Here is a 57671-nt window from a genome sequence, read left to right on the forward strand (position 1 = left end):
AACATCACGAACAAACGAGAACACGTTCTCGTTCTTGATACGCTTGCCCAATGGCACGAATCGGCGGCTTCGCGGACGACGACATCGTCGGGTGGCTCGGCCTCTCACCGACGCTCGGGGGTGCTCTCGGCAACTACGCCGACGCCGTCTACACCAAGAGCCGCCTCGACCCCCGCACCCGCGAACTGGCCCGGATGGTGATCGCGGGTCACAACGAGTGTGCCGTCTGCCGCAACACGCGGGCGCAGGCGAGCGGCCTCGACGAAGAGTTCTACCTCCACGTCGACGACTGGGCCACCTGGCCCGGCTATTCCGACGGTGAACGCGTCGCCGCGGAGTTCGCCCATCGATTCGCCACCGATCACATCGGTTTGCGTGAGGACGACGAATACTGGGAGAGGTGTCGCGCCGCCCTGTCCGACGAACTCGTCGTCGACCTGGCGGTGTCGTGTGCGTTGTGGCTGGGTCAGGGCCGTGCCCTTCGCGTCCTCGACGTGGGTCAGGCCTGCCGCCTGTCGATCTGAACCGCCCCGCTGCCCGGGCGACCCGCCCGGTAGCCTCACCACCATGAGCGATCAACAGTGGAATGCGTTCGAGGTCTCGATCTCCGATTTCGTCGCCGAGGTGACCCTCACCGGCCCGGGCAAGGGCAACGCGATGGGACCCGACTTCTGGCGTGAACTCCCCGAGATCTGCGCACAACTCGACCGCGACGACGATGTGCGCGCGATCGTGTTGACCGGTTCGGGATCTCACTTCTCCTACGGGCTCGACCTGCCGGCAATGGCGGGCGACCTCGGGACGGTCCTGGCCGAAGGCGCCAAGGCGCGTCCGCGTACCGAATTCCACGACATGGTGCGTCGTATGCAGGGCGCCATCTCGGCGGTCGCCGACTGCCGCAAACCGGTTGTCGCGGCGGTGTCCGGTTGGTGCATCGGGGGCGGCGTCGACCTGATCAGCGCCGCCGACATCCGTTTTGCCGCCGCCGACGCCAAGTTCAGCGTGCGCGAAGTCAAGGTGGCGATGGTCGCCGACGTCGGTAGCTTTGCCCGCCTGCCCCAGATCATCGGCGACGGCCATCTGCGCGAACTCGCACTGACCGGCAAGGACATCGACGCCGATCACGCCCTGCGGATCGGTCTGGTCAACGATGTCCTGCCGGATCGTGACGGCGTGCTGGCCGCCGCCCGCGCCACGGCCGCGGAGATCGCCGCGAACCCGCCGTTGGTGGTACAGGGTGTCAAGTCGGTGCTCGATCACAGCCGCCGGGCGGCCGTCGACGACAGTCTGCGCTACGTCGCTGCGTGGAACTCCGCTTTCCTGCCGAGCGATGACCTCACCGAGGCCATCAGCGCCGTGTTCGAGAAGCGTGCGCCGGAGTTCCGCGGGGCCTGACCCGAAACGGCGTCCGCGCGGGTCTCTCCATCCGCGCGGACCATCCCGCGGTCGTTCTCAGACCAGTGCGTTCCTCAGATCAGGGCGATCGGCTCGAGTAGAAACACCGGGATCTGACGTTCGGTCCGGGAGACGTACAGGTCGAAGTTCGGCCATACCTCGACCATCCTCGCCCACGCCTCACCGCGTTCGTCACCGTCCAACTCCCGAAACGTCACGGTCTCGTACTCCCCATGGTGGCCGACCTCGGCGGTGTCGGCGGCACGGAGATTGAAGACCCACTGTGGCATGCGCGGACCGCCGAAATACGATCCGGCGATCAGCCAGCCCTTCTCCGTCGGTACCGCGAGAAGACGGGTCGATCGCACGACTCCACTGCGTCGTCCGGCAACCCGCAGGGTGATGTTCGGTAACCCACCGATGTCCAGCAGCCCGTACTTCTGGCCGGTGATCCGCTGTACCGCACTGTCGACGACGACGATCTGTGGCAGCAATCGTGGCATCCAGCTGATCGAACCGATCTTGATCGCCAGCGGAGTGAGGGCGCCCATGCCCCAAGTGTGACATCCCGTGGCCTCGGCTTCACTTCGGCGTGCGCGCCGACCGTCGTATCCACACGCCGCGCAGCCCTGTGGATGGCAGAACTCACATCCACGCGATCGAGGGAATGATCGCGGCATGACATACGACAGCTCTCCGAGACCGGATACGGGTACCGCCCACGATCCCATCCACTCGGCCGCCGACCTCCACCGACGATGGCGCCTGCTGATGGAGCCACTCGGGCTCTCCGAGATCCTCCTGTGGTTCACCTTCGTCGATGCCGACCACCTACAGACCCCCGCGCTCAACCAACTGGCGATTCCCGCGCGCCCTGACCGGTCCATCTCGGACATCCTGATGAGCCGTCTCGGCGAGGCCGTCGCACAGCTCCCGGATCTGTCCGTCGCGCTGCTGCTGACGCGACCCGGCAACGACGGTGTGACCGACGACGACATGGGCTGGGCTCGGTTCCTCACCGCGGATGCCGCCCGCCACGGCGTGATCCTGCATCCGATCCACCGCGCGAACGATGTGGAGCTGATCGCGCTCACGCTTCCCACCGACGCGGCCGCCTGACGCGGTTGCACACCGTTGGAATGGGGTGGGTGCCCGGGTAGCTTGGCCCATGAGCGTCGGCCACAGCATGCCGGCGGCAGGCACGGGAGATCGGACGATCATGGCGCAACGCATCCTGCTCGACGGCGGTCAGACCGGGACGCGGGTACGTATCGTCGGTCCGTCGTCGAGCAGCGACCACCGGGCCGGACCCATCCGTACCGATCGCCCCGTGGTTCCGCAGATCGCCCGCGCCGCAAGCGAAGTCCTCGCCGAAGCGGCCAGCACGGTCGGTGAACTCGCGGCCGGCGTCTCGGGGCTCACCCCGGATGCGACCCGCCCGGCGGAGCTTCGGGAAGCGGTTGCCCATCTGGGTATCCGTACGGTCGCGCTGACCCACGACTCGGTGTCGGCGTATCTCGCGGCCAATCGCCTCGCGCTCGGTGCCGTCACGGCGGTCGGTACGGGGGTCGTCACGCTGGGGGTCGGCACCGCGGGCACTGCGCGGGTGGACGGATGGGGGCATCTGGTCGGCGACGCAGGCAGCGCCTACTGGATCGGGCGGGCGGGACTCGAAGCCGCCCTGCGCTCGTTCGACGGCCGAGGTCCCGACACCGGACTCGAGTCGGCGGCGCGCGACCGGTTCGGACCGTTGCCCGAGCTCTACATGGTGTTGCAGGGCGATCCCGACCGCGTGAGTCGCACCGCCGGATTCGCGAGAGAGGTCGACGACGCAGCACGTGCGGGCGATCGGGTCGCGATCGAGATCAACGACCGGGCCGCCACCGAACTCGCCGCGTCGGTCGCCGCCGCACTGCGCCGCAGCGGACACCGGCCCGACGACACGGCCAGGGTCAGCTGGATGGGCGAGGTACTCAGCCACAACGAGCGGATCCGGGAACGGTTCGTCGGTGTGCTCGGCACCGCGGTGCCCGGCGCCATCGTCGAGGCCCCCCGCGGTGAGCCACTCGACGGCGTCGGGCTGTTGCTCGACCTACCGTCCGAACACCCGCTGGCCGACCAGGTTCACCGCGCTTGAGGGTGCGGGTCGTGCCGGCCGCTCCGCGCGCTCAGGACTCGGAGGCGAGGGAATCGGTGAGCGTGCCGGCCAGCAACTTGGCGAACTCGGCCGGATCGCCGAGCTCGCCGCCCTCTGCGATCACCGCCATCCCGTAGATCAACTTCGCCGTCGCCGCGAGGGACGTGTGGTCGTCGGAAGCCCGGAAGGCGTCGTTCAGACCGGCGATCAGCGGGTGGTCGGCGTTGATCTCCAGCGCACGCTTCGTCTTGGGCAGCTCCTGTCCCGACGCCCGATAGAGCTTCTCCAATTGCGGTGACATCGAGAAGGTGTCGCCGACCAGGCACGCCGCCGACTCGGTGAGCCGCGACGACAGGCGCGCCTCGTTGACGTCGTCGGTGAGGGTCTCGGCCAGCCAATCCAGCAGGCCGGTGAACTCCTCGGTCCGCTTCTCCTTGTCCGCCTTGGCCTTTTCCGTGTCGGTGTCGTCGTCGGCCGACGCCGCGTCGACACCGTCGAGGTCGACGGCTCCCTTGGCGATCGAGGTGAAGGACTTGCCCTCGAACTCCAGTCCGCTGCTCACCCACATCTCGTCCACCGGGTCGGTCAGGAGGAGGACCTCGACCCCCTTCGCACGGAATGCCTCGATATGGGGTGAGTTCTCGATCTGCTGACGGGTCTCGCCGGTCATGTAGTACACGGTGTCCTGGCCGCTACGCATCCGTCCGACGTAGTCGGCCAGGGTGGTGAGGTCGTCGGCGGAGTCGGTCGACTCGAACGACGATGCCTTGAGCAGGGCATCGCGATTGTCGATGTCGTTGACCAGGCCTTCTTTCCAGACCCGGCCGAAGTTCTGCCAGAACGTTTTGTAGTCGTCGGGCCGCGAGGCGCGCATGTCCCCGACCGTCGAGATCACCCGCTTGGTAAGGCGACGTCGGATGGCCCGGATCTGGCGGTCCTGCTGCAGGATCTCCCGCGAGACGTTCAGCGACAGGTCGGCGGCATCGACGACGCCCTTCACGAAACGCAGGTACTCCGGGATGAGCTCTTCGCAGTCATCCATGATGAAGACGCGCTTGACGTAGAGCTGGACGCCGGAAGTGCGTTCACGCATGAACAGATCGAACGGCGCCTGCGTCGGGATGAACAGCAGCGCCTGGTATTCGAAGGTGCCCTCGGCCTTGAGCGTGATCACCTCGAGCGGCTCGTCCCACGCATGACTGACGTGACGGTAGAACTCGTGGTACTCGTCCTCGGTCACCTCGTCGGAGGACTTGGCCCACAACGCCTTCTGTGAGTTGATCGTCTCGCTGACGATCTCGGTCGTCGGCTCGGCCACGGTGTCGGTATCGGTGTCGTCGGTCTCGGGTGCCGGAACCGTCTTCTCGACGTCCATCCGGATCGGCCACGCGATGAAGTCCGAGTAGCGCTTCACCAGCTGACGCAGCTTGGTTGGGTCGGTGTAGTCGTACAGGTGGTCGTCGGTGTCGACCGGCTTGAGGGCGAGCGTCACGGACGTCCCCTGCGGTGCGTCGCTCACCTCGTCGAGCGTGTAGGTGCCGTCACCGGTCGATTCCCATCGGGTGCCTGCCTCGTCGGCGGCATGGCGGGTGACGAGGGTGACCCGGTCGGCGACCATGAAGGTCGAATAGAAGCCGATACCGAACTGTCCGATCAACTCTTCGGACGCGGCCGCATCCTTGACCTCCGCGAGTTTGCGGCGGAGTTCTGCGGTTCCGGACCGTGCGAGCGTGCCGATCAGACCGACGACGTCGTCGCGGGACATGCCGATACCGTTGTCGCGAACCGTCAGGGTGCGCGCATCCCGATCGGTGTCCAGTTGGATGTGCAGGTCCGAGGTGTCCACCTCGAGGCTCTTGTCCTGGAGCGATTCGAGCCGCACCTTGTCCAGGGCATCGGATGCGTTGGAGATCAGCTCACGTAGGAAGCTGTCTTTGTTCGAGTAGACCGAATGGACCATGAGATCCAGCAACTGCCGGGTCTCGGCCTGGAACTCGCGAACCTCTGTTTGACCACTCACGATAACCTCCGCGTCAGAGTCATTGCCGGAGCCGCATATTACCGATCCGCCGATTGGCTACTCTGAAGTGGGTCGGCCGGTTCACCCGCCGTCCGCACACCGCCGGAAGTTCCGCCACAGGAAGACAGGTGCATGTCTCCTCCTCGTCTGTTGTTCGTGCACGCGCACCCCGACGACGAATCGCTGTGGACCGGTGGCGCCATCGCCCGCCACATCGCCCGTGGCGGTGACGCCGACCTGGTCGTGTGCACCTGGGCGGAGGGCACCGAACGACACGCGGAACTGGTGGAGGCGGCCGGCACGCTCGGACTGCCCAGGCCGCCGATCATGCTCGGCTATGCCGACGATCGCGTGCCCGAGTCGGCACCGGAGGCGATGCGCTTCTGCTCCGCACCCCTCGACGACCCGGTCCGCACGCTGGTGGCGCACATCAGGCGCCTGCGGCCGGACGCGATCGTCACCTACGACGCGGTCGGCATCTACGGCCACCCCGACCACGTCCACGCACATCGAGTGGCGACGGTCTCGGCCGACGCCGCCGCATCCGGCGGGTTGTACCGATCGACCGGCGAACCCTGGCAGGTCCGGTCGATGTACTTCGTGACGATCGCCCAATGGATGGTCGACGACGTGCAACACGATCTGTTCGCAGACCTCCCGCCGCAGTACCTGCCGGGGACCTCCGAGGACGATGTCGATCTGGTGCTCGACGTCGCGGAATGGCGCGACCGCAAGGCCGATGCGATCATCTGTCACCGAACCGAACTCGATCGCAGCCGGACCATGAAGGCCCTGATGGGCCTGCCGGCCGCGCGGCGCAGTCGCCTGCTCGGGACCGAGTGTTTCCTCCGTCGCGATCTCGTGCCCGGCGGCGTCGACCTCGGCTGATGGTTGCCGCAGCGATCAAGTCGGCTCGGGCGACTCCGCGACGCGGATCGGCGACCGCAGGCCACTGGCACGCTGGACACGACGCGCAACCGCGGCGGCCAGCACCTCCGGCGAGCCGACGATGCGGACCCGCAGCCGGGCGCGGGTGACGGCCGTGTAGAGCAGTTCACGGGTGAGCAGTTCCGAGCCCTCCGGCGGCAGGATCACGGTCACGCCGTCGAACTGGCTGCCCTGGCTCCGGTGGATCGTCATCGCATACATCGGGACCGCGTCGGCGAGTTGGGTGGGATGGAGTTCGAAGAGGTGTTCGCCGCGCCGGAACACGACCTGTAGCCCATCTCCCTCTGGATCGACGGTGTCGGATGCCAGGCCCGTACGGACGACGACGCCGCAATCACCGTTGAACGTCCCGGTCTGCCGATCGTTTGCGGTGACGAGGAGCGGCTGACCGGCGTGACGCGATGTCGAGTCGACGGACAGATGTGGCGGATGATCCGGGAGTTCCGCCAGCCAGTCGACGACGCGACGCGACCATCCCTGGACGCCCCAGACGCCCTCCCGGTGGGCGCAGAGAACGCGGTGACCGTCGAGCGCGTCGAGCGCAGCGGCGGCACCGCCCGCCACCGCTGCCGCCCGAAGCGCGGCTCCCCAGGTCGCGACATCGGTACGCACATCGTCGAGGTCATCGGCCGCCACCAACGTCACATCGGTCACGGTCGGATCGCCGACCAGGTCGAGGACGGAATCGGCATCCCCACGGTTGATGGCCGCAGCCACCCGGGCGATGCCGCCCCCGAAGCGGTGTCCCCGGCGAAGCGTGACGACACCGCGTTCGACACGATCGCGGCCGGCGACGGTCGACATGACGTCGTCGTCGAGAAGTCCGGACGGGATCGGGGTGGGCGGCGTCGCATCCTCACCGTCGACGAGATCGGCGAGGACCGCGCCCGCCTCGACCGACGCGAGTTGATGCGGGTCACCGACCAGGATCACCCGGGCATCCGGCCGTACCGCGTCGAGAAGTTTGCTCATCGCCGTCATCGAGAGCATCGAGGTCTCGTCCACGACGACGACGTCGTGCGGGAGCTTGTTCCCCCGTCCGTATCGAGGTGCCGAGCCGGGCCGCCAACCCAGCAGCGAATGGACCGTGACCGCGCGCACCGACCGCGGTGCGGCGTCGTCAGCCGAGACCGCCGCTTGCAACTGCGCCGCCGCACGACCCGTCGGAGCGCACAGCCCGATGCGGGCGCCGCCCCCCGCGAGGCGGTCGAGGACCGCCAGGATCCGGGCCACCGTGTACGTCTTGCCCGTTCCCGGTCCGCCCGCGACGACCAATGTCCAACTGACCGCCGCCATCTGCGCGGCGATGCGCTGCAGATCCGCGTCTCCGGGTCCGGCCGGGCCGAACACGGCGTCGACTGCCGACGCGACATCGGCGACGTCCACACCAGGCCGGGACGAGCGCCGCTCACCCAACACCGAGCGGATCAGCTCTTCCTGACGAAAATACTTGCGCAGGTACAGCAACGGTCCGTCGTCGGAGGTGGCGAGAACCAGCGGCCGCAACGGTCCCGTTGCGCCGCCGCGGACCAGGACGCTGTCCGCCAGCGCCTGTTCCAGCTCGTCGGACGACGGCATCACCGCGGAGACGGCGTCGTCGTCGGCGACGAGTTCGGGGATTCGTGCGATGGCCAGGCAGGTCGAGCCCTGTCGCACTGCCCGCACGGCCAGCGCAGTCCCGATCTGCGCGGCCTCGCTCACCTGTCCCCCACTGAGATGCACGAGGCGCCGGGTCACGTGGACGTCCGCGGCGTCGAGCAGTCCCGATGTGTTCAGCAATCCCAGGGCGCCGTCGTGGGCGAGCACCGCACGCGGATCGAATTCCGTACGGGCCGGCGGCGAACCGTCCACTTCCGGTCCTCCGGTTCCGCCCTGCCGAGTCGTGGTCATGGTGTCCCCTTCCCGAGCAGATCCGAGAGCTCCTCGACCAGCCCGGCCGGGACCTGCCATTCGAAGACACCGCAGCCGGGCGGGGTATCGGGACCGACCATCCCCCGGACGAAGTGATACTGCACGGGCCCGAGATGCTCGGTGGCGTCGTACCCGGGCAGTCGCCACCGCAGATATCGATGCAGCGCAACCGAATACAGCAAGGCCTGGAGTGGATAATTGGCGCTGATCATCTCCGCGGCCATCGACGCGCGGTCGAAGTCCTCGGCGGTCAGATCCCCCGGCCGCAGTCGGTTGGTCTTGTAGTCGACCACCACGAATCGGCCGTCGGGGGTGCGCAACACCGAGTCGATGCTCCCGGTGAGGAAGCCGCGAATACGTTGAGGCGGCAGCTCACGCAGGCGCGCACCGAAGCCGATGAGCGGATCGTCGTCGGGCAGGTGACGATCCATGAGATCGGCTATCGACGCCATCGTCACCGCAGCCGGGACTGTCCCGGTCGTCGACTGCGGTCCCGTGGCGAGCGGGAACTCGAAGTCCAGCTCGGCGAGTCGGTTCCCCGGGCGCACCTGCCACAGATCACCGAACCCCAACGGGGTGGTCAGCACCCCCACCAACGCCGTCGACAGGCGGTCGGCGTCGACGTCCACCATCCGCCCTTCGATCGCGGTGGCGCAGAGCTCCCGCACGTGCGCGGTGATGTCGGCGGAATCGGTGTCCACATATTCGAGCACCTCGTGCACGAGGGTGCCGAAGGCCGCGCCGAAGGGCATGCCGTTCATCAGCGACGGCATACCGTCGATCGCCGCCGTCGAGCCGGCGTCAGCCACCTCCTCGACGGGCTCGTCGACGATCAGTCCGTCGGCAGCCTCGCTCCCCGTTGCGAGCAGCGGCCGGTTGGCATGGTGACCCGCTGCCGCGACGATCGCCGAATACGATGTGCGGCGCCAATTCTGGTCGATGACACGGTCGAATTGTGCGACGGACAATCCCGCCCGCGCACGGGCGGGTGGCCGCGGTGCGGCCGAGTCGGCGCCGTCGCGCCCGGCGACCTCCACACGGATCGGCCCGTCGGCGCTCCCGTAGCCGGTGAGCACGCGACCACACGTGTCGTCGTCGGGGACGTCGAAGCTCTCCGGTACGAGTGCCGTTCCCGGCTTCCGGCCGAACAGGAGCCGATGCAGTGCCGAGTTCTTGGTGAAGTACGCAGGTGCCCACCAGATCACCACCTGAGACTGTGCACGGGTGAGCGCAACGTACAGCAGGCGCAACTCTTCGCCTGCGGCCTCACTCTCGTGTCGCCGCCACCGCGCCTGATATCCGGGCGCCCCCTTGCCTCCCACATCGAGGATGCGGTCGCCGGAATCGTCGTGGTAGGTGAAGGTCGCGCGGTTCGAGTTGCGCGTTCCGTCCCACGCGAACGGCACGTACACGATCGGGAACTGCAATCCCTTGCTGCGGTGCACCGTCATGATCTGCACTGCCTCGGTGTCGCGGTCGAGCCGTCGGGTCTGGTCCTCGTGCCGTTGCCATCTGGTGGTGTCCGCGATCCGATCCGCGAGCCATTCGATCAGCGCGCTCAATCCGCAGTCGGTCTCCATCACCTCGGTGTTGCACAGGGAGGCCACCTGGACGAGGTCGGTCAGCGAACGTTCGCCGTCCGGGGCGGCGAGGACCCGTTCGGCAACCGCCATGCGACTCATCAGTCGTTGCGACATCGCGGCGAATCCGCCCTCGTCGAAGACCCGTCCGAAGGCGTGGAGTGTCTCGGCCAATGCGGCGGTGCCGGAACCGTCGTCGGCGGCGAGGTCGGCGGGCGCACGACCGATCAGCGGGCTCAGCGCGGCGAGGCGGACGAGGTCGGCACGGGCCGGTTGCTCGATCGCACGGATCACCGCGAGCCAGTGCCGCGCGGCCGCGGTGTGGAAGACGCTGGTACCCGACCCGATCACCGCCGCGACCCCATGGCCTTGCAGATGTCGCTGCAGGGGCTGGATCGTCTTGTTCAGGGTGACCAGCACCGCGATGTCGCCGGGTTCGACCGGGCGCACGACACCGTTGACCTCGATGGTCGTGCCCGACGCCAGCAGTCCCGCGATGTCCGCGGCGACGTCGGCGATCACCCGGTCGCGCACGGCCCCGACCGCCGCGAACCCGCTGCGACCGGTGACCGGGAATGCCTTGCGCGGAAAGGCCCGTAGACGGACCGGCGGCACTCCGTCGATCCGGCTGCCGGAGCGGTCGGCACTCACCGGGCGCACCACGATCTCGTGGTGTCCGAGTTCGGCGCCGCCGTACAGGGCGCCGAGGGCGTCGACCAGGTCGCCGTCGGAGCGGCGGTTCACGTCGAGTGCACTTAGCGTGCCGGCCGATCGGACCGCCTGCAGATAACTCAGGACCTCGGCGCCGCGGAATCCGTAGATCGACTGCTTCGGGTCGCCCACCAGCACCAACGTCCGATGACCGTGGAAGCAACGCCGGACGATCTCCCACTGTTGCGGATCCGTGTCCTGGAACTCGTCGACCAGCACGGCGTCGAAGACTGCCCTAATCCGTTCACAGGCAGCCGGTCCCACCACCGGATCCGTGACGATCCGGAACAGGATCATCTGGAGGTCGTCGTAGGTACGTAGGCGCGACAACCGCTTACGGTCTTCGATGATCTGCCGGACCCGGGCCGCGAACCGCACGCGCCGGGCCGCGATCGTCGCGTCGTCTCCGGTCATGGCATCGAGGTCGTCGGCCGTCGGGGCGAGCGCGGCCGCCGGCTGGCGAACCGCGTCCCGTGCGATCGACGTCGCATCGGCCAGCGAGATCTCCGGGCGGTCGGCCCCCGCATATCCGCGGATATAGGTGTCGAGGGCGGCCTCGTCCACGAGATCGTCCACGTCCTCGACGATCTCGTGGACGAGTTCGCGCTCGCCGAGGAAACCCAGGGCGTCGAGCATGCGGTTGCAGAAGGTGTGGGTGGTCGCGATGGTGGAGGCGTCGAAGTCCGACAGCGCCCGGACGAGACGCTCACGACGCGTCGCCACCTCGTCGTCGGTGCCGCCCCCCAGGTGGCGGACAAGTGGATCGCCATCGCTGCGGCACCGATCCGGATCGCCCAGCGCCAGTACGAGTTCGGACACTCGGTCACGCATCCGCTCACGCAGCTCCGCGGTTGCCGCCCGGCTGAAGGTGACGAGCAGCAACTTGTCGATCGGAACTCCCTCGGCGATGAATCGCGCACCGAGCCCGACGATCGCGTAGGTCTTCCCGGTCCCGGCGCTCGCTTCCAGGACCGTGGTACCGGTCGGCAACTCGCCGGTCACGTCGAATGCTGTAGGTGCGTCGGTCATGTCATCGTCTCGTGGTCCATGAGGGGCTCCCACACCAGTCGGGCGAGTCCGGCGAACACCGGGTCTCCCACGTCCCCCGGAAGCTCGAGGCCGTAGAACCGGCGATCGTCGGGGATGGCCTCGGTGGTCAGCGCGTCGAAGCCGACGGCGCCGGTGACGTCGCCTGTGTATGCCAGCCGCAGGTAGCGGTCCCGTCCGGCACCGAAGTCACCCTCGAAGGCCTTGCGGGCGGCCGGCAGTGCTCGGTCGACGCGTCCGGTGCGACGGTGATGATCGACGAAGTCCGCGGCCGGATCCAGCGGCAGCGGCAGTACGCGACGGAGTCCCGCGTCACGCAGCGCGATCAGATCGACGAGGACGGCGAGCGGATCGTCGGGGACGGCGAACAACGACCGGGCCACACCACCGGAGCGGCCGGTCCGACGTGCCACCACCACTGCCGCACGTATCGGCGAGGCAGACTCGTCGCCCTGCACCGCGGCAGCGAGGGCGAGGAGCCGCACCCAGGCGCCGAGCCGTTGCTTGGCGCGGAGTTTCGAATAGGTCGCGGTGACGGTGGTACCGGCGAAGATGTCGCCGACGGTGCCGTGCAGGCGACGACCGTCGGGCAGGGGCACCACCACGTCGGTCGTCTGCGACGGACCCGATCTCGCCGCCGACGCCGCCGCGAACACGGCTTCGACATCCGCGGAGATGACCTGCAGCTCCCGGGTCCCGAATGCGAACGGCGGCAGCGTACCTCGCCGCAGCTCCGCGGCCTGGCATCGGGCGAGATCGCTCCCGGCGAGCATCCGGGACAGGAACCGGTCGCCGATCCCCCATCGGTCCAGCGCCCCGAGCTCGACGTCGAGCTGGTCGGCGTGCGGACGTTCCTCGTCGGGAACACGCGCGCCGAGCCGTTGGCGGACGAAGCCTTCGATCGGATTGGTCAGGAAGGACACCAATGCGTCGAGGGCAACGTCCTCGGGCTCCTCCGGCGGCACACCGACCTCCGAGATCAGCTGGGCGCTCACCGGCTCCGCGCCCAGCGCACGCGCACCGCCGAGGAGCGCCCGGTCGTAGGAGAACGGCCCCTCCACACCCGCGATCGCACCCGGCACGAAATTACGTTCGTCGAATCCGTGCAGCGTGTGCAGGCGGGTGCAGGCGGGTCGTTGTCCGTCTACGGTTGCGGTGAGTGCACGGACCGCGTCGATGAGCTCGCTGACCACGATGGCCGGCGGAACACGTTGTCCGGAAACGGGATCCGCACCGGTGTAGAAGAGCAGCAGGTTCTCTTGCGCAGCACAGATGGCATCCAGGAACAGCTGGCGGTCTTCGTCGCGCGGATTCCGCTCGCCCACCAGGGGCGACCGGCCCAGGATGTCGTCGCCGTCGGTGCGTCGGGTCCGCGGGAATGCATCGGCATCGACACCGAGCAGCACGATCACCCGGTGCGGGACCGACCGCATCGGCACCATCGAGCAGACGGTGAGCTCCCCGGTACGGAAATTGGTGCGCGTCGGCGTGGCGGCCACCAGACCGGACATCAGATCGCGGACGTCACCGAGGCGCAGCGGCGTCGTTGTCGGCTCGAGATCGTCGCGCGGGTCGTCGAAGGCTGCCGTGATCGATCGGATCGCCTGTGCACGTTGCCATTCCTCGTCGAATGCGGTCGCGACGAGGGTGTCGGCGATGCCGATCAGGATCTCGGTCCACCGCTCCGGATGGTGGGTGCCGGTCAGATCGCCCAGGGTCGTCGACAGGCGGGTGATGAACTCCGCGAACCGTCCGGAGAGATCGATCTCGGTGCTCTCCACCCCGGCGAGCGGTAAGGCGGTGTCGAGCCACTCGCCGTCGGCCTCCTCGGCGACCGCACCGAGGAGGATGCGGTCCAGCCCGGCCTCGAAGGTCCCCTGGCCGAAGCCCGACAGACCGAATCGCGACCGCTGGGTGTCGTCGATCGCCCAGCGGACATTGCTGCCGACGAGCCACTCCCGGATGATCTCGAGATCGTCGTCGGAGAGCGCGAACCGCTGCCGAACAGGTGGCCGGCCGAGCAGATCCAGCACGGCGCCCGCCGAGACGCGCCCGGCTGCGAGCTCGACCACCGCCGCCACCACGTCGAGGACAGGATTCGTGTGCCGCAGGCCGCGGTCGGCGAGCCGCACCCGCAGCTCGAAGGCGGGGTGTCCCAGACCCGGCTGGCCGAAGGCACCGCGGATGAGCGGCGCGAAGCCGTCCACGTCCGGGCACATGATCAGTACGTCGCGGGGCTGCAGCGTGGGATCGTCGGCGAACAGGTGGAGCAACCGGTCCCGCATGACCTCGACCTGGCGCTCCGGTCCGTGGCAGGAATGGATCTCGACCGAGCTGTCGGTGGGCGCGATCGCGCGGTCGAGACGATCGTCGCGGATACCGGCCTGGAGTGCCGTCAGGACGGTGTCCGCCCCGACGGCATTGACCGGCGGATGGTGCACGATACGATCGGCCACCGGGGCCACGCGGCGCTGTAACTCCTGGATGTCCCGCGACAGGCTGGCGAGCAATGGGTGCGCAAGGACGGGCGGCCGATGATCGGCACGCCGAAGTCCCGTCGAGGGCGTGGCCACGCCCTCGACCGCCGACCACAGCGCAGGGCCGGGGTGCGGCACGAACAGATGGACGTCGCGATGGACGCCGAGAGCTCCGAGCACTTGCAGGAGAGATTCGGTCACCCGCGTCGGTCCGAACACCGATACCCGTTCCGGGAGATCGGTCGCGTCCGCGCGCTCACGCAACACCGCACAGACCTCGGCCAGCGACTCCGACGGATGGGCCTCGCCGACTTCTGCCCGCACCGCACGCCAGAAATCGGGCTGCCAGGCGAGGTCCGCCGGTATCTCCGCTCCCACGCCGTCGGTGTCGTCGCCCGCGGCCCAGGCGCCCAGCATCGCCGGACGCTGCCGCCCGTAGGCGTCGAACAGCTGGGCGATCTGCCGGGCCGTCGCGAATCGTCGTCCGCGACGATGATCGTCGGCCTCGGCGCGGCCGTCGGCGCCGACATGCCGCGCGAGCACCGCGAGACGCGGATCGTCGATCATCTCGTCGAGCACCCGCAGGACCGGCCAGGTCAGGGCTGCCGGACGCCACCGTTCACCGGCGGTCGACCGCCCTCGCCTGCGATTCCTCGCGTGCGCCGTACCGACCGTCGCCAGCGCGTCGCCGACGGCCCGGTCGGTCAACATCGCCGGTGACGAGAAATCGATGTTGGCCGCCACACCGTCGCTGCCGGTTTCCGAGGTCCCCAGTCGCGTGGCGAGGTGCTGCTGCAGCCACCGTTCCACGCCCTGCGCGGGTACCGACACGATCTCGGCGGCCATCGGATCCGTCAGCGGAGTACGCAACAGATCGGCGAGCGCGTCGGCGAGTGCGTCGGTACGTTCGGCGCGGTGCAGGTGGAACATCGGGTCGCCCTCCAGCCTCCGGACGGGTCTCGGTCAGGAGCGGACGGGCAGCCCGGCTCCGACGACGAGCTGCGATTCGAGGATCGACCGCACCGCGTCGGGGACCGGGGTGGGCCGCCCGGTCGCGGGGTCGACCGACACCATCGTGGTCTCCGCGACAGCGCAGGTGGTCCCGGCCGGATCGACCAGAGTGAGTGACAGCGTGAACGACGTCGTCCCGATGCGGCTCACACACGACCGGACGGTCACCGGGTCGAGTGAGTATTCGAGCACCGCGGTGAACACGATGTCCTGTCGTGCGACCAGTACCGAGAAGTCCTTCGGCCGCTCCGGCAGCCAGGTCGCGAACGACCGCACCCGGCTCTCCTCGAAGATCCGGGCGAACTGCACATTGTTGATGTGGTTGTTGATGTCCATGTCGCCGAAGCGCAGCTGGATGGGTACTTCGAGGTATTCGTCGGCCACGATCGCAAACCCTAACGGGTGCCCCCGACGATGTGCCCGACGGACAGAGATTCCGCGGCGCGAACACACCCGTCCTCTGCGCCCATCGCGACGCGGCGGGACCGTACACTCACCGTGGGCAACGCAGGCAAGGGGGAGATCGTGATCCTGGAGACCGTTCGGCTACGGCTACGTCCGGTCGCGATGCACGATGTCGATGCGCTGGTCGAGCTGGACAGCGACCCGGCGGTGATGCGCTTCGTCAGCGGAGGTATGCCCACCCCGCGTGAGGTGATCGAGGACTGGGTCCTGCCCCGCGCCCAGGCCGAGCACCGCGCCCACCGAACCGGGATCTGGACCGCGGTCGACCGGACATCGTCGGCCTTTCAGGGCTGGTTCGCGCTCCGCACGCCACGCCACAGCAACCGATCCGAGGTCGAACTGAGCTACCGCCTGCGTCGCGACTCCTGGGGGCGAGGGCTGGCGACCGAGGCAGCACACGCACTGGTGACGATGTCGTTCCAGGAGATCGCCGCCGAACGGGTCTTCGCGAGCACGATGGCGATGAACACCGCGTCGCGGCGCGTCATGGAGAAGGTCGGCATGCGACTCTCCGCCATCCGGATGTCCGAGGACGGGGTGCTGTTCCCGACGAGTGGCGGCGAGGTCGAGTACGAACTCCTGCGCAGTCACTGGGAAACATTGACGATGCGCTGGTCAGAGCCCACCCACCGCTCGTGGTCGCCGACGGTGCCCGCGGGGTGGACGCACCGCCACGACGGGGTCCCCGACCTCACGGCCTGACGACGTCGCCCCGCCGCGACGCGCCCCGGGGTCCTCGTCGCGACCGGACTCCGAAGATTGACTACCGTTGTAGGTGCGCGGCAGCAGCCGACCTCCCAGCGACAGGAGATGTTCTCTGATGAGCAGCCCCACTCCGACCTCGGCGCGACCCCATGTGGTCATCGTCGGCTCCGGCTTCGGCGGACTCTTCGCGGCCCAACGTCTGGCGAAGTCCGATGTCGACGTCACCCTGATCGCCCGGACCACCCATCACCTGTTCCAGCCGATGCTCTACCAGGTGGCGACCGGGATCGTGTCAGAGGGCGAGATCGCCCCGGCGACACGTGTGATCCTGCGTAAGCAGAAGAACAGCAAGGTGTTGCTCGGCGATGTCTTCGACATCAACCTCGAGGCGAAGACGGTGACCTCCCGGCTGCTGGAGCGGATCACGGTGACCCCGTTCGACAGCATCATCATCGCGGCAGGCGCCGACCAGTCGTACTTCGGCAACGATCATTTCGCCGAGTACGCGCCGGGTATGAAGACGATCGATCACGCGCTCGAGTTGCGCGGCCGCATCCTGGGCGCATTCGAGCAGGCCGAGCTGTCCGACGATCCCGAAGAGCGGGCCCGCCTGCTCACCTTCGTCGTCGTCGGTGCAGGCCCTACCGGTGTGGAACTGGCCGGTCAGATCTCCGAGATGAGTGACAAGACCCTGAAGGGCACCTTCCGCAACATCGATCCCACCGAGGCACGCGTGATCCTGCTCGACGCGGCGCCTGCCGTGCTACCGCCGTTCGGCGAGAAGCTCGGCAAGAAGGCGGCCCGTCGGCTGGAAGGGATGGGCGTCGAGATCCAGCTCAACGCGATGGTCGTCGACGTCGACTACGACGGTCTGGTCGTCAAGGACAAGGACGGCACCACGCGCCGGATCGAATCCCAGTGCAAGGTGTGGTCGGCCGGGGTGCAGGCGAGTCCGCTCGGCAAGCAGCTCGCCGAGCAGTCCGGGGTCGAACTCGACCGCGCGGGCCGGGTGAAGGTGCTGTCGGACCTCTCCATCCCCGGATTTCCGTACGTGTTCGTGGTCGGCGACATGATGGCCGTCGACGGCGTACCCGGCGTCGCACAGGGCGCCATCCAGGGCGGACGATACGCGGCCGACGCCATCACGGCGGGCCTGCGTGGACAGACCCAGGAACAACGCAAACCGTTCAGCTATTACGACAAAGGCTCGATGGCAACAGTGTCCCGCTTCAGCGCGGTCATGCAGGTGCCGATCCCGGGTACCAAGAAGATGTTCGAGACCGAGGGCTATTTCGCCTGGCTCGGCTGGCTCGCACTGCACCTCGTCTACCTGGTGGGCTTCCGCAACCGGCTCAACACCCTCATCAACTGGTTCTTCGCATTCAGCACGCGGGGTCGGGCGCAGCTCGCGGTGACCGAACAACAGGTCTATGCGCGTACCGCGCTCGGCGCGTTGTCCGAGCTGGAGAAGAAGTCGATACCCGAGGTCGAAGCCGAGTCCGCGGATGTCGCCGCGGCCAAGGACAGCGGATCCCCCACCGATCCCAAGGCCGAGGCCAGCTGACCACGGCGCTCCGATGGGCTGCTCAGAGGGCCATCGGAGCGAGGTCGAGGTCGTCGCACAAGGTCCGCGCCCGGGTCGTGGTCGGTGCCAGCGCGGTGGTGAGTGTCGCACCGTTCACGCCTGGCGGTCGCGCAAGTTCGAGCCGCGCCGCATAGGCATCCGACGACACCTCGGACGGGCGCGTATCCGGGTAGCGGACGACGCTGCTCGCGGCTCGATGACCGGTGCCGCCGAGCGACAGCCGATGTCGCAGGACCGGCCCGCCCCCGATGTCCACACGCAGCGATCCCTCCCAGCGCGCCCGGACGACGTGCTCGGGCAGCTCGGCGAGACGGCCGAGTTGTGCGTGCTCGGCGATGATCACGGTGGCGGCCGGCTGCGCGACGACACGGGTCGTCGTGCGGTGATGTGCGCCGCCTGCGACGACGATCGGTTCCGGATCGAGGTGCAGGCGGCCCCCGTCGGCGACCTCGATGGTCCATTCCGAACTCGAATCGACACGGTCGGCCGACGGCAGCGCGATGGTCGCCGCGACCGTTCGCAGGTGCAATACGGCACCGGCCTCGACGCTCACGCGGACCGCGATCGTGTCCCCACCGAGAGGCGTGGCCGCGGTGCTGATGAGGTGCGCCGACTCGGGTCCGGTCCGACGCAGCGCCAGACCACCGCTCGCCGCCACCCGGGGTGAGCGACCGCGTCGGGCCACGATCTCGATCTCGGTGTGCACCCGAGGTCAGCCGGCCACGACGATCTCGGCGAGTTGCCTGCGGACCCACGCCAGGACGTCGGTCGCGGCCGGATCGTCGGTGAGAGAGATCATCGCGGTCGGACGGCCCTCGCGAACCCGCTCGGCGTCGGTCCGCATGACCTCGAGATCCGCACGGACCTGCTCGGCCAGGTCGGTCTTGTTGATCACCAGCAGATCGGAGAAGGTGACGCCCGGACCGCCCTTGCGTGGGACCTTGTCGCCGCCGGCGACGTCGATCACGAAGATCTGTACGTCGATCAGTCCGGTGGAGAACGTGGCCGTCAGGTTGTCGCCGCCCGACTCGACCAGGATCAGGTCCAACGGCGGGTTTGCCTCGACGAGGTCGTCGATCGCGTCGAGGTTGGCGGTGATGTCGTCGCGGATCGCGGTGTGCGGGCATCCGCCGGTCTGCACCGCGGTGATCCGTTCGTCGGGCAAGACCGCGTTGCGCCGCAGGAAGTCCGCGTCCTCGGTGGTGTAGATGTCGTTCGTCAGGACGGCGACCGACAACTCGTCGCGCAGTTGCCGGCACAACGCGGCGACGAGGGCCGTCTTACCCGAGCCGACCGGACCGCCCACTCCGATGCGGAGTGCCTCGCCGGGTTCGCGATGACGACGCGGGCGGGCGTGGTCGTGTCCGTGTGGTTCTCCGTCGATCAGATGCGGCGGCATGACTTCCTCTCGGTGGTGGTCGGTCTCGGTGTCCGGGGTCTGGTCCGGATCTGGTGATCGGTGAAGGCGTCGCGACGTCCGGTTGGGGCCCTCACGACATGAACAGCGGCATGTCGCGCCGCTCGTGACGTTCGGCGAACACGTCGAGGATCGGGTCGGAGAGGTCGGCGAGTTCGATGGCCGCGGCCGCCGCGACCCGCTCGCATTCGGCGCCGAGATCGGCGATGATCACCGCCACATCGGCCGGGTCGAGCGCCAGGAGTCGCTGCCCGGCGGTCGCCGAGCCGCTCATCGTCGTATACGCGAGGATCAGCGCGGTGTGGAAGCCGGACAGGCGCGACACGCGGCCGATGGCGCCGCAGATCACCGGGAGATGGGTCTGCGGCACATGGGCGCTCCAGTCCTCCCCCGGCCACATGCGTCGTGCCAGCCGCAACATTCCCCTGCCCTGCGCCAACGAGGCGCGCCGCGCGGCACCCGACGGTGTCCGGGCGTCCGTCTCCTGCTCCGCCGCAACCACATCGAGCGTGCCATCGGTCACCGCGGCAGCGATCGAGGCGGCCACCAGCCCACTGGTCGTGACACGCAGGCGGAGGAACCGCGCGAGGCTCTCCGCATCGACGACGACCCGATCTGCAACGGCCTGCTCGACCCCACCGGAATGCACGTGACCGCCGACGGGCAACCGGGAATCGGCCAGCGTCAGCATCATCGCCAGCTGGGAACGGGATGCGGGTGACTCGGGTATCACTTCGTCGTCGCCGTTCAGAACAGGAAATATCGCTGTGCCATGGGCAGTTCGGTGACCGGTTCGGAATCCCACACCTCGCCGTCGACCCGCACGGTGAACGTGTCCGGTTCCACTGTGATCTCCGGCATCGCCGAGTTGTTGGGCATGTCGGCCTTCCCGATGCGGCGGGTGTCTCGGACCGCGACGAGCCTGCGGTCGAGGCCCAGGGACTCCTCGATCCCGGCGTCGAGCCCGCCCTGCGCGACGAAGCTGACCGAGGTGGCCGCGGCGGTCTTGGGCGCCGCCCCGAACATCGGTCGCGGCAACACCGGCTGCGGGGTCGGGATGCTCGCGTTGGCGTCACCCATCGCCGCCCAGGCGATCGCACCGCCCTTGATCACGAGATCGGGACTCACGCCGAAGAACGCCGGATTCCAGAGGACCAGGTCGGCGAGCTTCCCGGTCTCCACTGATCCGAGCTCGTCGTCGAAACCGTGCGCGATCGCCGGGCAGATCGTGTACTTCGCGATGTACCGCCGAACCCGATTGTTGTCCGCCGCACCGTCTCCCGGCAACGATCCGCGTTTCGACTTGAGCACGTGGGCGGTCTGCCAGGTGCGGAGCACCACCTCGCCGATACGCCCCATCGCCTGGGAATCCGATCCGATCATCGAGATCGCCCCGAGGTCGTGGAGCAGGTCCTCGGCGGCGATCGTCGACGGCCGGATCCGGCTCTCGGCGAACGCGAGATCCTCGGGGACCGTTGGATTGAGGTGATGGCAGACCATCAACATGTCGAGATGCTCGTCGAGGGTGTTGACGGTGTGGGGTCGGGTCGGATTGGTCGAACTCGGCAACACGTTCGGATACGCTGCGACGGTGATGATGTCGGGTGCGTGACCGCCACCCGCGCCCTCGGTGTGATAGGCGTGGATGCTGCGCCCGGCGATCGCACCGATCGTCTGTTCGACGAATCCCGCCTCGTTGAGCGTGTCCGAATGCAGCGCCACCTGCACGCCGGTGTCGTCGGCCACCCGCAGACAGGCGTCGATCGCGGCGGGGGTGCTCCCCCAGTCCTCGTGGAGCTTGAAACCGGAGGCACCCGCACGGATCTGCTCGTGCATGGCATCGGCACTGACGGTGTTGCCCTTGCCCAGCAGGGCGATGTTCATCGGCCAGTGGTCGGTGGCCGCGAGGATCGACTTCAGATGCCACGCACCCGGTGTCACCGTGGTGGCCTTGCTGCCCTCGGCCGGACCGGTGCCGCCGCCGATCAGGGTCGTGATGCCGTTGCCCAGTGCCTCGTCCATGATCTGCGGACAGATGAAGTGGACATGGCAGTCGATCCCGCCCGCTGTCAGGATCTTCCCGTTGCCCGCGATGATCTCGGTGGACGGCCCGATCACGAGGTCCGGGTGGACCCCGTCCATCGTGTCGGGGTTGCCCGCCTTTCCCATCGCGGTGATCCGGCCATCGCGAATACCCAGGTCGGCCTTGATGATCCCCCAATGGTCGACGATCACGACGCCGGTGATCACGGTGTCCGGTGCGCCCTGCGCGCGGGTGGCCCGGCTCTGGCCCATCGACTCCCGGATCACCTTGCCGCCGCCGAAGACGGCCTCGTCGCCTGCCCGTCCCGGCCCACCGGACCGGTCCTCGGTGATCTCGATGATCAGGTCGGTGTCCGCCAACCGGATGCGGTCGCCCGCGGTGGGCCCGAACAGTTGTGCGTAACGGTCTCGGCCGAGCGTCGCCATCAGTCGTTTCCCTCGTGACGTTCGTCGGCATTCTCCTGCGGCCCCAGCGGTCCGGGTGCGTCCAGCGAGATGCCGTAGACCTCGCGGGAACCGCCGAGTGGCACCAGTGAGACGGTCATCTCGATCCCCGGTTCGAACCGCACGGCGGTGCCGGCGGGGATGTCGAGGCGGCGCCCCCGGGCGGCGGCGCGGTCGAAGTCGAGCGCCGGGTTGGCCTGCGGAAAGTGCACGTGACTCCCGACCTGTACGGGCCGGTCGCCGGAGTTGACGACGGCGAGTGTCGCGACGTCGGCACCTTCGTTCAGTTCGATGGTGCCGTTCGCGGTGATCACCTCGCCGGGCACAACGGATGACTGCGTCTGCGACATCGTGGTCCTCTCGCGCCGCTAATCGATGGGGTCGTGCACGGTGACCAACTTGGTCCCGTCCGGAAACGTGGCCTCGACCTGCACGTCGTGGAGCATCTCGGGGATGCCGTCCATCACGTCCGCGCGTGCTAGGACCTCCCGGCCCGACGACATCAGCTCGGCGACCGAGCGCCCATCGCGGGCACCCTCGAGGACGTGGTCGGTGATGATCGCCACCGCTTCGGGATGATTGAGCTTCAATCCACGGCCCTGCCGTCGACGTGCCAGCTCGGCGGCATACGAGATGAGCAACCGCTCCTGCTCATGGGGCGACAGACGCAACGGACCTCTCCTGGCGAGACGAATACAGCCGGGACAGCGCACAGTTCGTGCGCCGGCGCCCGGGTAGATGACATCCTGCCACGCCGCGGATCGCGCGGCGCGGCGAGAGACGATCGCCTCGTCAGGACGGCAGCGCGCCACCACCCGCGCGCAGGGCGGCCAACCGTTGCGCCGTACACGACGGCGCGATCTCGGTGACCTCGTCGGCGGTGAACGCCCCGGCCGCCGCGCCGCGGTACAGGACCGACGCCAACGACAGAGCCGTCGCGGGTTCGTCGACCACCTCGCCGGACCGACGGTCGAAATACGAGTCCAGGCGCCGGGCGGCGGTGGGCATCGCGGACCGGAAGAAGCCGATCACCGCCAGCCAACGGGTGACGAGGTGCCCCGGATGCATGTCCCACCCCTGATAGAACCCGCGTTCCACCGACCGCAACACCAGAGCATGGTGGCGTCGCAGCGCCGATTGGATCTGGTCGGGGGTGCCCACCGGGATCACCTGGGTCGAGCCGTCGCTGATCCACACGCCGGTCTGCGCGGCGGCGGCCTGCATCACCGCCTTGGCGTGGTCGGCGACCGGATGTGCCAGCGATTGCTGCGCCGAGACGATGCCGCACGCGGCGCTGTAGTCGTAGGTCCCGTAGTGGAGCCCGGTGAGCCGGGGCATCCCCCGGTGAATCGCCTGGGCCAGGGTTGCGCGACCGTCGGGTCCGAGCACCGCCTGGGGGATCTCGATCTGCAGCTCGAATCGCAGCGCCCCCTCGGCGAGACCGTGAGCGCGCTCGAATGCCTTGCACAGCACGTTGACCGCGTCGACCTGCCGAACGTCGCGCAGCTTGGGGACCGTGAAGACGAATCCGTCCGGGACGCCCCCCGCACCGTCCAGAACGAGTTCCAGAGTGCGCAGTCCGCGGCCGCGTTCACGATCACCGAGCCCCTTCGCGCGGATACCCGCACTGCGCGGGGCATGCGGTCTCATCTGCGTCCATCCGGCGAGGGTCTCACCGGCGCGTCGTGCATCCGCGTCCTCGACCGCGTCGTCTCGCCACCCGTAGCCGTCCTCGAGGTCGATCCGGAGGTCCTCGACGGGGTTGTCCTGCAGACGTTTTCGTGCGAGGTCGGCGACCACCACGTCACCGGAGGCCAAGTCGATCACGATGTCGCGGGCGGCCTCGGCGATCTCGCCTGCCCGCTCACCCCACGACGCCGGGGTGTCGAGGTCGGCATCGGCAGCGCTCACGTAGACGGTGTGCGCCGGTTGCGCCGTCGGAAGATCACCGGGATATCGAGCGGCGAGGTCGTCGTCGACCGGGCGCAGGATCTCCTCGAGACGGGCCCGTACCTCTGCCGGCAGTCCTCGGGTCATGCGCCCGCCGGGATTGCCGGGACCTCGACCCCCTCCGGGAGTTCGATGTTCTGCAGCCGTACCTGCGAGGCCGCGACGAGACGACCCTGATCGTCGGTCATGGTGACCCGCCAGAGCTGCTGGCGACGTCCACGGTGGATCGGCGACGACTCGACGCTGATCGTCCCGGCGCTGACCGACTTGATGAAGTCGGTGTTGTTGTTCACTCCCACAGCGGTGCCACCGATACCGGTGGCCTGCAGCCAGGTGAAGGCGCTGACGCTCGCGACGCTCTCGGCCACGGCGCAGTAGACGCCACCATGCACGATCCCGAACGGTTGGTGATGCTTGTCGTCGAGCTCCAGAACCGCGACCACGCGATCCCGACCGACCTCCTGTAGCCGAAGGCCCAGAGAGGTGTCGAAACCGCGGCCGAAGGTGTCCTTGATCGATTGTTCGTCGTCAACGCTCATACCCAAGAGATTGGCACGAGACATCGGTGCCTGCGCGGGAAGGTCCCGGACGGGAACCCGCCCGTAGGACTCGTCGAACAGCTCACGAACCGACCCCGGAGGAACCGATAGGCCCCACGCTGCGTTACAGCGTGGGGCCTATCGCGGCGTGGACCGGGGGTCTCTGCAGCCCTCAGGACACTCACTCGGTCCGCGTGAGACCAAATGTAGGATAGCCTTACCAATATTGTCAAGGGGTCGTGCAAAACGAATGTGACCAGGCATGGAAACACGGGTGACGTCCCATGTGGGCGGACAGGAGAACCGGAAGTAAAATGAGAAGAATGAACGGACTGGGCGACCTCGAGCGCGCCGTCATGGACACCCTGTGGGCGAGCCCGACCCCCCAGACGGTGCGGCAGGTGCACGAGTCACTCTCCCGCGATCGTTCGCTGGCGTACACCACGGTGATGACGGTGCTCCAGCGTCTGGCCAAGAAGAATCTCGTCACGCAGATCCGCGACGATCGTGCGCACAAGTACCAGCCGACGCATCCGCGGGAGGATCTGGTGGCAAGCCTCATGGTCGACGCGTTGTCGGAGGCCGAAGCGCCCGGATCGCGCCATGCCGCTCTGGTCTCCTTCGTCGGCCGGGTCGGTGCCGACGAGGCCGCCGCCCTGCGACATGCACTCGATGAACTCGAAGCCGTCCGGGGAACCGGGGAAACAGGATAGATTCGGCCCAGACGCCAGCAGCGACTCCACACAGCCCACGCAAGGACCGTTCCGATGACTGCGCTCTTCTTCGGCATCCTGACCCTGGTGCTCGTCGGCCCAGCAGCGGAGGCTCTGTCCCGCGCATCGTGGCCGGTCAAGGCACCTCGGGCAGCGATGACGCTGTGGCAGGCCATTGCTCTGGCCGGTGTGCTGTCCGCGTTCAGTTGCGGCCTGGCGATCGCAGCGAACCTGCTGACCCCGGGCCCCGACGGCGCCCCGACCACGAACCCGTTCGACGAGATCGACCGACTCGGACTGCCACTGTGGCTGACCCTCGTCGGTGTCTTCGCCCTCACCCTGATGGTCGGCGCACGACTGATGTACACGGTGATCCGCGTCGGTGTGCGCACCCGCGCCCGTCGCTACGCCCATCGCCAGTTGATCGACATCCTGGACCGGTGTGATCGCAGCGACGCATCGCATCCGTTGTTCGCCAGCGACGTCCGCATGATCGACGTCGAGCAGCCCCTCGCCTACTGCCTGCCCGGTCTCCGGCAGCGCGTCGTGGTCAGCGAAGGGGTAGTCGCGCGGCTCTCCCGCGAAGAGTTGACCGCCGTCCTGACCCATGAGCGCGCCCATCTGCGCGCCCGCCACGACCTCGTCCTCGAAGCGTTCATCGCCGTGCACGAGGCCTTCCCCCGCGTCGTCCGGAGCAGTTCCGCACTCGGTGCGGTGGAACTACTGGTCGAGGCACTCGCCGACGACCAGGCCGTCCGGGCCACGGCTCCCACCACCCTCGGCCGCGCGCTCGTCGCCTGCGCGGATGCGGTGGCCCCGCGCGGCGCGATGGCGGTCGGCGGCCCCACCACACTGGCGAGAATCCGCCGGCTCCGCGACGAACGGCCGACCCGACTGCTCGCACTGTCGGCCTACTCCGCCGCGGCGGCGATCCTGGTGGTCCCGACCCTTGCGGTGGCGATCCCGTGGCTGACCGAACTCAGCCGGCTGATCTCGGCCGCGTGAGTCGCACCACCCTCCCGCTCGTGGTGCGATCGCGAAGGCAATAGGCTTGAGGCCATGACAACTGCCGCTGAATCCAATCGGCCCGCCAGCTCCGATTCCACCGACTCGGGCAAGGCCCAGATCGGTGTCACCGGTCTTGCCGTCATGGGTTCCAACATCGCCCGCAACTTCGCCAACCACGGCTACACGGTCGCGCTGCACAACCGCAGCATCGCCAAGACCGACGCCCTGATCTCCGAACACGGTTCCGAAGGATCGTTCGTCCGGACCGAGACGATGGAAGAGTTCGTCGCGGCGCTCGAGCGCCCACGCCGGGTGCTGATCATGGTGAAGGCGGGTGACCCCACCGATGCCGTCATCGAAGAGCTCGCCGGCCTCATGGAATCCGGCGACATCATCATCGACGGTGGCAACTCGCTCTACACCGACACCATCCGCCGCGAGTCGGCGATGTCCGAGCGCGGACTCAACTTCGTCGGCGCCGGGATCTCCGGTGGCGAGGAGGGGGCACTCAACGGCCCGTCGATCATGCCGGGTGGTCCGGCGGAGTCGTACAAGTCGCTCGGCCCGATGCTCGAGTCGATCTCCGCGCAGGTCGACGGCGAGCCGTGCTGCACCCACATCGGCCCGGACGGCAGCGGCCATTTCGTCAAGATGGTCCACAACGGCATCGAATACGCGGACATGCAGCTCATCGGTGAGGCCTACGACCTCATGCGCAAGGCGCTCGACATGCCTGTCTCCGACATCGCCGACGTCTTCCGCGAGTGGAACTCCGGCGACCTCGACAGCTACCTGGTGGAGATCACCGCAGAGGTGCTCTCGCAGACCGACGCGGAGACCGGCAAGCCGCTCGTCGACGTCATCGTCGACGCCGCAGGCCAGAAGGGCACCGGCCGCTGGACCGTCAAATCCGCTCTCGACCTGGGCATCCCGACCACGGGTATCGCCGAGGCCGTGTTCGCCCGTGCGCTGTCGAGCGCGACCGATCAACGCAAGCAGGCGCAAGGCCTCGAGCCGGGCACGCTGGCCGCGGCGCCGACCGACACGAAGACCTTCATCGACGACATCAACAAGGCGCTCTATGCCTCCAAGGTCGTCGCGTACGCGCAGGGCTTCGACCAGATCGCCGCAGGCAGTGCCGAATACGGCTGGAATGTCCACCCGGGCGATCTCGCCACCATCTGGCGCGGCGGTTGCATCATCCGCGCCAAGTTCCTGAACCGGATCCGCGACGCCTACGCCGAGAACCCGGACCTGCCGAGCCTGCTCCTCGCACCGTACTTCCGGAACGCGGTCGAGAACGCGGTGGACAGCTGGCGACGGGTCGTCTCGACGGCCACCCTGATGGGCATCCCGGTGCCCGCGTTCGCCTCCTCGCTGTCGTACTACGACGCGCTGCGTGCCGAGCGGCTGCCGGCGGCCCTGACGCAGGGTCTGCGCGACTTCTTCGGCGCGCACACCTACCAGCGCATCGACAAGCCCGGCACCTTCCACACACTGTGGAGCGGTGACCGGTCCGAAGTGACCGAATAGAATCGGCCGGGGGCGAGAGGAGTCCGCAACCAACCGTGCGATTTGTCGAGGGCCATCGGCCCACCCACGACCTGACCTACGACGACCTGTTCATCGTCCCGAATCGGTCCGACGTCGCTTCGCGATTCGACGTCGACATCTCGACCGTCGACGGCAGTGGCACGACGATCCCGATCGTGGTCGCCAACATGACCGCGGTCGCCGGAAAGCGGATGGCCGAGACCGTGGCACGACGCGGCGGACTGGTGGTGCTGCCCCAGGATCTGCCGATCCCGGTGGTGGCCGAGTCCATCGCCTACGTCAAGTCCCGGCACCTCGTCGCCGACACACCCGTCACGCTGACCGCCGACGACTCGGTGTCCGATGCGCTCGCCCTCATCCCCAAGCGGGCGCACGGGGCGGCGGTCGTCGTCGAGGACGGCCGCCCCATCGGCGTCGTCACCGAGAAACGCTGTCGCGACGTCGATCGCTTCGCGCGGGTGCGCGAGGTTCTCGATCCCGACATCGTCACGCTGCCGGTGGACACCGCATCCCGTGATGTCTTCGATCGACTCGACGACCAGCATCTCGGCCTTGCCGTTCTCGTCGACGACGAGGGGCGGCTCGCGGGCGTGCTGTCGCGGGTCGGGGCGCTGCGACACGGGGTGTACCAGCCGAATGTCGATGCGAACGGCCGCCTCCGGATCGCAGCAGCGGTCGGTATCAACGGCGACGTGGTCGGCAAGGCCAAGGCACTGGCGGCGGCCGGCGCCGACCTGCTCGTCATCGACACCGCGCACGGGCATCAGGAGAAGATGCTCACCGCACTCGAGGCGGTCGCCACAGCGGATCCCGGAGTTCCGATCGCCGCTGGCAATGTCGTGTCGGCCCAAGGCGCTACGGACCTGATCGACGCCGGCGCATCGATCATCAAGGTCGGTGTCGGACCAGGCGCGATGTGCACCACCAGGATGATGACCGGCGTGGGCAGGCCCCAGTTCTCGGCTGTCGCCGAATGTGCCGAGGTCGCCACCCGCCACGGTGCCCACGTCTGGGCGGACGGCGGGGTCCGTCACCCGCGTGACGTCGCGCTGGCGCTGGCGGCCGGAGCGTCCAACGTGATGATCGGGTCATGGTTCGCCGGAACCTACGAGTCACCGGGCGATCTGCAAGAGGATGCCGTCGGGCCGTACAAGGTCAGTTTCGGGATGGCCTCCAAACGGGCCGTCGCGGCCCGGTCGGCCAAGGACGGCGCCTACGACCGGGCGCGCAAGTCCTTGTTCGAGGAGGGCATCTCGAGCTCCCGGATCCGGCTCGATCCCGAGCGGCCCAGCGTCGAGGATCTCATCGACAACATCTGCTCGGGAGTGCGGAGCACTGCGACCTACACGGGCGCCCGGACGCTCGCCGAGCTACACGAGAAGGTGGTGCTCGGGATCCAGTCCGCCGCCGGATTCGCCGAGGGGCGCCCGCTTCCCGGCGGGTGGTGAGGGGTGGAGACAGCCCTCCTCATCGCCGGTCTCGTCGGCTTCGTCGCGCTCACGCTCGGCACCGCACTGTTCGTCGCCGCGGAGTTCTCACTGACCGCGCTCGAACGATCCACCATCTCCGACGATGTCGCCACCAACGGCGACCGCCGATCCCGCCTGGTCCAGCGGGCACACGCGACCTTGTCGTTCCAACTGTCCGGTGCGCAGCTCGGCATCACGATCACCACGCTGATCACCGGTTACATCGCCGAGCCGGTATTGGCGCGCATCTTCACCCCGGCACTGACCTCGGCGGGCGTGAGCGACTCGCTGGCGTCGGGAATCTCGCTTGCGCTCGCACTGATCATCGCCACGTCGCTGTCGATGGTGCTCGGCGAGCTGATCCCGAAGAACCTGGCCATCGCCAAGTCGCTCGCCGTCGCCCGCGCGACGTCGGGGCCGATGACCGTGTTCTCCGCGACCTTCCGCTGGGCGATCAACGGCCTGAACGGTTCGGCGAACTGGATCGTCCGCCGACTCGGCATCGAACCCGCCGAGGAGTTGCGGTCGGCCCGGTCGCCCCAGGAACTCGTGTCGCTGGTACGCAACTCGGCACGCCAGGGGTCGATCGACGAGGACACCGCGGCGCTCGTCGACCGCTCGCTCAAGTTCGGCGAGCTCAGCGCAGAGGATCTGATGACCCCCCGGGTGACCGTCGACTGCCTCGACCGCGATGACAACATCCGCGACCTGGTGATGGCGTCGTCGCGCACGGGTCACTCCCGGTTCCCGGTGGTGATCGACGGCGATCTCGACGATCTCGTAGGCGTCGTGCACATCAAACAGGCCTTCACCGTCGCGCCCGAACACGCCGCCGACACGACGGTCGCGTCCATCGCGCGGCCGGTCCCCCGCGTGCCGACCAGCCTCGACGGCGACGCCCTGATGGAACGGATCCGCGCCGACGGCATGGAGCTGTGCGTGGTGATCGACGAGTACGGCGGGACCGCGGGCATCGTCACCACCGAGGACCTGATCGAGGAGATCCTCGGCGATGTGACCGACGAGCACGATCACGAGCGCGCCGATGTCGCCGTCGACGGCGACGGATTCCTGTGCTCGGGATTGCTCCGCATCGACGAACTGACCGACGCCACCGGCTACCGGGCGCCGGAAGGGTCCTACGACACACTCGGCGGCCTGGTGATGTTCTGCCTCGGACGGATACCCGAGGTCGGCGACGCTGTCGAGCTGCCGACCCGATCGATCGGCGGAGACGACGACGAGGACGACGAGGACGAGCCGCTGCCGGGCGCCGAGATCACCTGGCGTGCGACCGTGACGCAGATGGACGGTCGCCGAATCGATGTGGTCTCACTACGGCCCGTCCGTGACGACATCCGGCACGACGACGTGCGACTCGACGACATCCCGCCCGACAGCACCCCTTCAAACGACACTCTCCTCGGCCGCGACGGAACCGATCGGGGCACGGAGTGAACGACATCTGGGCCGTCCTCCTCACGATCGTGCTGCTCGGCGGCAACGCGTTCTTCGTCGGTGCCGAGTTCTCGCTCATCTCCGCGCGCCGCGACCGCCTCGAAGCGCTCGAGGAAAGCGGCAAGAAGCGTGCCCGGACGGTGATCAGGGCAGGCGAACGCCTGTCACTGATGCTGGCCGGTGCACAGCTGGGCATCACCATCTGCTCGATCCTGCTCGGTCGCGTCGGCGAGCCTGCCGTCGCGCATCTGATCGAGAAACCCCTGCATCTGGCACACGTGCCGGACGCCTTGCTGCACCCGATCTCGTTCGCCGTCGCCCTGTCGCTCGTGGTGGTCCTGCACATCCTCATCGGCGAGATGGTGCCCAAGAACATCGCGCTGGCCGGTCCGGAGCGTTCCGCCATGCTCCTGGTGCCCGCGCATCTCGCGTTCATCCGCATGGTGCGCCCCCTGATCGCGTTCTACAACTGGCTGGCGAACTCGTCACTGCGCCTGATGCGCGTGCAGCCCAAGGACGAGCTCGACTCGGCGGTCTCCGCGGGGGAACTCGCGCAGATGCTCGGTGAGTCGAAGCAGGAAGGTCTCATCGACGCCGAAGAACACGAGCGACTGACCCGCGCACTGCAGTCGGTGGGCCGCACCGTGAGTGAGGTGATGATCTCCCTCGAACAGATGCACAGCGTCGGCGTGGAGGTCGACTCCGAGACCGGCGGCACCGGGCCGACACTCGGGGCGGTAGAGCACGCCGTCAGCGACACCGGGTTCTCGCGCTTCCCGGTGCGCGGTCCCGACGGGACGTTCACTGGATATCTCCACCTCAAAGACGTGCTCGATGAGATCCTCGACGAGCGGATCGGTCCGGACACCATCATCGGCATCGATAAGATCCGTCCGCTACCGGTGATCGCGTCGACCACCCCGCTCGACGAGGCGACCGCGGCGTTGCGGCGCACGAGCGCCCACATCGGTGCGGTGGTCGACGACTCCGGACGGACGGTCGGCATCGTCGCCCTGGCCGACCTCGTCGAGGAGTTCGTCGGCAATGTCCGTGACGAGACCCATCGGGTGTGATCCGATGACATCGACGGAGATACGTCGCGCCACGAGCCGACGGCTGACCTCGGCGCAGTGGCGTGCTCGGCGTGACGATCACCGCGCCCGCGTCGACGACCTGATCGGGCCGTATCTGCGAGCCCGCAAGAACGGCGCCAAGCATCCCGTCATCGACTTCCTGTTCACCTACTACTCGTCTCGTCCCGCGCACGTGACGAGGTGGCATCCCGGATTCGGCGTCCTGCTAGAGGATGCCGACGAACTCCTCGCCCTGCGCGGCTACCATCGCGTCGGCGACGCGGTGACCGTGGATCCCGGATACCTCCGCGACCGCGCAGGTGCCGTCGGTGCCACCGCCACACTCCTGCGCGCGACCGCGTCGCGCCCCGCACGCCTCGGGTGCTTCGGCCTGCACGAATGGGCGATGGTCTACCGGACCACAGAGAAGCGCCACGACGTCCCGCTGCGTCTCGGACGGGCCGGGACCGATGCCGTCGTGGAGGAGATGCCACTGCGCTGTACGCATTTCGATGCGTTCCGGTTCTTCACGCCGGAGGCACGGCCCCGAAACGAGACCGAGCTGACCCGGGACCGGCAGGTGCACGACGAGCAGCCCGGATGTCTGCACACGACGATGGACCTCTATCGGGCCTGCTTCACGCTCGCACCGCTGATCGACTCCGACCTCACCCTCGCCTGCTTCGGATCCGCCCTGCGCGCACGGGAGCTCGACATGCGGGCGAGCCCCTACGACCTCACCGCGCTGGGTTACGATCCGGTGCCCGTCGAGACCGCGGCAGGGCGGGCGCAGTATGTGCGCGAACAGTCCGCCATTGCCGAGGAGGGCAGCGAGTTACGGACGGCGCTGTCACAACGCCTGAGCGATCTGGTCGCACATTCGAACCGACTGTGAGCTCCGTCAACTGACCTTCCCACCCCTCTCGGACCTGCCCGGATACCCGGTGTCGGGGCAGATTACCGACGAGTAGCATGAACGTGTCGATTCACCGCTGGAGAAAGGCTGTCATGTCTGACCGGATCAACGTCAACGGGCTGCAGGTCGCTTCCGTCCTGTACGACTTCATCAACAACGAGGCGTTGCCCGGCACCGGTGTAGACCCCGACGCCTTCTGGACGGGTGCGGCCTCGGTGATCACCGACCTGGCGCCCCGCAACCGTGAGCTGCTGTCCGTGCGCGACGATCTGCAGGCGAAGATCGACCAGTGGCACCGCGATCATCCCGCGACCGCAGGCGATCTGGACTTCGACACCTACAAGGCCTTCCTCACCGAGATCGGTTACCTGGTCGATCCGCCTGCCGACTTCCAGATCGGGACCGAGAACGTCGACCGCGAGATCGCCGAGACGGCGGGCCCGCAGCTGGTCGTCCCGATCCTCAACGCGCGCTTCGCACTCAACGCCTCCAACGCTCGGTGGGGCTCGCTCTACGACGCCCTGTACGGCACCGACGCCATCCCCGAGACCGGCGGCGCCGAGAAGGGCTCCTCCTACAACAAGGTGCGCGGCGACAAGGTCATCGCGTACGCGAAGGACTTCCTGGACAAGGCCGTCCCGCTCGAGCAGTGCAGCTACACCGACGTGACGGCGTTCGCGGTGGTCGACTCTGCTGTCCAGGTCACCCTCGCCGACGGCACGACCTCCGGTCTCGCCGATCCGTCGGCGTTCACGGGCTACCGCGGCGATGCCGCCGCCCCGACGTCGATCCTGTTGCGCAACAACGGCCTCTACCTCGACGTCGAGATCGATCCGTCGTCGCCGATCGGCTCGACCGATCCGGCCGGGGTGAAGGACGTCGTCGTGGAGTCGGCGATCACCACCATCATGGACTTCGAGGACTCCGTCGCCGCCGTCGACGCCGACGACAAGGTGCTCGGCTACCGGAACTGGCTGGGCCTCAACAAGGGTGACCTCAGCGAGGAGGTCGCCAAGGGCGGCAAGACCTTCACCCGCGTCCTCAACGGCAACCGCGAGTACACCGCACCCGACGGTTCCGGTTTCGACCTGCACGGACGTTCCCTGCTGTTCGTGCGCAACGTCGGGCACCTGATGACCAACAGTGCGATTCTCGACGCCGACGGCAACGAGGTCCCCGAGGGCATCCTCGACGGACTCTTCACGTCGTTGATCGGCATCCACGGCATGTCCCCGGAGGGACAGCAGAACTCCCGGACCGGGTCGATCTACATCGTGAAGCCCAAGATGCACGGACCCGACGAGGTCGCCTTCACCGTCGAACTCTTCGATCGGGTGGAGAAGGTTCTCGGCCTGCCGGAGAACACCCTCAAGGTCGGGATCATGGACGAGGAGCGACGCACCACCGTCAATCTCAAGGCGTGCATCAAGGCCGCCGAGGATCGCGTCGTGTTCATCAACACCGGCTTCCTCGACCGCACCGGCGACGAGATCCACACCTCCATGGAGGCCGGCGCGATGATCCGCAAGGGCGACATGAAGCAGCAGAAGTGGATCAAGGCGTACGAGGACTTCAACGTCGACACCGGGTTGCACGCCGGTCTGCAGCACAAGGCGCAGATCGGCAAGGGCATGTGGGCGATGCCGGATCTGATGCACGACATGCTCGAGCAGAAGATCGGTCACCCGAAGGCGGGCGCCACCACCGCATGGGTGCCCTCGCCCACCGCCGCGACCCTGCATGCACTGCACTACCACCTCGTCGACGTCTTCGAGCGCCAGGACGAGATCGCCAAGCGTGATCCGGCATCGGTCGACGACATCCTCACGATCCCGCTCGCACCGAAGACCGACTGGTCGGCCGAGGAGAAGAAAGAGGAGCTCGACAACAACTGCCAGTCCATCCTCGGCTATGTGGTCCGCTGGGTCGACCAGGGCGTGGGCTGCTCCAAGGTGCCCGACATCCACGACATCGCGCTGATGGAAGACCGTGCCACCCTGCGGATCTCCAGCCAGCTACTGGCCAACTGGCTGCATCACGGCATCGTGACCGAATCCGACATCGTGGCATCGCTCGAACGGATGGCCCCGGTGGTCGACCGACAGAACGCGGGCGACGCCACATATCACCCGATGGCACCCGATTTCGACTCCAACATCGCCTTCCAGGCGGCCAAGGAGCTTATCCTCGAAGGTGCGAAGCAGCCGAGCGGCTACACGGAGCCGATCCTGCATCGCAAGCGGCGCGAGTTCAAGGCCGCCAACGCCTGACGGGCGGGCTCCCGAGCATTCGCACAGCCCCCGCCATGGTGCCGGCACCGCGATCTCCGCTATCGTCGTCCGTTGTCACCCCGGTCAAACGGGACCGGGGTGGACGTCGGCCCGATGAGCGGAAGGCAGGGGGGCTTGGCACACCATCGAAGTACTGACGGTCGCGCGGGGGTACGCGGTCGCGGTGTCAGTCGTGGCCTCGTCGGTTCCCTGTTGTCGATCATCCTGGTCGCCGCCCTGGTGCTGCTCTGGGCGCAACTCGGCGACCGGATAGACCGCCAAGGCGATCAGGCGGCGGAGAACTGCGTCGAGGGTACGACCAAGGTCCCGGTGATCGCGGATCCCGACATCGCCGACCCGCTGAAGACACTCGCGCAGGACTACGCCAAGACCCGTCCGGTGGTGCGAGATCACTGCGTGACCATCGAGGTCCGACCGGCCGATGCCAAGGTCACCCTCGACGGACTGGCCGGCACGTGGGATTCCGCCGCGCTCGGCGCCTATCCGGCTGCCTGGGTTCCGCAATCATCGATCTGGACCGCGGACCTGTCCACGGCGAAACCCGATGCGATCGACGGCAAACCCACGTCGTTGGTGTCATCTCCCGTCGTGCTCGCCACCGCGCCCCAGCTGGCCAAGGCCCTCGACGGCAAACTCGACTGGCAGCAATTGCCCACCCTGCAGAAACGCAGCAGCAGCCTCGGCGACTACGGCCTGGGCAGCTGGGGGTCGATCCGTCTCGCGATGCCCACCGGCGCGCAGTCCGACGCCACCGCGCTGTCGGCCCAGGCGGTCGCGATGCAGGTGACCCGGACCACTGGTGCACTCACCGAACAGGACGCGAGTTCGCCTCGCGTGGCGTCGAGTGTCGACGCGATGATGACGGGTGCCCCGCAGTCACCGGACGGGTCGGCGGCCGGCGCGGCGCGCTCGATCGCCGACGCCGACGACCCGGCGACCTCTGCGATCCACGCGGTGCCGATCACCGAGCAGTCGCTGTTCCAGCTGACCCGCTCGGACACCTCGGCACGGCTCTCCGAAGTGGTGCCGGACGGGCCGACCCCGATCGCCGACTATCCGATCGTCCGGATGGCGGGTTCACAGGTCTCACCCGAGCAGACCGATGCGGTGTCCGAGTTCTTCGACTTCGTGAGCAAGCCGGACCAGCTCGGCAAACTCACCGCACTCGGATTCCGCGGCGACGCCCCCATGCCCGAGCCGAACGCGACCGTGACGTTCCCGATCACCGATAACCCGATGCCGAACCCCGAGGACGCCGCGACGGTCACCATCAATCGCCTCGTCTACGGGCCCGACAGCGGCCCCAAGCCCGGCGGGAACTGACCCGCAGTTCAGGCCCGGGCGCCCTCAGCTGCTGAACGCCTCGATCGGTGGGCAACTGCACACCAGGTTCCGGTCGCCGAAGGCGTTGTCGATCCGGCGCACCGCCGGCCACACCTTGGCCCGTCCGCCTGCCGACGGGAGACCGAGCGGATAAACCGCGAGTTCCCGCGAATACGGATGATCCCACTCCCCGACCAGCGCCTCGGCGGTGTGCGGGGCGCCCCGCAACGGGTTCTCGTCGACGGACCATTCGCCCGAGCCGACCCGGTCGATCTCGGCACGAATGGCGATCATCGCCTCGCAGAACGCGTCGAGTTCGTCGAGATTCTCACTCTCGGTCGGCTCGACCATCAGTGTCCCGGCGACCGGGAAACTCATCGTCGGCGCGTGGAAACCGTAGTCGGCCAAGCGTTTTGCCACGTCGTCGACGGTCACGCCGGTCGCCTTGGTCAGCTGCCGCAGATCCAGGATGCACTCGTGCGCGACGAATCCCTCGCCGTCGGTTCGCGCTGCTTCGCTGCCGCGGCCCGTGTAGAGCACCGGGTAGTGTCCGCGCAGCCGGCGGGCGATGTAGTTGGCCGACGCGATCGCCGTCAGTGTGGCGCGGCGTAGACCATCCGCGCCCATCATCGCGATGTAGGCGTAGGTGATCGGCAGGATCGAGGCCGAACCGTACGGGGCGGCCGATATCGTGCCCTCCGACGACAGTTCGTCAGCGAGGGGATGACCCGGCAGGAACGGCGCGAGATGCGCGCGCACGGCGACCGGCCCGACCCCGGGCCCTCCTCCCCCGTGCGGGATGCAGAACGTCTTGTGCAGGTTCAGGTGGCTGACGTCACCGCCGAACCGGCCCGGCCGGGCCACTCCGACAAGCGCGTTGAGGTTGGCGCCGTCGACATAGACCTGGCCACCTGCGTCATGCACGGCCGCGCAGATCTCCTCGATGTCGTGCTCGAAAACACCATGGGTGGACGGATACGTGATCATGATGGCCGCCAGTGCGTCCCGATGCTTGTCGATCTTGACGCGCAGGTCGTCGACGTCGACGTCGCCGTTCTCGCGGCACCCGACGACCACCACTCGCATCCCCGCCATCACCGCGGATGCGGCGTTGGTGCCGTGGGCGCTCGACGGGATCAGGCAGACGTCGCGGTCCGCCTCGTCCCGGCTGCGGTGGTACCGCCGAATCGCCAGGAGGCCCGCGTACTCGCCCTGTGAGCCGGCGTTCGGCTGCAGGCTGACCCGGTCGTAGCCGGTGATCGTGACCAGCCAGTCCTCCAGCGTCGTGATGAGTTCACGGATCCCGGTGGTGTCGGAGGTCGGCGCAAACGGATGCAGGCGCGCGAACCCGGGCCAGGTGACCGGTTCCATCTCCGCGGTCGCATTGAGCTTCATCGTGCAGGAACCGAGCGGGATCATGCTCCGGTCTAGTGCGATGTCCTTGTCGGACAGCGCGCGCAGGTACCTCAGCATCGACGTCTCGGTGCGGTACCGGTTGAACGCCGGGTGCGTGAGGAAGTCGCTCTGCCGTGTCTCGATCGGCTGCGCGAACGAATGACGCCGGACCCCTTCGGCACTGAACGCACGGAGCACGGCGGCCAGGTCGGCGTCGGTGGTCGTCTCGTCGCAGGCGATGCCGACCGAGTCCGCGTCGATACGCCGCAGGTTGATGTTGCCGTCGCGTTTGGCGTTCGCGACGATCGCGTCGGCCTGGCCGGGTGCGCGCACCACGATGGTGTCGAAGAACGAGGAGTGCGCGATCGAGAAGCCGGCGACCGTCAGGCTGTCGGCCAGGAACACCGCGCCGTCGTGCACCCGCCGGGCGATCGCGCGCAGACCGTCCGCGCCGTGGTACGAGGCGTACATGGCAGCCATCACGGCGAGCAGCACCTGGGCGGTGCAGATGTTGCTGGTGGCCTTCTCCCGTCGGATGTGCTGTTCACGTGTCTGCAGTGACAGCCGATAGGCGAGGTTGCCGTCGGCGTCCTTGGAGACGCCGACGAGCCGTCCCGGCAACTGTCGCGCGTGGGCGGAGTGCACTGCCAGGTAACCGGCGTGCGGACCGCCGAACCCCATCGGCACGCCGAACCGCTGGGTGGTACCGAAGCACACGTCGGCACCCTGTTCACCCGGAGGTGTGATCAACGTCAGCGCCAGCAGATCCGCCCCGACCGAGACCAACGCGCCGCGATCGTGCGCGGCCGCGATGATCGGCGCGACGTCGAGGATCCGGCCGGACGAGCCCGGGACCTGGAGCACCACTCCGAAGAAGTCACCGTCGGGCAGGCCGCATCCGGGCAGCGATGGATGCAACGACGCCTCGACCAGTTCGATCCCGAGCGGCTCGGCCCGTGTGTCGAGCAGAGCGCGCGTCTGCGGGAACAGATCGGCGTCGACCACGAGGCGCGGTGAGCGGGACTTGCCCGCACGGCGCATCAGGGTCATCGCCTCGGCGGCGGCGGTCGCCTCGTCGAGCATCGACGCGTTGGCGACCTCCATCGCGGTGAGGTCGGCGACCATGGTCTGGAAGTTCAGCAGGGCCTCGAGTCGTCCCTGGCTGATCTCCGGCTGATACGGCGTGTACGCGGTGTACCAGGCCGGGTTCTCCAGCACGTTCCGCAGGATGACCGGCGGGGTGAAGGTGTCGTGGTAGCCGAGCCCGATCATCGATCGGGCGACCACGTTGCGGGACGCGAGCTCGGCGAGGCGATCGTGCACATCGTGTTCACCGATGGCGGGTGGCAGTGCTTGCAGACCGTTGGCACCCGGGTCGTCGGCGATCACGGACGGGACGACCCGTTCGGCGAGTTCGTCGAGCGACGAGACCCCGATCTCGGCAAGGATGCGGTCGGTCTCGGCGGGATCGGGACCGACATGGCGGTCGATGAAGGTCACCGGATCGGACGCGGAAGTGGCGGGCATGACAGGTCAACCTCTCGGCGGTCTGCGGCCCTCCCCCTCTGTCATATCCGGGATCCGCAGCACGGATGCCAGACGCCTGAGAGATTCGGTCGTTCCGGGACACCGGAGCGGCCTTTCACCGTGGGCGGGCCCGGGTCTCCCCGGGTCACTTTCCAGAGACGCCGTCAACACCACGGTCCTGGGTGCCTGAGAGTTTGACGAGGAGGTGTTGCTCCTTCGGCGGCCACCCCAACCCGATCGGTGGCGCTCTCCCGTGACGTAGCGACGCCCACCCAGTATACGGGTGGGCGACTGCTCTGCAGTTCAACCCCGCAGTGGAGCTGCCGGAGCGGTTGGCGGGTCAGCCGGTGCGGCGGGTCCGGTTCTTACGACGCGCCGCCAATTCGTCCTCCGGGGCGGTCTCGGTCACACCGCCGTCGGCGCGTTCACCCGGGAAATCGGCGATGGTGCCGGTCAATTCGCGCATCGCCCCGCTCACCGCGATCCCGAAGACACCCTGGCCGCCCTGAAGCAGGTCGACGACCTCCTCGGCAGAGGTGCACTCGTAGACGGTCGTCCCGTCGGAGAAGAGGGTGATCCGGGCGAGATCCTCGACGCCGCGCTTGCGGAGATGATCGACCGCGACACGGATGTTCTGCAATGAGATCCCGGTGTCGAGGAGACGCTTGACGATCTTCAGGACCAGGATGTCCTTGAACGAGTACAGACGCTGGCTACCCGAACCGGCAGCACCCCGGATCGACGGCACCACCAGCGAGGTGCGGGCCCAGTAGTCGAGCTGCCGATAGGTGATGCCGGCGATCTGGCACGCACTCGGCACCCGGTAGCCGACCAGCTCGTCGGGCACCGTGTCGTTCGGGAACAGGCCCGGCGCGATGTCTTCCAGGCTGCCCTGCGTCGCGGACCGGGTACGGGCGTTCTCGGCGGCACCGTCAGGTGCCGCATCCGTCGGTGACGTCACTCCGTCGTCGAACGGCTTATCGCCCACTGCAGACTCCCTCGCAACGTCTGGACCGACTCGACAGGCTCCGAACCTCGAAGAGCGGCCTCGAGGACTGCTTCAACAGTACGCGCCTGACGGACGATCATCCTCCGTCCCCGCCGAAAACGGGCGACGTGTGAACGGTAGGTCGGGCGGGAGTCCCAAATCAACGCGACGCGCGGTGCAACCTCAACCTCAACTTGAGATCGAGCAAACGGTGACCCGACAGTGTCCGTTCCGTGACCAAACGGGACTCAGGTTCCGCCGCTCGCCTTGAAATCATCCGGTGAGACGTTGTCGAGGAATTCCTTGAACTTCTCCACCTCGTCCTCTTTCCCATCGCCCGGTTCGCCCTCGGAGCCGTCCTCGTCCGGGATCAGCAACCCGGCCTCGGTCAGCACATCCTCCTCGGCGACGATCGGCACTCCGGCCCGCATCGCCACCGCGATGGAATCCGACGGACGCGCCGACACCCGCAGGTCGTCCGCGAAGACCATCTCCGCGTAGAACGTGCCCTCTTGCATGTCGACGATCCGAACCTCTTTCAGGGTTCGCCCGAATTCGGTGATCAGGTTGACGATCAGATCGTGCGTGAGCGGCCTCGGCGGTTCGATGCCCTTCTGCTGCAAGGCGATCGACGCGGCTTCGCTCTGCCCGATCCAGATCGGTAGGTAGCGTTCACCTTCGACCTCGCGCAGCAGCAATACCGGCTGGCTCTGTGGCGGCTCGACCCGAATGCCCACGACTCGCATTTCGCCCATCTAGCACCCGCTTCCTCGTGATCGCCAGGACACTACTCGACGGCCCCGTTCGCCACGTCCCGGCGCCGTATATCGATGTCAACGACGCTACACCGCGTCGCGCCGCCGCGACGGGAGTCGCGGACCGATCAGTCCAGCACGCCCCGGACGGCGGCCTTGACCAACTGGGTGTGCAGGGTCACCGACAGCGCCGCGATCTCCCGGGCCAACTCCTCGGCCCGATCCCGGGCACCCGTGCCCTTGCCCTTGGCGATCGGATTCGCGATCTGCGCAACCAATCCGGCCTCACGATCCGCGGAGACCTTGAAGGCGCGGAGGTGACGGGTCTCCACGCCGTAATTCGCCAACGCGGCGGCGGCCTCCACCAGACGAACCGCATCCTCGTCGAAGAATCCCGCAGGCCCCGGTGTCAGCAGCCCGTTGCGGAGCAACTCCGTCACGAACGCCGAGTCGACCCCGGTTCGTTCGATCAGTGTCTCCCGCGAGACCCGGCCGCCGCGCGAACCGAAATCCGTGGCCGGGGCGACCGCGTTGCGTGCGGCGGACAACAACCGGGTGCCCCCGGCGCCTGCGCCTCCCTCACCGCGATCGATCGCCTCGAGTTGCTCCTTGATCACCTTGAGCGGCAGGTAGCGGTCACGCTGGGCGGTCAGGACGAACCTGAGCCGCTCACAGTCGTTCGTGCTGAACCTGCGATAACCCGACGGCGCGCGTTCGGGCGTGATCAACCCCTCGGACTCCAGGAACCGGATCTTCGAGATCGTCACGTCCGGGAAGTCCTCACGCAGCAGCGCCAGGACAGAGCCGATCGACATCGACCCTTCTCCGTGCTGACCCGCCGACGACGCGGTCACGAGGTCAGGCGCCCGCTTGGCCGTCGCGCGGGCCGCTGAGGAAGACCAATCGGAACTTGCCGATCTGCACCTCGTCCCCATTGCTCAGCTGCGCGGTGTCGACGGGTTCCCGGTTCACGTAGGTGCCGTTCAGGCTGCCCACGTCCACCACCTGGAATTCGTTGTCGCCAAGGCGGAATTCCGCGTGGCGGCGACTGACGGTCACGTCATCGAGGAAGATGTCGCTGTCCGGATGCCGACCCGCCGACGTGGTCGCCTGGTCGAGCAGGAATCGTGAGCCCGCATTGGGACCACGCTTGACGACAAGCAGCGCCGTGCCGGGCGAGAGCCTCTCCACCCCGGTGTCGGCAGGTTCACTCGAGGCGGTCGCTCCGGAATCGAGTTCGGAGATGAACTCCTCCCGGAAAACCGAGGTGGTTTCCACCGGTGCCTCAAGATCCTTGTCGTTTTCGCTCACCACTTCTCCTTCGTCTGTCTCGGTGCCCGTAGGCGTCGTCGCGCCCACACCTACCGGCCCCGAACGGCCACGCGAATCGCGCCACCGGGCTTTCGATGTCGATGCATCTTCTTCTGCCTTCGAACGTCCGGCTCGCCGCGTCTCATCGGCACTCGAACCGGTTCTGCTGCAGTAAACCGTACCGTGTTGCGCGGCCGCCGCACGGGCGGTCGAGGCGACCAGGACACCGCCGATGATAGTCGCAGCGCCCCGATCCGCCGGTCGCTTACGATCCGTGTTGTCGGGTTGTCGTGCTCGGTCGACCTCATCCGAGAATGCCTTTCGCAGTTCACGGCACCCTCGCGTCCCGCGACGGTCAGTTCTCGCGCGTCCCGCGACGGTCAGTTCTCGGTGACGGCGCGGTAACCGTCGGCGTCCAGGGTCTCCGCCAGTGCCGAGTCGAGCGTTGCCTCGTCGGCGAGGGTGATCTCGACGAGCCAGCCGGACCCGTACGGATCGGAGTTCACCAGTTCAGGGGTGGTCTCCAACTCGGTGTTCACGGCCGACACCGTCCCGTCGAGCGGCCCGTAGATGTCCGACACACTCTTGGTGGACTCCACCTCCGCGAACGACTCGCCCTTCTCGACGGCATCGTCGGCACCGGGCAACTGGACGAACACCACATCCCCGAGCGCATCCTGCGCGAAGTCGGTGATACCGACCCGCACCGTCGTGGGCCCGGTCCGCTCCACCCATTCGTGCTCGGCCGTGTAGCGCAGGGACGGCGGCACATTGGTCTCGCTCACTGTCGCACCTTTCTTGTCGGAGGCGGCAAAAACTTCGAACTACTTCAAACGGAGGACATTAGGTCATCGGCGGCCACCGTGTGGGTCCGGCCGCCGGATACGGCGGCTGTCACCTGACGCGGGGCATCCGGCGGACGACCAGCACCGTCTGATACGCGTACAGCAGGAACGACCACAGGTACAGGCCGACGCCCCAGATCATGAACGCCCAGCCGATGGGATAACAGATCGTCCCGACGACCGAATCCAACTGCCCGGCCAGCAACCAGGGGAACGCACTCATCAGCGCAAAGGTGGCCGCCTTCCCGATGTAGAGCACCGGCAGCGCGACGAGCCCGCGCGACCGCAGCAACGGCGCCGTGGCGAACAGCGCGACGTCACGTGCGATGACGACGCCGATCAGCCACCAGGGCAGGAACTCGCGCAGGCCGAACGCGATCGGGATGATCACGATGTAGAGCCGATCGGCGGCCGGATCGAGTAGTGCCCCGATCCGCGACGACTGGTTGAGCCACCGGGCGAGCTTGCCGTCGGCCCAATCGGAGAACCCCGAGAACATCAGGACGGCGAACGCCCATCCGTCGGCCTTCTCGAACAGCAACAACCACACGAACACCGGGATCAGCGCCAACCTCAGCACGCTGAGCGCGTTCGGTAGGGTCACCACCCGGTCCGACCCGTCGGACAGTTCGTCCGGCGGGTCCACCGGGTCGCGCTCTGCCGGCACCTCCGAGCGCCCGCCGGAGGTCACCGGAAGATGCCGATGATGCCCTGGAGGGCTTTCGCGCCGCCCGACGAGAACAGATTGTCGTGGACCATGTAGGTCCAGGTGGTGGTCGAGCGGTGCAGATCCGCGGTTCCGAGGTCGACGCCCTCGTTGGTGATCGTCGCCTCCCGGAACGTCTTGCGGGCGTTCTCGACCGCCTCGCCCGGCAGCGTCGAGAACTCGTCGAGGATCAGCTTGTGGAACTCGTCGAGGGGGCTCTCCTTGCCCAATGACCGGAGATGGATGCTCGCCCGCACGTCGGACACGAACGCGAGATGGTCGGCCCACGCCCGGTCGAGGTGAAAGAGCATGATCTCACGCGCCACCTGGGTGAGGACCTCTTTCTCGACCGGTTCGGTGACCGGAGCGGGTGTCGTGGCGTCGTCTGTCTCCGAGGCAGCAGAATCGCCTGCTTCGGTTGCTTCGGTGGCCTCCGGGTCGGCTTTCGCGTCGCCTGCGTCGGCCGTTTCCGTCACCGCCGCGGTTCCGGTCAGCTCCGCGTACCGCGCGGGTTCTTCGGCAGCCAGTTCGTCGAGGGCCACATCACTGGTCAGGAGCTCCATCCGACGCTTGACGACGATGTCGCGCTGCTGGTTCACCAGCGTGTTGTAGCGCCATGTGTTGGCATGCAGTTCCAGCATCACGCCCTCGGCGATGCGCTGCGCCTGCTCGATCAGATCGATGCCCTTGGCGCCCATCGAGCCGTCCTCGGCCTGCGACACCGGATCACGCTTGAATGCGAGATTCTTGGTGACCACCGGATCCTCGAGGCTGGAGAAGAACACCGAGCGACCCGGATCGCCCTGGCGGCCGGCGCGGCCGCGCAACTGGTTGTCGAGACGCTCGGTGTCGTGTCGTCCGGTGCCGACCACACAGAGACCGCCAAGCGCCACGACATCGTCTCGAGCCGACTCGTCGTCGCCGGACCCGCCGAGGCGGATGTCGGTACCGCGCCCGGCCATCTGCGTCGAGACCGTCACCGCGTCGCGGGCGCCGGCCTCGGCGATGATCTTCGCCTCCTCGGCGTCGTTCTTGGCGTTCAGCACCACCGGCGAGACCCCGGCCTTGTCGAGGAAGTACGCGAGCTCCTCGGATTCCGCGACGTCGTGGGTGCCGATGAGAATCGGCTGCCCGGTCTCGTGCACCTCTTTGACATACGCGACGACCGCCTCGACCTTGTTGGCCTTGGAGTCGTAGACACGGTCGGCCTCGTCGATCCGGATGTTCGGGGTGTTCGGCGGGATCTGTGACACCAGCAGGTCGTAGAACTGACGGAACTGTTCACCCGCGGCGAGCGCCGTGCCGGTCATGCCGCAGACCCGGGGATACCTGCCGATGAGGGCCTGCACGGTCATCGTGTCGATCACCTCACCCGAATCCGTCTGGCTGAGGCCCTCCTTGATCTCGACCGCGGCCTGGACACCGTCCGGCCACCGCTGCAACTGGGCCACGCGCCCACGCGAGGCGTTGATCAGATGCACGCCGCCGTCCCGGACGATGTAGTGGATGTCGCGCTCGAGCAGGTACTGCGCGTGCATCGCCACATTGACGTGGACGAGGGTGCTGCCGACATGGTCCTCGTCGTACAGGTTGATTCCGCCGAGTTCTTCCTCGACGAACGCCGCACCCTCGTCGGTGAGGGTGACGTTGCGCCCCTCGGTGTCGACCTCGTAGTGCTTGTTCTTCATCCGGGCCACCACGTCGTGGATCGCCTGATCGGGCGCCTCGGCCTCGGTGGAACCGGCGAGCACCAGAGGCACCAGCGCCTCGTCGACGAGCACCGAGTCGGCCTCGTCGATGATCGCGACGTCGGGAGTCGGCGACACCAGATCGCCATCGGACAGCGCCAGCTGATCGCGCAGCACGTCGAAGCCGATCTCGTTCACGGACCCATAGGTGATATCGGCGGCATACGCGGCCTTGCGCTCGTCCCGGTCCGAGTTCTCCGACACCGCCTTCGCCACGATGCCGAAGGCTGTGAACAGTGGTCCCATCCACTCCGCGTCGCGGGTGGCGAGATAGTCGTTCACCGAGATCACGTGGACGTGGTGCCCTTGCAGGACGTGTCCGATCGCTCCGATCGCACCTGCCAGGGTCTTGCCCTCACCGGTGGCCATCTCGACGATGTCGCCCTCGAGCAGACGAAGCGCACCCTGCAACTGGACGTCGAAGGGGCGCATGCCGAGGGTCCGGTCCGCGGCTTCGCGGGCGAGCGCCAGGAAGCGCGCGCGGTCGTCGGAATTCGCGCCGATTTCGAGCTTCTCCGCCTCGGCGGCGAACGCGTCGTCGTCGAGTCCGTCCGCCCACGCCGTGTGTGCGTCCGCATCCTTGATCAACGACACGGACTTCGACTGATTGCGTGACGACTGGGAGCCCAGGAGTCGCCACATGCTGTTCGTCAGCTTTCCCACCGAAACACTTCTCCTGACTCGCGCCTGTCGGGCATGCATGTGTACTGGTCGTGGCACCAATTCTCGCAGCACCGACGTCAGACTCCGGTCGTGCCGAAACGACCACGATGCCCCGAGGTCGCCGTCCACGGTACGCGTCGCCGATCGCGCCACCGTGGTGAACCACCTGCGGTGCGCGACGAGGGTCCCACGATCATCGGCACATCCCCTCGAGTCGCGTTCCGCCGGTCCCGTCACTCGGCTAGGTTTGGATGACGGACCCCGTCCCAGGAGAAGTGGCCATGAATCCGATCGATCATCCCACCCCACGACGCGGACCGAACCCCGGAATCGGCGGTTCGGCGCGACCACGTCCGATTCGTGCCCGCCGGGCCGTGATGCTGCTGCTCACCAGCGTGCTGCTGATGTCGATGCTGTCCGCGTTCGGGATCGCCGCCGCGTCGGCTGCACCCGCACCCGCACCGATGCCCCGCCCGCTCCCCCAGACTCTGCCCGGCATGCTCGTCGGCAAGTCGTACTCATCGGTCGCGGTCCTCGGCGGCGTCATCCCGGGTGGCGGCCCGATGACCGTGCATTTCGAACGCCCGGATCGGATATCACTCGGCGCCGGGTGCAACCGACACCTGGGAACCGCGACCATATCGAGTGACCAGGTGCGGATCCACACCCTCGTGTCGACCCGAATGGCCTGCCCCGGACCACGCGCGGGAGCCGATCAGTGGCTCGAGACGTTCACCTCGGTGCCGCTGACCTGGCGAGCGTTCGGTCCGGCGCTCGTCCTCTCGAGCCCACGGCAGACGGTGGCGCTCGTCGAACAATCCGCTCTCCCCCGCTGAGCCGCCCCCACGCTGATTCCTTCCTCCCTGCTCACCCTCCTTCCCTCAACGCCGCCGACACACGAAGGTGCTCATGCCATCGACCCCTCCCGCCGTGGTGACCGTCACCGGCGCCGCGGGAAACATCGGTTACGCCGCCCTGTTCCGGATCGCCGCGGGAGCCATGCTCGGACACCATCAACCGGTTCGGCTCCGATTGCTCGAGCTACCTCCGTCGTTGCCTGCCGCGGTCGGTACCGCGATGGAACTCGACGACGGCGCCTTCGAGTTGCTGACGTCGGTGGACATCTTCGACGATGCGCGGGCGGCCTTCGACGGCGCCGACCACGCGCTCTTGATCGGCGCCCGCCCGCGCGGCAAGGGTATGGAACGCGCCGACCTCCTCGCGGCCAACGCAGCGATCTTCGCCGAGCAGGGTGCGGTGCTGAACGACGTTGCCGCCGACGATCTCCGGGTCATCGTCGTGGGCAACCCGGCCAACACCAACACCGCGATCGCCTGCGCGCACGCACCGGACATTCCGTCCGAGCGGTTCAACGCCCTCACCCGCCTCGACCACAACCGTGCCATCGCCCAGCTCTCGCATCACACGGCATGCCCGGTTCGGGAGATCAGCCGGGTCTCGGTGTGGGGCAATCATTCGGCATCGCAGTATCCCGACATCTTCCACGCCCGCGTCGGTGATCGCAGCGGTGCCGAGATCGCCGAAGACCGCACCTGGCTCGTCGACGATTTCATCCCGACCGTGGCGAGACGGGGCACCGCGATCATCGACACCAGGGGCGCCTCGTCGGCGGCGTCGGCCGCCAACGCCGCCATCGACCATGTGCACGACTGGGTGTTCGGCACCCCCGAAGGCGACTGGACGTCGGCGGCGCTCCCCTCACCCGGCGTCTACGGCATACCGCCGGGACTCGTCTGTTCGTTTCCCGTCAGGTCGGTCGGCGGGCGCTGGGAGATCGTCGAAGGTCTCGAGATCAACGACTTCTCCCGGGCCCGCATCGACGCCTCGGCGGCCGAGCTCGCCGACGAGATCGCTGCAGTCGGAGATCTGTTACCCGCCTGACCGATTCACGACGCCCCGGACGCGCGCCGCCCCGCGAGTCGTTGATCTGCGGGGTGGCGCCACCGAACCACCGTTAAGCTCCATCCATGGCGAAGAAGGCGAAAGAACACGACCGTCCCGCGAAGATCCCCAACAAGGTCTACGAAGCCGAACTCTTCCGCCTGCAGACCGAGCTGGTCTCGCTCCAGGAATGGGTTCGGAGCACCGGCGCCCGCGTGGTGGTGGTCTTCGAGGGGCGCGACGCCGCGGGCAAGGGTGGCACCATCAAACGGATCACCGAGTACCTCAGCCCTCGGGTCAGCCGTGTGGCCGCATTGCCTGCGCCCACCGATCGCGAACGCGGACAGTGGTACTACCAGCGCTATGTGGCACAGCTGCCCGCGCCGGGCGAGATCGTCCTGTTCGACCGCTCGTGGTACAACCGCGCGGGCGTGGAGAAGGTGATGGGGTTCTGCACCCCGGCCGAACACACCCGATTCCTGCGCCAGACACCGATCTTCGAGCAGATGCTGATCGACGACGGGATCCTGTTGCGCAAGTACTGGTTCTCGGTCTCCGACGAGGAGCAGCTCAAGCGATTCCGCTCGCGTCTGAACGACCCTGTCCGCCAGTGGAAACTCAGTCCGATGGATCTCGAGGCGGTCTACCGCTGGGAGGACTACTCCCGGGCCAAGGACGAGATGATGGTGCACACCGACACCGCGCTGAGCCCCTGGTATGTCGTCGAGTCCGATGTCAAGAAGCACGCTCGCCTCAACATGATCTCGCACCTGCTGTCCACCATCGACTACGAGGACGTTCCTCTGCACAAGGTCGAACTCCCGAAGAAACCCATCGACTCCGGCAATTACCGCCGGCCACCGCGATCGCTGTCCAAGTACGTCCCCGACCACGTGGCAGCGCTGCTGGGCGGCGATCACTGACGCACTCAGGCCGCGCCGACGATCTCGGTGAGTAACATCCCCTGGGTGCAGATGCCCGGTCTTCCCTCGGCCCTCCGCGCTCGCTTCCGCATCGGAGCGGGCGACGAGGACGGTGACGACGAGATCATCTATCTCATCGCGCCGTCTGGACACCCGAATTACGGCGACGAGCTGATCGCGCTCGCCTGGTTGCAGTACCTGGCGCGGACACGCCCGCACGCACTGGTCGTGCTCGACTGCCACAGCCCGGGGCAGACCTCGTTGTTGCTGCGAGGTGTCCATCCGGGGGCGGTCTTCGTGGACACCCTGTGGCAGTTGGCCGAATACGCCGCCGACACCACGCGAACCGACGGCCCCGATCCCACGACACCCTGGACGTGGGTGGCCCAGGCCGCCACGACGTTCGGGCCGGCCCCCCGCCTCGCCGAAGGTGTGGACGTGTTCCGACGGGCGTCGTCGGTCCACCTCCTGGGCGGAGGTTACGTCAATCAGGTCTGGCCACACCATGTCTCGCTCGTCGCCGCCATCGCGGAACTCACCAGGATGACGGGGGTACCCGCGTACGCCACGGGGCAGGGGCTGATACCTCTGCTCGACGAGCCGGCGTGGTCGGTACTGACCGATGCCATCGGGGTGTTCACCGTGTTCGACGTCCGGGACGAGGCGTCGGCGCAAGCATTGTCGGGGATCGGGGCCCGGCGCCACACCGGCGACGATGCCTGGCTCGCCGTCGGCGAGGGCGACGGCATCGACACGGTCTCCGATGTCGACGGCACTGACAGTGTCTCCGACGTCGCCGGCGCGACACGCCGACCCCGCCACCCGGAGGGTGTGACGCTGTGTCTGCAATCCGATCTCACCGACGACTTCGTGGCGTTCGGGTCCACCGGTCTCGACGCACTGACCCGATTCATCCGTGCCACCCTCGACGCCTGGCAGGTCCCCGCCGAGGCGATCACCGTGGTCGAGGGCATTCCCGGAGGTGATCTGGAGGTACCGACGAGACTCGGCGACCGACTCGACGGCGCCACCACGGTGCCGTTCATCGACGTGTGGCGTAAAGGTCTGACGGTGGGGCGGGGCGATGCGTGGATCAGCACCAGATTCCACCCCCACCTGGTCGCGGCCGCCGCGGGCGACCCGGGCGTCGCGGTGGTCACACGCCCCGATTATTACGCGACCAAACACGAATCGCTGGTGGCCGTGGGCTCACGCTGGACCGTCGTCACCGGGGCCGAGACGATACCCGACCGCCCGACCGCAGGCGGCTTTCCCGAGGACGCCCGAGACCGCGCAGTCGCCTTGAAAAAAGCTCTGGCACAGAGGATCTATCCGCGTCGTGGTCGCCGGTCGGGAGATCTTCGCCCCCGTCGGTAGTATGGTCCGACAATGTGGATCGGTTTTGCGGAGTTCGATTACCTCCTCGGTGATGTGCACTCGCTCAAGCACAAGCGGTCCGTCGTGCGACCGATCGTCGCCGAGATCCGCAGGCGGTTCTCGGTGTCGGCAGCGGAGGTGGGGCATCTCGACGCCCACCGTCGTGCGGTGATCGGTGTGGCCGTGGTGGCGCCGGATCGCACGCACGTGATGGACGTCCTCGACGAGGTCGAACGCTGTGCCGCTGGCCGACCCGAGGTGGAGTTGTTGTCGGTCCGCCGGCGTGTCATCGCATCCACCGACGTGTGAGATCGCCCGTCAGCCGAGCAGGCCGGCTTCCCGGGCGGCACGCGCGTACGCCGTCGCCAGCGATTCGACCGTCTCGTGGGCGTTCAGTCCGCTCGGGTTGGGCACCACCCACACGGCCGCACCATCCCACGCCTGTGCCTGGCGCCCGGCGACCGCACGGCGCAGACCGAACGCCGACCGATACGCGGTGATTCCCGCGACCGCGACGACGGCAGGCGCCACCCTGCGCACGGTGGCACGCAGGCGCTCGCCACCGGCACGCAGCTCGTCAGCGGACAGCTCCGCGGCCGTCGCGGTCGCCCGTTCCACCACGTTTGTGATCCCGATACCGCTGCTGCACAGCAGGTCCCGGTCGTCGTCGGACATGCCGCGCGACGCATCGACAAGCCGGTCGACGATGCCCGCACGGTAGAGAGCCGGATAGAACCGGTTGCCCGGGCGGGCGAAGTGTGCCCCCACCGCCGCCGTCCACAGTCCCGGGTTGATGCCGACGAACAGCATCCGACAATCGTCGCCGATCAGATCCGGGACCGTGACCCCACGACAGGCGAGCAACTCCTCACGGGTGAATCCCATGTCGACCGCGGCCTCGCCGATCAGGATTCGGGCGCGGCCCGCGTGCCGGACACACAGAACTGGTTGCCGTCCGGGTCGGCGAGGGTCACCCACTCGAGGCCGGGCAACGCGCGATCGGCGATCTTCGTCGCGCCGGCGGCGATCAATCGATCCACCTCGGCGGTGAGGTCGTCGGTCGACATGTCGAGGTGGAGGCGATTCTTGCCCGGCGTGGGGTCATCGACCTTCTGGAACCCCAGCAGCGGCTTGCCGACGCCCATGGAGACCACGACGAAGAACCCCTCGTTCTCGGCATGGATCGAACCGCCGATCTGCTCGGACCACCAGTTCGCCAGCGGAACCGGATCGGTCGTGTCGACGGTGATCATTTCCAGGGAGACGGCCACGTCACCAGGCTAACCCGCACCCTGTCGATCCGGGGCGGCATGCCGTGATCCGGTTTAGACTCTCGCTGATGGCCCGGCTCACGTATTCGGTACTGGGCGGCCTCGGCGCGCAGATCGATTCCGAGACCGTCGAACTCGGCACGCGTAAGCAGCGGGCGGTGCTGGCGCAGCTCATTCTCGCCGACGGGGACCCGGTCAGCACGGATCGACTCATCGACGGCATCTGGGGTTCGGCGGCTCCCGACCGTGCGGAAGTCTCTGTGCAGGCCTATATCTCCGGGTTGCGCAAGGCCCTCGAGCCGGCCCGCAAGCCGCGCACCCCGTCGATGGTGCTGATTACCCGCGGACCGGGATATGCCCTCGTCGCCGACACCGATGATGTGGACATCCGACAACTCGTCGGCCGGATCGCGCACGCACACGACCTCCATCGCCGCGCCGAATCCGCGACCGCCGCAGAAGTCCTGCAGACGGCGCTCGCCCAGTACCGTCCGCTGCTACCGGAGTTCGAGGGGCTGCCCTTTCGCGATGATGCGGCGGCCCATCTCGACCGCACGATCGCGGAGGCACAGAAGTTCTCCTACGACGTCCGGCTCTCGCTCGGTGAGAACAGGTCACTCGTCACCGAACTCGAGCAGGCGGTCCTGCGCTCACCCCTCGACGAGGGTCTGTGGGTGCTGCTGGCCACCGCCCACTACCGGCTCGGCCGTCAATCCGATGCACTGGCGGCACTTGCCGATGCGCGCCGCATCCTCGCCGACGAGGTCGGTGTGGATCCCGGACCGCTGCTGCGAGCTCTCGAACGCGACATCCTCGATCACGCCCCGTCACTGAACCCACCCGCCACGGTCCCCCTGTCGGCCACGCCGCCGGCCCCCGACCACAGTGCCGCCCCGCGTGCCCGCGAGCACAATGGCGTGCAGGCCCAGCGGCGTGACACCGCACTTCCCGAAAGCCTGATCGGGCGGGTCGACGAACTGGCAGTACTCCATCGGGCGGTCCTCGGGTCGCTGCACGGTCCGGGCGGAATCGTCGTGGTGGAAGGCGAGCCGGGCGCAGGCAAGACCGCGCTGCTCGACGCCGCCGCCGGGCGGGCGGCCGCGGCCGCCGTCCTCACCGTGCTCTGGGGCCGCTGCATCGAAGATGCCGCGGCACCGTCCATGTGGCCGTGGGTCCAGGTACTCGGTGCCGTTCTGCCCGAACTCGACGACGCGCAGCGCGGGGAACTTCTCGACAGTGACCTCGGCCGAATGGTCACCCAGGGCGCGACCGTGATACCCCCGCCACGTGAGATGCCCGATGCAACAGCCAGATTCCGCTTCTACGATCAGGCCGCCGACCTGCTCGAGGGCGTTGCCCGATCGCACTTGTTGATCATCGTCCTCGACGACCTCCAATGGGCGGACAGCGCGTCGCTCGAACTCTTCGCCCACATGGCTGCCCGACGCGCGCCCGGAGTCACGTTCTTCGCGTCGGTACGCTCCGTACCGCGGCGGGCCGCGGTCACCAACGCGCTCGCCACACTCGCCCGACTCCCGGAGCACCGCAGGATCGAGGTCGGACCGTTGTCCGACGACGACATCTCGGAGATGGTGCGCCGAGAGACCCGGGAATGGCCGGCGGCCGGCACGGTGGCCTCCATCGCGGCACGGACCGGTGGCAACGCCTTCTTCGTGCGGGAACTGTCACGCATCCTCGCCGACCGCGGGACCATCGGCGACGGTGCGGTGCCCGCCGGGGTCCGAGACGTCGTCCGAGAACGCCTGCGGTCGTTGCCCGCGTCCACCACCGACCTCCTGGACGTGGCCGCCGTGATCGGTCGGCGGGTGGACATCACGCTTCTCGCCGCGGCCGCCGACCGGACCGTGGACATGACGCTCGAGGCTCTCGACCTGGCCGTCGTCGCAGGTGTGGTCGATGTCGACCCGGCCGATCCGTTCGTCGTCACCTTCGACCACGACCTGATCCGCGAGACGATCGTCGACGACATCCCGACCACCCGGGCCTACCGGCTCCACCTGTCGGTCGCCGACGAGCTCGAGACCGGCGGCCAGGCAGCCCGCCTCGCCGGCCATCTGTGGGCGGCCGGACCGCTGGCCGATCGCGTCCGGACTGCTCGAGCCCTGTTGGCGGCTGCTCGAATTGCACTGCGCAGCTTCAGTTTCGACACTGCAGAGCAACAGCTGGGCGACGCTGCGGGGCTCGCCCGGGCGGCTGGCGAGCACGATCTGGAACTCGACGCCATCACCACCCTGCTCGCCGCCGATGTCGCCCGCAACGGCTACTTCGCCGCAGATGCCGAACTCCTCCGGCGCGCACGCGAGCTCGGCGAGGCATCCGGAAACGCCGCACTGCTCACCCATCTCGACTATGCGCGCTTCGCCGCGCACTCACAGCTCGCCGACACCCGAAAGGCACGGCGAGTCGCCGACGAGCTGCACAGACGGGCCCGGCAGTCCGACGATCAGGTCGTCCGGCACCTCGGGATGCAGGCCGCGGGCATCGATCTGTTCGACCGCGGGAACATCGGCGACGCGTTTCGGATACTCGAGGCATACGCACCGATCGACACACGTGTCGACGGCCTGCAGAGCGACCAGATGATGATCGCGCGCGGCTTCCGCGCACTGTCCACGACGCTGCACGTCGACGCACGCGCAGGACGCATCGTGTTCGAGGAGATCGAGACCGTTCCCGACGAACCGACGACCTATCTCGGGACCGCGATCTTCGCGGTGACGGCTGCCGCCCTCGCAGGCGACGTGGACTGGGCGCGCGACGCCGGCGAACGACTGCTCTCCGCTCCGACCCACAGCGCGCTCGAGTATCTACGGCACGGCGGCGAGCGACTGTATTGGTGGTCGCGCGCCCTCGGCGATGATCCCGCAGACGCCCTCGACCGCATCGAACGGCTGGCGCCGACCGCGCGCGGGGAGCGTACCGGACTCGGGCTCTGGTTCGCCCTGCACGCAGAGGCACTCGTCGCAGCAGGCACGTTGAACCGCGTCCCGGCTCTTCTCGAGCAGGCCGAGAACTTCGCCCGAACCACCGGGGAGCGCTATCCGGACGCGCATCGGCTCCTGGTGTGCGCCGAGTATCAGCACGCCGCCGATCACCCGGCGGGCACGGTCCAGGACATGCTCTGTGAGGCACGCCGAGTCGCCACTGCTCAGGAGGCGACCGCCCTGGTCACCCGGATCGACGCCTTCGCCGCCGACCACGGCTACACGTCATCCCCTCGCTGAACCGGCACCCGAACAGCCCTGAAACGCCGCTGATCAGGAAATTACGGGATCTCGACCGAGATCCAAGTCGGTTCCAAGTGACCTTCAAGCGCCCGCGACGAGAGTTCTTCACATCCGGTACACCGGACCCGACCGCGCCGGCGACGCCGGCACACAGTGAGGAACCATCCATGACGATCCAGACCACCTCCCCGTCCCCGACCGGCGATTCGGGCCTGACCGTTCGCGCCCGTACCTCGGTGCTCGCCGACCTGGCCGACCGCATCTCCGGCGCCGTGCACGGCCCGGACGACGCCGGCTACGACGCGGCCCGCAGCGGTTTCAACCTGCTGTCGGATCATCGGCCCGCCGTGATCGCCGTGCCGTCCAACCGCTTCGACGTCGCCGAAGCGGTCCGATTCGCGGCCTCGGAGGGACTGCGCGTCGCGATCCAGGCGACCGGTCACGGCCCCGGACCGTCGGCCGACGGTGCATTGCTGATCAACACCTCCGAGATGGCCGATGTGAGCATCGATCCCATCGCACGAACCGCCACGGTCGGCGCCGGCGCCAAATGGGCCCCCGTGCTCGAGCAGGCACAGAGTCACGGCCTCGCTCCGCTTCTCGGGTCGACCACCGACGTCGGGGTGGTCGGCTACACCCTCGGAGGTGGCTTCGGCTGGCTCGGACGCAAGTACGGACTCGCCTCGGATGCCGTGCGATCGTTCGACCTGGTGACCCCCGACGGCAATCCCCTGCGGGTCAGCGCCACCAGCCATCCCGACATCTTCTGGGCCCTCAAGGGAGGTGGCGCAGGCAGCATCGGAGTGGTCACGGATGTGGTGATCGACCTGTTCCCGGTCACGACGGTCTACGCAGGCAATCTGTTCTACCCCGCCGAGGATGCCCCGGAAATCATGCGGAGATTCTCCGAGTGGGCCCCGGATCAGTCCGAGGATCTGACGTCGGCGGTGACGCTGATGAACTTCCCGCCTCTCGACATCGTGCCGGAACCCTTCCGCGGCAAGAGTTTCACGATGATCCGCGGTTGCTGGGCAGGCGACCTGGACATCGGCAGGAACCTGATCGACGAATGGCGGAACTGGAAGTCTCCCGATGTCGACATGTGGGGCGAGATGCCGTTCACTGCAGCGGACGCGATCAGCATGGACCCGACCGATCCGGTACCCGCGATGGTGACGACCGAATGGATGGACGAACTCACCGGCGAGGCCATCGACATCCTCGCGTCCCGGGTGCTCCCGAGCCCCGGTGCGATGCCGCTGATCCTGTTCGCCGAGATCCGCCACGCCGGTGGCGCCGTGTCACGTGGAGCGGCAGCCTCGCCGAACGACCGAGGACGCGACGGCACCTTCCTGCTGGAGGTCGCCTCGATCGTGCCCGACCCGCAGCTCGCGCTGGCCGTCGAATCCGCGTTGCGCCTCACCCGGGAGGCGTTGGCTCCGTTCGTGACCGGCGCGGCCTACCTGAACTTTCTGGAAGGCGACGAGAAGTCGGAACGTTCCGCGAGCGCGTTCAGCGAGGCGAATCGGCGCCGGCTGGCCGCGATCAAGGCAGCGCTCGACCCGGAGAATCGGTTCTGTCACGGTGTCTCCCTCGTCTGAGGGCGTGCAGTGTGGCTTGATGGAACCATGACCTCGGCTACCCCTCGGATCCCGGTGATCATCGTCGATGCGGCCAACGTCGTCGGATCGGTCCCCGATGGCTGGTGGCGTGACCGGCGTGGAGCAACCGAACGGCTGCGCGACCGGCTGTCGGGGCTCGCTGCCACCGGGATGCCCCAGGTCGACGGCCCGGTCGAGGTGGTGATGATCGTGGAAGGGCAGGCGCGGCAGGTGTCTTCGTCGGCCACGGTGACCACGATCCCGGCGTCGGGCTCCGGGGACGACCGCATCGTCGAGTTCGTCGCCGAGCACCCCGATCGGCGACGGATCGTGGTGACCGCCGATCGCGAGCTCCGCAGGCGGGTGCAAGCCCTCGGCGCGCAGGTGTTCGGCCCGTCTGCGCTCTCGACGGAAGGGACCCGCTAGGTCGCGGACCTCGGATCACGCGCCGCGGACGGGCTCGGGTCCTTTGCGGCGCGGCGTCGCCTCAGTCGGTCGAGCCCGGAGACGCGGACCCGTCCGGTGACCCGGATCTTGCCCGTCACCCTGAATGTGCCCATCTGCCACCGCCTCAATCCGGCATCGACCCTCGCCGACACCGATCACTGACCGCCCAGGGTACTCACGTCATGTGGCCGACACCCCCGAATTGCTCGGGTAGCATCGGGACCGAGGGGGCGCAGACGGGGGCCGAGAGAGAACGACCGACCATCGTCGAACTCCCTGCCGAAAGGACACGCCCATGGCAACAACCCTGGCGGACAACATCATCGAGTCGCTGAAGAACTCCGGGGTCAGCCGCGTGTACGGCATTCCGGGCGATTCGCTCAACGGTTTCACCGACGCCCTGCGCCGCGACGGCACCATTTCCTGGCAGCACGCGCGCCACGAGGAGGGCGCGGCCTTCGCGGCCGCCGCCGACGCAGCCCTGACCGGCGATCTGGCGGTCTGTGCGGGTAGTTGCGGCCCCGGCAATCTCCATCTCATCAACGGGTTGTTCGACGCCCACCGCAGTCGGGTGCCGGTGCTCGCGATCGCGGCACACATCCCGGCACCCGAGATCGGCAGCACGTATTTTCAGGAGACCCATCCGGAGCGGCTGTTCGTCGAGTGCAGCGCATTCTGTGAGATGGTCAGCACTCCTGAGCAGTTGCCGCGCCTGCTCGACATCGCGATGCGAACCGCCGTCGAGACCAGCGACGTCGCCGTGCTGGTGATCCC

General features: G+C 67.8%; 50 protein-coding genes and 1 riboswitch (1 of these 51 cut by a window edge). Of the genes, 25 read left to right on the forward strand and 25 right to left on the reverse strand.

Going from position 1 to position 57671, the window contains the following annotated elements:
- Positions 1-50 precede the first annotated feature (50 nt).
- Both OVA31_RS24270 and OVA31_RS24275 read left to right on the forward strand, forming a co-directional pair.
- Positions 51-524, forward strand: coding sequence for a carboxymuconolactone decarboxylase family protein (locus OVA31_RS24270; protein WP_190268458.1), 474 nt, complete (start codon positions 51-53; stop codon positions 522-524).
- 43 nt (positions 525-567) lie between these two features.
- Entirely contained in the window at positions 568-1395 is an 828-nt protein-coding gene (locus tag OVA31_RS24275) for a crotonase/enoyl-CoA hydratase family protein (protein WP_267629063.1), read from the forward strand.
- A gap of 74 nt (positions 1396-1469) precedes the next feature.
- On the opposite strand, the gene OVA31_RS24280 is transcribed toward OVA31_RS24275, so the two are convergent.
- Positions 1470-1946 (reverse strand): nitroreductase family deazaflavin-dependent oxidoreductase, encoded by a 477-nt coding sequence (locus OVA31_RS24280; protein WP_267629064.1) that lies wholly within the window; start codon positions 1944-1946, stop codon positions 1470-1472.
- Positions 1947-2073: 127 nt separating this feature from the next.
- On the opposite strand from OVA31_RS24280, the gene OVA31_RS24285 reads away from it, so the two are divergent.
- Together OVA31_RS24285 and OVA31_RS24290 are read left to right on the forward strand one after the other, a co-directional pair.
- The gene (locus tag OVA31_RS24285; protein WP_267629065.1) at positions 2074-2514 is read left to right on the forward strand and encodes a hypothetical protein; all 441 of its coding nucleotides are present in this window, start codon (positions 2074-2076) and stop codon (positions 2512-2514) included.
- Between the two features lie 49 nt (positions 2515-2563).
- Positions 2564-3532: an N-acetylglucosamine kinase gene (locus tag OVA31_RS24290; protein WP_267629066.1), complete on the forward strand. Its 969-nt coding sequence runs from the start codon at positions 2564-2566 to the stop codon at positions 3530-3532.
- 31 nt (positions 3533-3563) lie between these two features.
- On the opposite strand, the gene htpG is transcribed toward OVA31_RS24290, so the two are convergent.
- On the reverse strand, positions 3564-5552 hold the full coding sequence (gene htpG, locus OVA31_RS24295; protein ID WP_267629067.1) for a molecular chaperone HtpG: 1989 nt from the start codon (positions 5550-5552) through the stop codon (positions 3564-3566).
- A gap of 132 nt (positions 5553-5684) precedes the next feature.
- Here htpG and OVA31_RS24300 point away from each other — a divergent pair, with 132 nt between their 5' ends.
- Positions 5685-6440, forward strand: a complete 756-nt coding sequence (locus tag OVA31_RS24300) for a PIG-L family deacetylase (RefSeq protein ID WP_267629068.1) — start codon at positions 5685-5687, stop codon at positions 6438-6440.
- A gap of 15 nt (positions 6441-6455) precedes the next feature.
- On the opposite strand, the gene recD is transcribed toward OVA31_RS24300, so the two are convergent.
- From recD to OVA31_RS24320, 4 genes are read right to left on the reverse strand one after another with little or no spacing between them, the layout of a single operon-like run.
- Complete coding sequence (gene recD / locus OVA31_RS24305) at positions 6456-8390, reverse strand: exodeoxyribonuclease V subunit alpha (protein ID WP_267629069.1); 1935 nt, start codon at positions 8388-8390, stop codon at positions 6456-6458.
- On the reverse strand, positions 8387-11731 hold the full coding sequence (locus OVA31_RS24310; RefSeq protein WP_267629070.1) for a UvrD-helicase domain-containing protein: 3345 nt from the start codon (positions 11729-11731) through the stop codon (positions 8387-8389). Before OVA31_RS24310 ends, recD begins: the two co-directional genes overlap by 4 nt.
- A complete protein-coding gene (recC, locus tag OVA31_RS24315; protein ID WP_267629071.1) occupies positions 11728-15156 on the reverse strand; it encodes an exodeoxyribonuclease V subunit gamma in 3429 nt (1142 codons plus the stop codon). The genes OVA31_RS24310 and recC overlap by 4 nt, the downstream gene beginning before the upstream one ends.
- A 33-nt stretch (positions 15157-15189) precedes the next feature.
- Entirely contained in the window at positions 15190-15621 is a 432-nt protein-coding gene (locus OVA31_RS24320) for an acyl-CoA thioesterase (protein WP_267629072.1), read from the reverse strand.
- A 141-nt stretch (positions 15622-15762) separates the two neighbouring features.
- Between OVA31_RS24320 and OVA31_RS24325 the strand changes: the two genes are divergently transcribed.
- Together OVA31_RS24325 and OVA31_RS24330 are read left to right on the forward strand one after the other, a co-directional pair.
- Entirely contained in the window at positions 15763-16404 is a 642-nt protein-coding gene (locus tag OVA31_RS24325; protein ID WP_267631701.1) for a GNAT family N-acetyltransferase, read from the forward strand.
- A gap of 118 nt (positions 16405-16522) precedes the next feature.
- The gene (locus OVA31_RS24330; RefSeq protein WP_267629073.1) at positions 16523-17971 is read left to right on the forward strand and encodes an NAD(P)/FAD-dependent oxidoreductase; all 1449 of its coding nucleotides are present in this window, start codon (positions 16523-16525) and stop codon (positions 17969-17971) included.
- Positions 17972-17993: 22 nt separating this feature from the next.
- Here OVA31_RS24330 and OVA31_RS24335 read toward each other — a convergent pair whose 3' ends face one another.
- The 8 genes from OVA31_RS24335 to OVA31_RS24370 all read right to left on the reverse strand — a co-directional run bounded on the left by OVA31_RS24335 (position 17994) and on the right by OVA31_RS24370 (position 24385).
- On the reverse strand, positions 17994-18698 hold the full coding sequence (locus tag OVA31_RS24335) for an urease accessory protein UreD (protein ID WP_267629074.1): 705 nt from the start codon (positions 18696-18698) through the stop codon (positions 17994-17996).
- 6 nt (positions 18699-18704) lie between these two features.
- Entirely contained in the window at positions 18705-19391 is a 687-nt protein-coding gene (gene ureG / locus OVA31_RS24340; RefSeq protein WP_267629075.1) for an urease accessory protein UreG, read from the reverse strand.
- 91 nt (positions 19392-19482) lie between these two features.
- Positions 19483-20103, reverse strand: a complete 621-nt coding sequence (locus tag OVA31_RS24345) for an urease accessory protein UreF (protein WP_267629076.1) — start codon at positions 20101-20103, stop codon at positions 19483-19485.
- Positions 20104-20156: 53 nt separating this feature from the next.
- On the reverse strand, positions 20157-21878 hold the full coding sequence (locus tag OVA31_RS24350) for an urease subunit alpha (RefSeq protein ID WP_267629077.1): 1722 nt from the start codon (positions 21876-21878) through the stop codon (positions 20157-20159).
- Positions 21878-22246, reverse strand: a complete 369-nt coding sequence (locus OVA31_RS24355; protein WP_267629078.1) for an urease subunit beta — start codon at positions 22244-22246, stop codon at positions 21878-21880. The genes OVA31_RS24350 and OVA31_RS24355 overlap by 1 nt, the downstream gene beginning before the upstream one ends.
- Before the next feature lie 18 nt (positions 22247-22264).
- Positions 22265-22567: an urease subunit gamma gene (locus OVA31_RS24360; RefSeq protein WP_267629079.1), complete on the reverse strand. Its 303-nt coding sequence runs from the start codon at positions 22565-22567 to the stop codon at positions 22265-22267.
- 121 nt (positions 22568-22688) lie between these two features.
- Positions 22689-23933: a DUF6986 family protein gene (locus OVA31_RS24365; protein ID WP_267629080.1), complete on the reverse strand. Its 1245-nt coding sequence runs from the start codon at positions 23931-23933 to the stop codon at positions 22689-22691.
- Positions 23930-24385: a PaaI family thioesterase gene (locus tag OVA31_RS24370; RefSeq protein ID WP_267629081.1), complete on the reverse strand. Its 456-nt coding sequence runs from the start codon at positions 24383-24385 to the stop codon at positions 23930-23932. The genes OVA31_RS24365 and OVA31_RS24370 overlap by 4 nt, the downstream gene beginning before the upstream one ends.
- Positions 24386-24699: 314 nt before the next feature.
- Here OVA31_RS24370 and OVA31_RS24375 point away from each other — a divergent pair, with 314 nt between their 5' ends.
- The 9 genes from OVA31_RS24375 to OVA31_RS24415 all read left to right on the forward strand — a co-directional run bounded on the left by OVA31_RS24375 (position 24700) and on the right by OVA31_RS24415 (position 36190).
- Positions 24700-25098: a BlaI/MecI/CopY family transcriptional regulator gene (locus tag OVA31_RS24375; protein ID WP_267629082.1), complete on the forward strand. Its 399-nt coding sequence runs from the start codon at positions 24700-24702 to the stop codon at positions 25096-25098.
- Positions 25099-25152: 54 nt separating this feature from the next.
- Positions 25153-26103, forward strand: a complete 951-nt coding sequence (locus OVA31_RS24380) for a M56 family metallopeptidase (protein ID WP_267629083.1) — start codon at positions 25153-25155, stop codon at positions 26101-26103.
- Between the two features lie 54 nt (positions 26104-26157).
- Positions 26158-27639 (forward strand): NADP-dependent phosphogluconate dehydrogenase, encoded by a 1482-nt coding sequence (gene gndA, locus OVA31_RS24385; RefSeq protein WP_267629084.1) that lies wholly within the window; start codon positions 26158-26160, stop codon positions 27637-27639.
- 35 nt (positions 27640-27674) lie between these two features.
- Entirely contained in the window at positions 27675-29108 is a 1434-nt protein-coding gene (locus OVA31_RS24390; RefSeq protein ID WP_267629085.1) for a GuaB1 family IMP dehydrogenase-related protein, read from the forward strand.
- 3 nt (positions 29109-29111) lie between these two features.
- Entirely contained in the window at positions 29112-30587 is a 1476-nt protein-coding gene (locus tag OVA31_RS24395; RefSeq protein ID WP_267629086.1) for a hemolysin family protein, read from the forward strand.
- On the forward strand, positions 30584-31660 hold the full coding sequence (locus OVA31_RS24400) for a hemolysin family protein (protein WP_267629087.1): 1077 nt from the start codon (positions 30584-30586) through the stop codon (positions 31658-31660). The genes OVA31_RS24395 and OVA31_RS24400 overlap by 4 nt, the downstream gene beginning before the upstream one ends.
- A gap of 4 nt (positions 31661-31664) precedes the next feature.
- Positions 31665-32555, forward strand: coding sequence for a 3-methyladenine DNA glycosylase (locus OVA31_RS24405; protein ID WP_267629088.1), 891 nt, complete (start codon positions 31665-31667; stop codon positions 32553-32555).
- A gap of 113 nt (positions 32556-32668) precedes the next feature.
- Complete coding sequence (locus tag OVA31_RS24410) at positions 32669-34846, forward strand: malate synthase G (RefSeq protein WP_267629089.1); 2178 nt, start codon at positions 32669-32671, stop codon at positions 34844-34846.
- Between the two features lie 135 nt (positions 34847-34981).
- Entirely contained in the window at positions 34982-36190 is a 1209-nt protein-coding gene (locus OVA31_RS24415; protein ID WP_267629090.1) for a hypothetical protein, read from the forward strand.
- 24 nt (positions 36191-36214) lie between these two features.
- Here OVA31_RS24415 and gcvP read toward each other — a convergent pair whose 3' ends face one another.
- From gcvP to secA2, 8 genes are all read right to left on the reverse strand, one after another.
- Entirely contained in the window at positions 36215-39112 is a 2898-nt protein-coding gene (gcvP, locus tag OVA31_RS24420; protein ID WP_267629091.1) for an aminomethyl-transferring glycine dehydrogenase, read from the reverse strand.
- A gap of 163 nt (positions 39113-39275) precedes the next feature.
- A riboswitch (glycine riboswitch) is annotated at positions 39276-39376 on the reverse strand.
- A 76-nt stretch (positions 39377-39452) separates the two neighbouring features.
- Complete coding sequence (locus OVA31_RS24425) at positions 39453-40100, reverse strand: MerR family transcriptional regulator (protein WP_164309898.1); 648 nt, start codon at positions 40098-40100, stop codon at positions 39453-39455.
- A gap of 248 nt (positions 40101-40348) precedes the next feature.
- Entirely contained in the window at positions 40349-40855 is a 507-nt protein-coding gene (locus OVA31_RS24430) for a bifunctional nuclease family protein (protein ID WP_267629092.1), read from the reverse strand.
- Between the two features lie 128 nt (positions 40856-40983).
- Complete coding sequence (locus OVA31_RS24435) at positions 40984-41670, reverse strand: MerR family transcriptional regulator (protein WP_164309900.1); 687 nt, start codon at positions 41668-41670, stop codon at positions 40984-40986.
- 43 nt (positions 41671-41713) lie between these two features.
- A complete protein-coding gene (garA, locus tag OVA31_RS24440) occupies positions 41714-42169 on the reverse strand; it encodes a glycogen accumulation regulator GarA (protein ID WP_164309949.1) in 456 nt (151 codons plus the stop codon).
- A 377-nt stretch (positions 42170-42546) separates the two neighbouring features.
- The gene (gcvH, locus tag OVA31_RS24445; protein ID WP_267629093.1) at positions 42547-42951 is read right to left on the reverse strand and encodes a glycine cleavage system protein GcvH; all 405 of its coding nucleotides are present in this window, start codon (positions 42949-42951) and stop codon (positions 42547-42549) included.
- Between the two features lie 109 nt (positions 42952-43060).
- Positions 43061-43657, reverse strand: coding sequence for a CDP-alcohol phosphatidyltransferase family protein (locus OVA31_RS24450; protein WP_164309950.1), 597 nt, complete (start codon positions 43655-43657; stop codon positions 43061-43063).
- A 41-nt stretch (positions 43658-43698) separates the two neighbouring features.
- A complete protein-coding gene (gene secA2, locus OVA31_RS24455; RefSeq protein ID WP_267629094.1) occupies positions 43699-46128 on the reverse strand; it encodes an accessory Sec system translocase SecA2 in 2430 nt (809 codons plus the stop codon).
- Between the two features lie 281 nt (positions 46129-46409).
- Here secA2 and OVA31_RS24460 point away from each other — a divergent pair, with 281 nt between their 5' ends.
- The 5 genes from OVA31_RS24460 (at position 46410) to OVA31_RS24480 (ending at position 50639) form a co-directional block, all read left to right on the forward strand.
- Positions 46410-46964 (forward strand): META domain-containing protein, encoded by a 555-nt coding sequence (locus OVA31_RS24460; protein WP_267629095.1) that lies wholly within the window; start codon positions 46410-46412, stop codon positions 46962-46964.
- Positions 46965-47037: 73 nt separating this feature from the next.
- The gene (locus OVA31_RS24465) at positions 47038-48030 is read left to right on the forward strand and encodes a malate dehydrogenase (RefSeq protein WP_267629096.1); all 993 of its coding nucleotides are present in this window, start codon (positions 47038-47040) and stop codon (positions 48028-48030) included.
- Between the two features lie 86 nt (positions 48031-48116).
- On the forward strand, positions 48117-48953 hold the full coding sequence (gene ppk2 / locus OVA31_RS24470) for a polyphosphate kinase 2 (protein ID WP_267629097.1): 837 nt from the start codon (positions 48117-48119) through the stop codon (positions 48951-48953).
- Positions 48954-49004: 51 nt separating this feature from the next.
- Positions 49005-50330, forward strand: a complete 1326-nt coding sequence (locus tag OVA31_RS24475) for a polysaccharide pyruvyl transferase family protein (RefSeq protein WP_420714235.1) — start codon at positions 49005-49007, stop codon at positions 50328-50330.
- 12 nt (positions 50331-50342) lie between these two features.
- On the forward strand, positions 50343-50639 hold the full coding sequence (locus OVA31_RS24480) for a DUF503 domain-containing protein (RefSeq protein WP_267629099.1): 297 nt from the start codon (positions 50343-50345) through the stop codon (positions 50637-50639).
- A gap of 9 nt (positions 50640-50648) precedes the next feature.
- On the opposite strand, the gene OVA31_RS24485 is transcribed toward OVA31_RS24480, so the two are convergent.
- Positions 50649-51215 (reverse strand): mismatch-specific DNA-glycosylase, encoded by a 567-nt coding sequence (locus tag OVA31_RS24485; RefSeq protein ID WP_267629100.1) that lies wholly within the window; start codon positions 51213-51215, stop codon positions 50649-50651.
- Positions 51216-51235: 20 nt separating this feature from the next.
- The gene (locus tag OVA31_RS24490) at positions 51236-51601 is read right to left on the reverse strand and encodes a VOC family protein (protein WP_267629101.1); all 366 of its coding nucleotides are present in this window, start codon (positions 51599-51601) and stop codon (positions 51236-51238) included.
- A 68-nt stretch (positions 51602-51669) separates the two neighbouring features.
- Between OVA31_RS24490 and OVA31_RS24495 the strand changes: the two genes are divergently transcribed.
- The 3 genes from OVA31_RS24495 (at position 51670) to OVA31_RS24505 (ending at position 56876) form a co-directional block, all read left to right on the forward strand.
- A complete protein-coding gene (locus OVA31_RS24495; RefSeq protein WP_267629102.1) occupies positions 51670-54846 on the forward strand; it encodes a BTAD domain-containing putative transcriptional regulator in 3177 nt (1058 codons plus the stop codon).
- 170 nt (positions 54847-55016) lie between these two features.
- Positions 55017-56450: an FAD-binding oxidoreductase gene (locus OVA31_RS24500; RefSeq protein WP_267629103.1), complete on the forward strand. Its 1434-nt coding sequence runs from the start codon at positions 55017-55019 to the stop codon at positions 56448-56450.
- A 27-nt stretch (positions 56451-56477) separates the two neighbouring features.
- Entirely contained in the window at positions 56478-56876 is a 399-nt protein-coding gene (locus OVA31_RS24505; protein ID WP_267629104.1) for a hypothetical protein, read from the forward strand.
- Here OVA31_RS24505 and OVA31_RS24510 read toward each other — a convergent pair.
- Entirely contained in the window at positions 56873-57010 is a 138-nt protein-coding gene (locus OVA31_RS24510) for a hypothetical protein (protein WP_267629105.1), read from the reverse strand. The genes OVA31_RS24505 and OVA31_RS24510 overlap by 4 nt on opposite strands.
- Before the next feature lie 182 nt (positions 57011-57192).
- Between OVA31_RS24510 and poxB the strand changes: the two genes are divergently transcribed.
- Positions 57193-57671, forward strand: the beginning of a protein-coding gene (poxB, locus tag OVA31_RS24515) for a ubiquinone-dependent pyruvate dehydrogenase (RefSeq protein ID WP_267629106.1). The gene runs 1258 nt beyond the window's last position; only the first 479 of its 1737 coding nucleotides appear in the window; its start codon is at positions 57193-57195; its stop codon lies beyond the right edge, outside the window.

The organism is Gordonia sp. SL306 (assembly GCF_026625785.1).
In the GTDB taxonomy this organism is placed as follows: Bacteria; Actinomycetota; Actinomycetes; order Mycobacteriales; family Mycobacteriaceae; genus Gordonia.

What these genes read in the sequence shown, in the direction of transcription:
- OVA31_RS24375 (WP_267629082.1), top strand. Translation starts at nt 24,700, where the DNA reads ATGAGAAGAATGAACGGACTGGGCGACCTCGAGCGCGCCGTCATGGAC.
- ppk2 (WP_267629097.1), top strand. Translation starts at nt 48,117, where the DNA reads ATGGCGAAGAAGGCGAAAGAACACGACCGTCCCGCGAAGATCCCCAAC.
- gndA (WP_267629084.1), top strand. Translation starts at nt 26,158, where the DNA reads ATGACAACTGCCGCTGAATCCAATCGGCCCGCCAGCTCCGATTCCACC.
- OVA31_RS24485 (WP_267629100.1), bottom strand. Translation starts at nt 51,215, where the DNA reads ATGGGATTCACCCGTGAGGAGTTGCTCGCCTGTCGTGGGGTCACGGTC.
- OVA31_RS24365 (WP_267629080.1), bottom strand. Translation starts at nt 23,933, where the DNA reads ATGACCCGAGGACTGCCGGCAGAGGTACGGGCCCGTCTCGAGGAGATC.
- OVA31_RS24300 (WP_267629068.1), top strand. Translation starts at nt 5,685, where the DNA reads ATGTCTCCTCCTCGTCTGTTGTTCGTGCACGCGCACCCCGACGACGAA.
- OVA31_RS24500 (WP_267629103.1), top strand. Translation starts at nt 55,017, where the DNA reads ATGACGATCCAGACCACCTCCCCGTCCCCGACCGGCGATTCGGGCCTG.
- OVA31_RS24430 (WP_267629092.1), bottom strand. Translation starts at nt 40,855, where the DNA reads ATGGGCGAAATGCGAGTCGTGGGCATTCGGGTCGAGCCGCCACAGAGC.
- OVA31_RS24330 (WP_267629073.1), top strand. Translation starts at nt 16,523, where the DNA reads ATGAGCAGCCCCACTCCGACCTCGGCGCGACCCCATGTGGTCATCGTC.
- OVA31_RS24275 (WP_267629063.1), top strand. Translation starts at nt 568, where the DNA reads ATGAGCGATCAACAGTGGAATGCGTTCGAGGTCTCGATCTCCGATTTC.
- OVA31_RS24435 (WP_164309900.1), bottom strand. Translation starts at nt 41,670, where the DNA reads ATGTCGATCGGCTCTGTCCTGGCGCTGCTGCGTGAGGACTTCCCGGAC.
- OVA31_RS24285 (WP_267629065.1), top strand. Translation starts at nt 2,074, where the DNA reads ATGACATACGACAGCTCTCCGAGACCGGATACGGGTACCGCCCACGAT.
- OVA31_RS24405 (WP_267629088.1), top strand. Translation starts at nt 31,665, where the DNA reads ATGACATCGACGGAGATACGTCGCGCCACGAGCCGACGGCTGACCTCG.
- OVA31_RS24355 (WP_267629078.1), bottom strand. Translation starts at nt 22,246, where the DNA reads ATGTCGCAGACGCAGTCATCCGTTGTGCCCGGCGAGGTGATCACCGCG.
- OVA31_RS24270 (WP_190268458.1), top strand. Translation starts at nt 51, where the DNA reads ATGGCACGAATCGGCGGCTTCGCGGACGACGACATCGTCGGGTGGCTC.
- OVA31_RS24290 (WP_267629066.1), top strand. Translation starts at nt 2,564, where the DNA reads ATGAGCGTCGGCCACAGCATGCCGGCGGCAGGCACGGGAGATCGGACG.
- OVA31_RS24345 (WP_267629076.1), bottom strand. Translation starts at nt 20,103, where the DNA reads ATGATGCTGACGCTGGCCGATTCCCGGTTGCCCGTCGGCGGTCACGTG.
- OVA31_RS24280 (WP_267629064.1), bottom strand. Translation starts at nt 1,946, where the DNA reads ATGGGCGCCCTCACTCCGCTGGCGATCAAGATCGGTTCGATCAGCTGG.
- OVA31_RS24495 (WP_267629102.1), top strand. Translation starts at nt 51,670, where the DNA reads ATGGCCCGGCTCACGTATTCGGTACTGGGCGGCCTCGGCGCGCAGATC.
- OVA31_RS24370 (WP_267629081.1), bottom strand. Translation starts at nt 24,385, where the DNA reads ATGAGCGTTGACGACGAACAATCGATCAAGGACACCTTCGGCCGCGGT.
- OVA31_RS24510 (WP_267629105.1), bottom strand. Translation starts at nt 57,010, where the DNA reads ATGGGCACATTCAGGGTGACGGGCAAGATCCGGGTCACCGGACGGGTC.
- OVA31_RS24460 (WP_267629095.1), top strand. Translation starts at nt 46,410, where the DNA reads ATGAATCCGATCGATCATCCCACCCCACGACGCGGACCGAACCCCGGA.
- OVA31_RS24310 (WP_267629070.1), bottom strand. Translation starts at nt 11,731, where the DNA reads ATGACCGACGCACCTACAGCATTCGACGTGACCGGCGAGTTGCCGACC.
- OVA31_RS24505 (WP_267629104.1), top strand. Translation starts at nt 56,478, where the DNA reads ATGACCTCGGCTACCCCTCGGATCCCGGTGATCATCGTCGATGCGGCC.
- OVA31_RS24350 (WP_267629077.1), bottom strand. Translation starts at nt 21,878, where the DNA reads ATGGCGACGCTCGGCCGAGACCGTTACGCACAACTGTTCGGGCCCACC.
- OVA31_RS24480 (WP_267629099.1), top strand. Translation starts at nt 50,343, where the DNA reads ATGTGGATCGGTTTTGCGGAGTTCGATTACCTCCTCGGTGATGTGCAC.
- ureG (WP_267629075.1), bottom strand. Translation starts at nt 19,391, where the DNA reads ATGCCGCCGCATCTGATCGACGGAGAACCACACGGACACGACCACGCC.
- recD (WP_267629069.1), bottom strand. Translation starts at nt 8,390, where the DNA reads ATGACCACGACTCGGCAGGGCGGAACCGGAGGACCGGAAGTGGACGGT.
- gcvP (WP_267629091.1), bottom strand. Translation starts at nt 39,112, where the DNA reads ATGCCCGCCACTTCCGCGTCCGATCCGGTGACCTTCATCGACCGCCAT.
- OVA31_RS24380 (WP_267629083.1), top strand. Translation starts at nt 25,153, where the DNA reads ATGACTGCGCTCTTCTTCGGCATCCTGACCCTGGTGCTCGTCGGCCCA.
- OVA31_RS24475 (WP_420714235.1), top strand. Translation starts at nt 49,005, where the DNA reads ATGCCCGGTCTTCCCTCGGCCCTCCGCGCTCGCTTCCGCATCGGAGCG.
- OVA31_RS24465 (WP_267629096.1), top strand. Translation starts at nt 47,038, where the DNA reads ATGCCATCGACCCCTCCCGCCGTGGTGACCGTCACCGGCGCCGCGGGA.
- OVA31_RS24410 (WP_267629089.1), top strand. Translation starts at nt 32,669, where the DNA reads ATGTCTGACCGGATCAACGTCAACGGGCTGCAGGTCGCTTCCGTCCTG.
- recC (WP_267629071.1), bottom strand. Translation starts at nt 15,156, where the DNA reads ATGTTCCACCTGCACCGCGCCGAACGTACCGACGCACTCGCCGACGCG.